Below are 42306 nucleotides of genomic sequence, written 5' to 3'. Positions count from 1 at the left end.
CTGTGTGTGCATTCAATTTGGCGATCTGTCGGTCAGATTTATTGCGATGACACGTCAAGGCTTTGAGAAAAAACATCGAGCTGGCGTCTGAACCCCGTTACGATTCAAAACTGCACCTCTACGCCGATGCTCCAGCTGAAGGCGTAGTCGTCCGAGCTGCTTCCCAATCCAGTTTCAGTAGTGATCTCACCATAGAACCAAGAGCGATCTGACAGGGAGAAATTACCGCCAAAGGTCAGGGCCGCTGTGTCCTGACCGCGCTCGGTGAACACTGTACTTTGCCCAAACACCAACGAGGTTGCGTTGTCGAACGTATGATAGACGTCGATTTGACCATACAGCATCGAATTGTTTGCAATGGCACGCTCAGCACGCAGTCCGACCCGAGCCGTCAATGTTTCACCATCCACCAGCGATCCTATCCGACTGTCCCCGACGCGATCTGGGACATCGTCCATGTCGATATCGCTGTACATGATCTGCACTTGCGGGGTGAGCGTCCATTCGTTCAGCAGCGTGAAGGGCTTGCCAACTTCAACAGATACCTCATACCCACTGCCATCGGCATCCACTGCGCCCCTGCCATCCGGACGTATCTGGCTGTCGAAATACCCATAGCGAAGCTGGCCCTCGACATAAAACAGACTGTCCGCAACCCAAAGCGCGCTCAGGGTTGCATCGTAGGCTTCGGTCGAGATATTGGCACTGGCCAGGCTGGTGCCGACGTTCGATGACAGGCTGCCGATGCCAAATTCCAGCCCGCCAAACAGCTGTCCGCCCGCGATCTCACCCAAAGGCAAATTCGCGCCATATCGCAGAGTGCCGTTGTTCGTCGTCAACTCGCCTTCACCGACATCATAGCTGTCGCGTTCACTTTGGGACTCAAACCAGAACAATGGTCCGGCGGTTGTGGTCAAATCAATCAGCACCTGGCTGGCGGTGAAGGCTTTGGAACCGTTGCTTTGCGTCTCAGTGCGGTTGTGTGCTTGCGAAACTGATGAGCGAACACCCTGTTTAAACCCGGTTAGGTTGCCACGCGAAGGACCGGCCATAGACATTCCGGCACTTACGACAAGCACGAATACTGTTGCGGATGTGAACATTGCCTTTTTCATCTTTTCGCGCCTTTCAGCTAAGCGTGTTTGGCACGCTGTGTATGCAATCAAATTGGCGATCTGCGCCTCAGATTGATTGCGCTGGCACATCAAGGTTTTGAGAAAATACATCAAACGAACGCCTGTTTGCGGCGTGTTTGGCAGTGGGGCATTCTCTGTCAGGTAAACACTGGCTTAGCGACAACCGCGCCGGATTGATCAGGTTAAAGCCGACAAGCGCACTCATTCCGTAGTTGGTCTAGTTTAAACGAATGGTCACTGGGTGCGCGTAATGGCAAAGCACATGATCGGTTTGTGATCTAGGAATTTAGCGGGTCTTGGAAGCTCCGTTGCATCACAACGTCCAGCCAGCAAAAGGAGCGAACCAGCTGGAGTTGATCACCGGTAAATCTCGCCTCGCTGTTCACAGCTTGGTCTCTTTCAGCATCTTAGCCTCAGCGTCTCCTGCGTTTGATCACTGTACCAGCATCAATGTCAAAAACGTTTTTAAGCCTTCTTGCATCAAAGTCGAATTCAGGCACTTCAAGGAAATAAACGGTAATGCCGCCGATAAGGGGAGCATTGGAAAGCTGCGAGCCCCCTCCGGCGCCATATGTGCTATTCTCCTGAGTTAAGGACTGGTTCTTTTGACCCAGATCGTGCTTTGACGTCAAACCAGAACCGCCGCCAATCATCTGAGTGGTTTGATGGTTGTTGGCTTTTTTCCCAGCGTGGTTGTTTGCTTGTGAAACGGATGTGTGGACATTCTTCTCAAACCCACGCTGGGCTTGATCACGCACCGGACCAGCCATGGACATTCCGGCGCTTGCAACAATCGCGAACACTGTGGTGGAGGCAATCAGTACTTTTTTCATCGTTTGGTTCCTTTTCAGCCGAGCGTATCTGAAACGCTGTGTGTGCACTCAATCTGGCAAACCGCGGTTCAGATTTATTGCGCTGACAAGTCAAGGTTTTGAGAAAAGTCATCAAGCTAGCGCCTGTTAGCAGCGTGTTTGGGATGGATTCCGGTAAGGGGCAGGATTGTATCATAAGCGGTGACCGCTCTTCTCAGATGCTTGGTGTTCCAGTGGATGATGATAGCGGCCAAGAGGACAAGGCCTGCCATCCGATAGTGCTAGTCCTTGGCAGTACGGTCGCGGATTTCACCCTGTAGACCAATTCTCAAGGCGTTCTTCGGGGCGTGATGCGCCTCGCCCTTGTTCAGCCTAATCTGTGCACGGCGCTGCATATCGGCATCGAGCAACCAGTGGATGACAAACAGCGTCCGTTCCATCTTGCCGATTTTACGCAAGGCGAAGGCAAGTTCATGGCTGGCGGGGATAGGCGTCAACTTGAAGCCTTTTCTCAAAACCTTGACCTGTCAGCGCAATAAATAGAATCCGCAAACTTCCAAGTTGGGTCCACCTACAGCGTATCAGACAGGCTCAACCTAGAGGGACCAAGAAATGAAAAAGACACTTATTACATCCGTCACCGCATTCGCCATTGTCCTGAGTGCCGGAACGTCCACGGCTGGTCCGTTGCGCGACCATGGCCAACGCGGGTTTGCGCACAAAGTTCACTCATCAGTTTCGCAAACAGTCAACCACACTGATGGGATGGCCAATACCTACCAAACCACCAATTCGTCCGGCTTTAGCTTCGATTTGCCTTCAGAGCGTCATCTGGGTCAAAATAACCTGCCCGCCACTCTGCAATATCCCGCAATAGACCCGAATTGGAGCTTGGATTTGTCCGATGTTGATGTGATCGGAACTGATACTGGTGGATACGCGATCGAAGACGGTATTCACCTGAATTGGGGGCCAAATCAAGAAAACCAAATGCTTGGTCAAGTTGAAGAAGATGGTCGATACCTCATTGGTTCCGTGATCATTGTCGCGGCAGGGTTTGGGGTTATCATCGAGGGTTTTGCGGAAATTATTTATGATATCGCTTGCCCACGTGGCAATCTTGGCCCAGCTGAATGCTACCAATTCTGGAATGCGGGAGAATTAGGTCCGGCTGCGATGTAGTTCCGGTAACTGCTGCGCTGCAATACTGAAAGGCCACCCGGTATAGTGGGAAGATCACCACGGTATGGACCGACCATGACCCAAAACCCCTGTGCCGGCTCACAAGAGACGGTTTAGGGGCTACTACGTCAGGGAGATCATGCTGGGGTGTTCTGGGTGGAAGCCGATATGTCGGCTGAAACCTAGAGCCCGGTCACAAAATGGCAGGCTCGGAATTTGCTACAAAAACAGATTGCAGCCCGAAGTCACTCACCGGCCGGGACATTGCTGGTTTTGTTGTAAAGTTTTGAGCACGAAGAGCTGTTTTAACGATCGGATCGGAGCTAGACGGTCAGCTCTGCGAATTGATTGAATGAACAGAGTCCGGGCGTGAATTGGCCCTTGCGGATTATGTGCGCCACCTCGATACCTGCCAAAGTTGCCGTAGCCGACCGCTTAATACAGCGCTGCGTGCAGGTGAATGATAAGTTTGCGAGTTCAAATCAGTAACGATAATGGCTCCCATTATCGTTATCGATACGAACGGCCCAACCCGGTCATTGTGATTTTTCGCGGCGCACGCTCGCAACGGAAGAAACGCTGCATGCGCTCGAAATCTGGCGCTGTGACGCGGCGATGAAACCGGCCATTGGTGCAGCGCGCAGCGAGGCTGGAACGATCAATTCACACAGTGCGGACGAAGCTGCCGGTTGCTGAACGTCTGCTTCCCGTTAACGCTGAATCTCAGACGATCCACCCAAAGACATACCCCGCCCCGAGCGACCCCAGAATTGCAAGCAACAGATAGAGCATGAACGGTTTAAATCTGAGCACTGGTGCAATGGCCATCGCACCCCAGATGCTGACAACACCGCCCGAGACAAGGAAAGCCATCGCCGCGCCTTCGGACATGCCGTTGTCGATCAACCCGCGTGTCAGCGGGAGCGCAGCGTAACCGTCGATATAGGCCGGGGCACCGACAAAGACAGCGGCGGGTATGGCCCACCATTTGTCTTCGCCAACATATGCTGCCAGTGCGCCCGGCGTCAGTGCGGCGTTTAAGGCATACTCGGCGGCAAATGCCGGGATCAGGCAGATCAGGATCAGCCGCGTGGTCGCCCAGAACTGTCTGCTGAAAGAATGCCTTCGTGCCTCAGACCGCCATACCCATGGATCAAAGGGTTGATCCCTGCCGCATCGTGCGGCACTCAGTTGGCGCGCAAGACCATTGTCTCGAAGCGCGCTCATTGCCCAAGGTGTCTTGGCGAATAGCCCTGTGATCACGCCCCCGAATACGCCTAATCCGAAAGCTGCGAGTGTTTTGCCGATCGCAAAGCTCAAACCCAGTGTCGCGGCTGTTGTCGCGAGCATCGCCGGATCAGTTATTGGGGAGGACAGCCAGAATGCCATGATCGGAGCGAGTGGCACGCCCGCTGCCAGCAATCCGGCCATTAAGGGCAGCACCGTCACACCGCAGACCGGCGTGATGGCTCCGATGAGCGATGCAGCCAAAACCGTTCGCAACGTCCTGCCCTCGAACGCGCCAGCGATATGGGTATCCGCGCCGCTGGCGATGATCCAAGCTGCTAGAACGATGCCCGGAATGACAATGGGGGCAACGACAATTAGACCCCATAAGACGAACCTTGCTGCGTTTGCGGCGTGTTCCGGCCAGACAAGACCGACGCCCGCCAACATCAGCAGAGACAGGCCCCATATCAGGGGTTTCCAGTTGGATGGTCGGTCGGAGTCGGTTTGATCGGACATGGGATACTCCTCTGACCTTGAAAAATAGTGCGGCACGAGGCATCTGTGAAACGCATAGTTTTAATTTCCGATATTGGAACAACAAATGGAAAACCTGGATAGCGATCTTCTGCGAACCTTCGTCGCCGTGGCTGATGCCGGAAGCGTCACAGAAGGCGCCGCTCGTATCCACCGGTCGCAGTCCGCAACAAGCCTTCAAATCAAGCGCCTTGAAGGGATTCTTGGTCAGCCGGTCTTTGACCGACATGGCCGCGGGGTGGTCCTGAGCGACACGGGACGAAAGCTATTTCCAGTCGCGCAGGAGGTGACGGCACGTCTCGACGCGGCACTACGGGAGATTTCCCAGAACACTGTAAGCGGGAAACTACGTTTGGGGATACCCGACGATCACGGGCGAACCAAACTCGCCGAGATCATTGCGTCCTTCACCCGTCATCACCCAAAAGTCGAACTGGATGTCACCTGCGCCCTGAGCACAAGTTTTCCCGAGGCCCTCGACAAAGGTTCGCTGGACCTTGCGGTCTATGAGGTCGAAAACCCGTCCAGCCAAGAGGAAGTTCTTTATGAAGACCCAACTTGTTGGGTGTCGTCGGCGCGCCGGAATTTTCAGATCGATGAAAGCCTTCCGGTGGCCCTATTCGATCATGCGTGCTGGTGGCGCGACGCGGCAGTCAGTTCATTGCAAGCCCGCGGAGAGCCATATCGCCTTGTATATTCCAGCCAGAGCGTCTCTGGCGTGATCGCAGCGGTTGAGGCTGGGATTGCAGTAGGTCTACTTGGTCGCTCGTCGCTTCACGCAGGTCTATCGGTGGTGAACGACGCATTGGGCTTCGGAAACACACCTGCCTCCAAGCTGGTGATGGCATCCAGCAAGCCGAAAGAACAAGGGCCTCAAGACGCTATGAAGGAGGCGATCCGAGCCGCATTTATGGCCAAGCCATAAAAAACTGACTTTCACTGCGTTCTGTCGAATGGGCAGGTCGGACTCGGTTCCTGACATCGGAGGCGGCGCGGCATCCTGTGGTATGACGTCTATGTCAACCCCGGGTTGTCGTTTTGGGAGTGCATGACGGATCGGAGGATCAGTCATGGAAACACCAAACCTACCTGCCATTCGCGCACTGCGCCCCGCATGGAACAAGGGCCGCATTGTCGGTTAGAAGCGGCCACTTAAACCTAAGCATGTCTGGGCAATCCGGGTGCGGCTTGAATTGGCAGAGAACCATCGTGATCTTGCTCTGTTCAATATGGCAGTCGACAGCAAGCTTCGCCGCTGCGACCTTGTGAAGAGGAAAGTTGTGGATGTGCTGGCGTCAGGCCAGATCAGGGAACGCGCCTCAGTGCTGCAGAACAAGACACAGAAGTCAGTTCGGTTTGAGATATCGGAAGGCGCCCGCACATCCATCGAGAAATGGATGGAATACGAATTGATGGTCGGATCAGAGTATCTTTGGCTAGGCCGTTCTCATGAGCGCCTTCACATATCGCCACGTCAATATGCGTGGATTGTTCGGGACTGGGTCACGTCGATCGGACTGGAAGTCAGTGCATAGGGCACGCATTCGATGCGGCGAACGAATGTCACTCAGATCTACAAGAAGACTGGCAACTTTCGCGCCGTTCAGCTTCTGTTCGGGCACACAAAGATGAACAGTACAGTCAGGTATCTTGGCGTTGAACTTGAGGGTGCCTTGGCCATTGATGAAGCTATTGAAATCAAACATCTCTGGGCCGCCTACACGGTCGGCCCTTACCGGTCACTCGACATGCCGTCACGATGCTGCGGTTGCAGCCCACTTTGCGGTCATTCGCTACGACAGCAATATCTCAACACAAGCGAACTCACAGAACGCGGGACGAAGCTGCCGGTTGCTGCCCAGCAGAATTGCCATGTAGATGAACGACGAAGCTTGCCCTCGAGAGGCTAGATCAAGTGGCGCCGACACTCGCTTCTCGAAGCAGGAACCTTTGAATTTTGCCGCTGGGTGTCTTTGGCAGTTCTTCAACGAATTCGATAAGCCGAGGATAGGCGTGTGCTGAAAGGCGCTGTTTTACATAATCCTTCAGCTCTGCAGCTAACTCCTCATTACCTTCTGTGCCTTCCGCCAGTACGACCACCGCTTTCACTATTTCGGTCCGTTCCTTGTCCGGCACGCCTACGACTGCCGCCTCCGTCACAGAAGGGTGTTCGATCAGGGCGCTTTCAACGTCAAACGGTCCGATGCGATACCCCGAAGAGGTGATGACGTCGTCGTTCCGCCCTACGAAAGTGATACATCCGTGTTCGTCCCGCTCCACCGTGTCCCCGGTAAGATAGTATCCGTTCTCGATCGATTTGTTGCCCTTGTTCAGGTAGCCGCTAAAGAACAAGAGAGGTGAATCCGCGATGTTGACGGCCAATTGACCAGGCTCATTGAAATCGGCGATGCTACCATCCTCGGCCAGAACCTCGACCCTGTATCCCGGCATAACAAAGCCGGCCGATCCCGGACGGACCGGATGTACGAGCCCGTGATGATTATTCACCAGCATACCCGTTTCGGTCTGCCCATAGTGATCTTTAATCGGCGCATTCAGTTCGGTTTCGAACCAGCGGATGACTTCGGGGTTCAGTGGCTCGCCAGCGCTGCTGATGCAGCGGATCTGATCGCGCAGCTGTGACGCGCGCTCGGTTCCGGCGGCGATGATTAGTCGAAACGCTGTAGGCGCGCCTGCAAAGTTAGTCACACCCAATCTCGAAATCACGTCATATGTACTGTCCACTGTGAATGGTCCCTCGACCAGAGTGGTTGCATGACCCAACAGTAGCGGGCCGATCAACGCATAGTATAGACCATAGGCCCAGCCCGGATCGGCAATGTTCCAGAAAACATCCTCATGCCGCAGACCGATCCCTTCGACCATGTAAGATCTAAAGGCAGGCAGAGCTTTTAGGGGCACGGGAACTCCTTTGGCGGGACCTGTAGTTCCAGAGGTCGCCATCATGAACATCAGATCATCGCCGTTCCGCAATACCGGGACGAACTCAGGCGATTGCGAGGCCATTGCCCGGCGGAAATCAATGTCTCCCCCAACAACCTCTTGTCGCGTGTCAGCAATCATCGCGACAGGCGGGCAACCTTCCACTTCGTTGAGCTTTTTGCGGTTCGCGGCGTCGGTCACAACCAGTTTCGCGCCGCTCATGGTCAAACGGTCCTGAATGGCCTTGGGCCCAAAAGCTGTAAACAAAGGTTGATAGGCAGCGCCAGCTCGGAGGGCGCCAAGAACAACCGTCACAAGATCCGGGGTGCGCGGAAACAGACCCGCCACGATGTCACCGGGTTGGATACCTTGTTCTTTCAGCAAGTTGGCGAAGCGTGCAGCTTCATCGCGCAACTGTCTAAAGTCGCGGGTCTCATAGTGCCCGTCCAATGCAATCCAGTTCAAAGCCAGGGGATTGCCCTGCAAATGGACATCACAACATTCTACGCATGCATTGATCCCGTCGCTGAAATTACCGAAAAAGACAGACTTCGCGACGTCCAGATCAAAGCCCTCCACCGCTATGGAGTATTCTGAGGAAGTCCCAGAGTCAGAATTCGATTCCATCAAAACGGATTCCTCCAAATGCAGCCCGTAATTACCTTGCACTCAAATAGGTCGAATTTCCACGTTGGAGATTACGCGAACATCAGCGCGCCACGAGTGGTCCATTCAGTCCCGAGCCAAGGCTCGGTTTGGCACGAGACGGTAGGCCAACGGTCCAATGCGTGGCAAATGAAATGGGAGCGAGCCGACGCTCGTTACAGAGATACCTAAACGCGTCAGGATTCACATTTTCGGGGATACGCGACCAGGCTGTAAATCATGCAGCATTGCTCGTGCAAATGGTCTAGGTCAGGGCAGGCTCGTTCGACCATCGGAACTTTGCCTCTCAGCGAATTTCATCGAACCGGTCATTGAAGGCCGCGCTGGGATGCGAAAATTGAGCCGCGCATTTTCTGCAGTTGGTTTGAACAATAAAAAAAGGCGGTCAATACTGACATCGATTTGTGAAAACGCGGGAGCATTCTCGCTACACGGAGCAATAACAAGTCAACTACTTGCCTGCGAGTTGGAAATTAAGAGCGCACCATGCAAAACGTGGCAGTTCACGAAGATTCTACCCTGCGTAACGGTTTTTCATGATCTTGCTCAGACGGTACGTGTTGCGATTTTTAAATGATCATTTTAATATGCTCCGATGGGTAGACCAAGATCATATTCACGCGAAGCTGTAGTTGAAAAAGCCATGGGTGTTTTTTGGCAGAACGGCTACAAAGCTGCATCGATAAGTGACGTTGTCCGCGAAACCGGGCTGAACACGGCCAGCATGTACAAGGAGTTTGGAGACAAGGAAGGATTGTTTTCAGCAGCTTTGGATCATTACCGCGATCATGTTATCGGGCCGCGCTATCGTATTCTGATCGACAACCCTAACTTAGAGGGCGTCGAAATGTTTCTCCGAAACGTTTTTTTGGGGGCCGCCAAGTCGGAATACAAGGGCTGCCTGATGATGAACCACCTTGCGCAGAAACATGTGATAAGTCCTGAGGCCGCTGAACAGGTGGGCGCGTTCTGCGCAGAAGTCGAGTCATTGGTTGAAACTGCTCTTCGTAATGCCCAGGCGGATGGAGATATCGGGGCGGAGAAGGACACGGCGCAGCTTGCGAGCTTTGTGGTTTTTTGCGTTCACGGGACCGTCTTGTATGGGCGGCACGACGAAAAAAAGCGCGTGATACCAAACTTTTACGACTTGATCATGAGGGAAATTCGCGAGTGAATTTCATCCCCTATTTATTTTAAAATTGATTTTTTAAAATAAATGTTCTAAAACTATCCCATCCAGATGGAGTTGAAGGCGACTACGCGCTGGACGTTAGTAAAACAGGGATAGGAGAAACACGATGAGTATTTCCGAAACGGCTATGGCCTTCTTTGATGCATGCGAAACAGGCAAAGGCTGGAACGTCTGCAAGACATACTGTCAGGACGGTGCCACTTTTACATGCGAAGCCGACGCATTGGCCGATATCACGACAATCGAAGATTATACAGCCTGGACGGCGGGAATTTTGACCCCAATCCCAGATGGCAATTACGACATCACCTCATTCTCGACTGATCACGAACGCAACATCGTAACGGCCACAGCAGTATTCAGCGGCAAACAAACCGGTGAAGGTGGACCAGTTCCTGCCACCGGCAAAGAAATCGCAACCAACTATGCCTACGTTATGGAATTTGAAGGTGATAAGATCGCCCGAATGACCAAAATCTGGAATGATGGGCACTCTCTAAAACAACTCGGATGGGCGTAGTGACGTCGCTATAGCGGCGGCGCCATTTAGGGGCTGTATTGCGGGAACTTGGTAACCACTTCTGGCTCTCACCGGCAACTTTGCGTCTGAGCTCCAGCCTACACACCATGATGACCGTCTATGGCGCATTTGGACCCAAAGTGGTTTTGAACCCTTTGTAGGTCAAAATAACCGCGCCAAACACTCTTTTGGGGAGCGTGCCATGTCAACACAAACTGGATATCTGTTGATCGCCGACATTTCCGGCTACACACAATTTTTGACCACTTCGGAAATGGATCACGCTAATCCGATTTTGCATTCCTTGCTGGGCGTACTGGTCGAACAGGTGGGTGATCCGCTCCATTTCTGGAAAACCGAAGGCGATGCCGTTCTGGCATATTCAACCCGGCAGGATTTCCCCTCCGGCGAGACCTTCCTGACCATCTGCGAGAATCTCTACAACGCATTTGCTCTTCGTCGGCAGGACATAATTGCCAACACAACCTGTACCTGCAACGCGTGTGCCAATGTCGGAGGGCTGGATTTGAAGGTTATCACCCATCATGGCCAGTTCGAAGAAATGCAACTTGGCCCGGTAAAAGACTTTTCCGGCGCCGACGTTGTTCTGGTCCACCGAATGGCCAAGACGAACGTTGTTGAAGCCACCGGTGTACGCAGTTACGCGCTGTTTAGCGAGGCCGCTGCAAACGCCATGGATATCAAAGGCATAGTGGAACCGTTTTCACAGGACATCGAACATTTTGGCGAGGTTTCGATGAAGGTCTACGATTTGGCTAAATCTTGGGAACGTTTGCGTGCCAACCGCGAGCGCCATTTTTTGACCAAGGAAGACGGAGTTTGGACCTTCAGCCATCATTTCGATGCTCCAATTGCAGTCGTCTGGGAGGCGTTGGTCGCGCCTGAACTAAAGCTGAAATGGATGAACCGTGTTCAGGATATCACCGTCGACAGCCCGCAAGGGCGCCTCAGCAACGGGTCGGAATATCATTGCTCTCACGAATTGGCGGACTTTTTCTATCGCATCACTGATTGGGAACCGTTCGACTATTTCTCGACCTGCATCCAGGATCCGGCGCGCACCGGGGTGAGCTTGCCCGAGACATATCAGCTGACGCAAACGAACTCTGGCACCGACATGCGATACACAATGGGTCAAGCGACGGATGCCGAGGGCAATAGGTCGGAAATCTCAGAACAGGAGGTTTCAGCGTTCCTGGCAGAATTCTGGGCCGCATCGTTCTCTGATCTGGACGAACAACTCAAGGCCTCGAAGTAAGAGCGCTTTGTTGGGACGGCTTATATTGCGTCGGCAACCGCGAAATGCTGCTCTCTGTGATGTGTATGATGTCTGACGCCATCACCTACCGAACATTGGAGCAACAGTAACGTTTTCCCATGCCCTGCTTCCCACGATCAATCCAACGGCCCTACCCGTCATAAACTCAGGGACAACATTTCACTCAGGGATTTCCACGGTTCCTACTATGTGGGTTCGCCTCAAAGGTAGTGCTTGGTACATCGACACAATGTCCGTCGTGGCTATGCCCTCGCCAGTCATCCCATCATAGCGCCCAGTTCCGACGATAATTTCCCAAGAGTTTGCCGCGCCTTTTTCACCTGCTTTCCAACGCATCGTGAAAGTGTCTTCGCCCTCACCAAAAATGCATATTCCGGAGATTGAGTTGGTCCCATCTTGGTAACCGAACCCCGATCCAAGGCATCGAGCAAGCCCGCCGTCAACAGGACCTTCGATAACTTCAAATCCTCCTTTGTTGTCGGCGATGTGAAAAATATGATCACCAAGGTCAAAGTCTTTCTGAGAAAGCGGATAGAAATTATTAAGCTCGATGCGTTGCTCCTCGGCACTGGTCGCAGTACTAGTAGCGGCCAAGACCGAGATCAAAATTAGGTTTTTCATTAAGGCCTCCTAAGGCTCCATTCACCTTAAGAGTATTAGTGACATTAGCAAACGACGGGCATGTTAATTTCCGCTATTCATGAGCGCCCGCTCGTCTCGACCCGCCAGTATTTGCGGATTGTCCGGGAATGGGTGAAGCCCATAGACCTTGAGGCGAGCACCAAGGGAACGCATTCTAAGAGGTGAACCAAGGTTACTCAGATCTGCAGAAACATTGACAATCTGCGCAATAAGCGACTTCTGCCTGGACATACAAAAATGGATAGGACGGTACGGTATCCTGGCCTAGAGTTGGAGAACACATTGGCCATCGCGGAAGCTTTTGAAATTTAGAGCCACAGGGTCTTTTTCCTAGACGGCCCAAACCGGACATTGGCTACTGGGTGGTGATGCTGCGGTCGCAGCCCGCTTTGCAGTCATTCGCTGCGAGAGCGAAGTCCTTGGCGCGCTGAGCTCACACAACGCGAGACTTGTCGGACTTTCCCGAAGCCCCCTTAACTTAAACGGAAGTTACCTACTGGTTCTTGGTGGTGCTAGTAACCGCACGCCAGCCTTCCTTTGGCGGCCTGTCTAACAGGTCTTGGGCGCGGGCCATCATGGCGACTGAGGCGGGGTCTCCGTTTCGCGCCTGGTCTGCGGCCGCGAATGCGGCAACGGCCTCTTCAAACCGCCCTGTCCGATAATGTGCAAGGCCCTGTTCATAAGCCTCTATCCAGGCAAATGATCCAACACGCCCATCCGCCATTGCGATCAGTTCGTAGACCACCAGCTCTTCAACACGTCCAAACACGGTAAGCGTGTCCAACTCACGGACCACGATTGCGTCAGCGGCCTGTCGCCTCGTTTCCGGCCCGACCAGGATCAGCGTTCCATAGTCTTTGTTGGCCCCTTCCAACCGACTGGCAACGTTCACGACATCACCAATCGCGGTGTAGTTCAACCGCTGCTCTGATCCGATATTTCCGACCAGAGCCTCGCCGCTGTTCACCCCGATCCTGACGCGTAGGGGGTTGCCGGCCTCATCTTCAATTCCGGACGCGCCCACCGCAGCGACAAGATCCAGCGCTGCGCGGCAAGCATTTTCAGCGTGATCAGCATCTTTACGCGGCGCCCCCCAAAACGCCATCACGGCATCGCCTATGAACTTGTCGATCGTCCCACCGTTTTGAGTAATGGCCGCTGAAGCTGCGCTGAAGAAGGGCTCCATCAGCTGGACAATATTTGGGCCAAGTTTTTCGGACAGCCCTGTGAAACCCGCTACATCGCAAAACAACACAGAGATCTGTTTCATTTCTCCGCCCGGCTGTATCTTGATGCCCTCAGCAACCAGCATACGCACGAGATCGGTGGGCACGTATTTTCGGAAAGCGGACAAACCAGCGGCCATGCTCGCGGTTGCCGCAGAAAGATTGGCAAGCTCAGACAGTCTGGAGGGTCTGCGCTCAATGCGTTCGACGTCAAAGCGTTCGATTTTGCCAAGATCTTCGGCGATGCGTGCCAACGGATTTGCGACAATGCTTCGGATCAGCCAGATCGCCAGCCCGGTTGCGACGACTACCACACCGATCAAAACGTATATCAAGTTTATCAGCGCTTCATCGATGCTCGACAGAAACGCCGCTTCGGGTATGACCGTGGCAACGCGCCAGCCGTAAAACCCCAGTGGCGTCAGCGCCACCGCATAAGGCACGCCGTCGATGACGACACGTTTCGTCAACGTGCCCTGGGCATTCGCTTGGGGGTCTGCCAACAACCTTTCGCCTGAGATCATGGCAACTTCATAAAGCTTCCCTTCGCCCATTCGCGCCGGGGTAATCTCATCCGCTTCTGCATCAGGTACCGCAATAACTTTGCCGTCAGCGTTCAGAATAAATGCCGCGCCGAATTCGCCGGGCGCAAGCGTGGCGAGAAAACGTGACAAACGATCCGTTTCGATTGCAACAGCCAGAACACCTTGCCGCGTTCGGTTGACGTCTATCGGACCAGCAAAGGCGTAAACGGTTTTTTTACTATCCGGAAGGTCGCGCGTTTCGATCCACCCCGCAGAGCTGAGCCCCATGAAGTTTTCAAACCAGGCGTGTTCGCGCGGATCATAGGATGTTTCAGTAAAGGCCCGCTCCTCGAACTGAATGTCACCCGGGATAAAGATGTAGCGATCCCTCCGCAGCATTCGATCGCGGATTCCCTTGTCGATTTCAATCATCTCAAGCCCGCCGTCACCTAAACGGTGCGACGCGAAAAAATTGCCATCGGGCCAGCCAAAGAACATCCATGAGATATTCGGCTGCGCCTGCAGTTGCGACAGAAAAACAAACTCGCGCTTGTCGGCCTGTCGCGTCGCGATGACGTTCTGGACAAAGATCGTGCGAACGGCTGCCCAGGCGGCTTCGGCCGACCTAAGCGTCACCCCCACCTCGATGCGGACAGTGTTCGCGATCTGGCCGTTGATTTCAGCTGCAAGCATGCGGCTATTGTCGCGCGCAGTCGTCCACCATAGGGAATGGACAATAAAGGTCGACACTCCGATAGACACAGCCACCAGAATTGACACAGCGATGCCCACGCTAAGTCGCACTTAAATCTCCGCCAAATAACTCATATTCTTCAGTATTGAATTGAGATTGCTAGGAGGGCATAACTTTCTTAGACCTATCCCGAAATCTCACGCAACTGTTAGGTAGCAGCAAAGCATTGTGTTGAAGCGGACGCTTGAACACTGACTACTGTAGCTAACCTTTGCGATTTTTCCAGACGCTGTGTGCAAATGAACGGGCGGCCCGAACCCGCCATTGGCAGATTTGTCCCACCACTGCGCTGCAGCTCATCAAAGGAGACATTCGCCGCAGCCACGAAATCGGCAGGTCTACGAACTAACAGCTCGCGAAAGGAATCTGCCGTTCATCTACTCTGCCCTTCCGACCGCATATTGCGGGAAGAGCCACCGTTGGTCCGAATTCGCAAGTTCGGTATGATCTTAGCGGCTTTGTCGCAAAATTCTCTGAAGTGTGAGGGCTGGTTGGAATTTATTAAGTTCAAGCGGTTAGGTTCGCAAACTGCTTGAACGGGCAGATTCCGACTCCGAACTAACCCTTCCTGATCATCTGCGCAACTTCAATCCCATCGAGCGTTGCAGAGGCGGACGCAGTTTCGCTTCTGGCGACGTGCCTTGTCGGCAATCAATGGCGCATATTTGACGATCCAACGGTTCAGCGTCGCGTGATCAACCTTAACTCTGCGCTCAGCCAGGATTTCTTCCAGATCCCGATACGACACTGAGTAGCGCAGATAGAAAAACACCTCGTGCAAGATCACATCTTTTGGGAAATGCGAGCCCTTGAATGAGATCGTCACCGGATGCTCCTGTCAATTTTGGGCTGGTCATAAATGTTGTTTTCTCCAGTGACAGAATAATTAAGTCTATTGAGAACCAGTACCGCCAACTACTAATCCAAGTATATAAGGGCGCCTCTTTATAAACGTGGCCTTTGTGCCGAATGGGCAAAGCATTGGTTTTTCACCCGTCGCGCAAACAAACCGCACCAGGGAATGGCGAACGACATCTAATCTGATCTCTAGACGGCGGCGGCTGCTACCTGAAGGGTGCGTTGTGGGCTAACACTTGCCAGATCTCAGGCGTTAACCCTGGATGCTAGCATTGGATTGAGTTCCCTTTCAGCACATCGAAGCCAGCTATCTAGCGCTCACCTGTAGAAAACTTGACAGTTACCGGGTTTGCGCCTTTAACGCGCAGCTCCGCCACATGCTCACCTGGCTTGGGTACATCGATCCAAGCATCCAGATCTTTGGCGACCTTCTTGCCGTCCAGATACCATTCAACAGATTTTACTTCGGTGCGGCCAGTGAATGTACCCCAGAGATGCAGCGGTCGGTCCGGGCGCACCACTTGCCCCTCAGAGGGGTGAATAATGGCGAGTTCGGGTGGCGCTGGTGGCAGTTTAACTTGCTTGGTGTCTGCCGTTGCGGTGAAGTAACCGTCATGAGCAAGGACCCTAATCCAAACCTTGTCGACTGGAATGGTGTTGGGGTCGATCTCAACGCTGTTACCTCTCGCACCAACCCTGAGCCCGTTCCAGCGTTCACCATCAGAAGACCATTGCAGCCAAATATCGGGATCGTAACCACGCTTGGCACCGGTCGTTTTCCAGGAAACCTTTAGACCAGACTTGCCAATGCTGGCTTCAGCCGAAGCCAATTTAACCAGCCGTGCCGGTCGCTTGCGCTCCCATATGACTGCGTCCCCCTGGCAGATGCGGATAGCAATTCCAGAGCCGACATCGCCCATTGCCGCAATGAAACTATACGGCGGTTTAGGCGGATCCTTTTTATCGCCTCCGCCGCAACCGCAGCCATCGCCATTGGCGTCGTGATTATCCATTGTGAACACCGGCGCAGATGAGATCACCTCGTCCTTGTCCCCGATCAACTGCAAAACTAGATCGGTACGGGCGCCAGACATACGCAAGGGCCGGGTTGGAACCCGTACGAGGCTTGCGACCGAGACCTGCATGTCTTTGCCGACTTCACCCACGATCGTCACGAAAGGACGCATCTGGTCTTGCCTGTCGACTTCCATGGCGCCTGCCCCCTCCGAGCTGCCGCCAGACACGCCCGTTGCCAGCGCCACCGGGTCAAATTCGGCGCGGTTCAGCATATAGTTATGCGTAAAGATCGAGACCCACCGCGGGCCGCAATAACCCATCAGATCCTCACTGTTGGCTGGCCGGTGTATTGTCCCGTCATTTGTGTCGAGGCCGTATTCGCCGATGCTCGCATCCGAATAGACAGTGTTGCCGTTGCTGTCGGTCGTTGTCATGCCGGTATCGTAAGGCTCGTAAAGCGGGTAGCTCGCGTTTGGCGTGCCGACCGTGCCACATGGGGCATGTGGTAAACCCGCCTGATGGCCCAACTCATGCGCCAACGTGACCGGGCTACCGGACAAGCCAGCGCCGTTGCCGCCGCTGGCGCATCCTGTGTTGCCATGCGAGCGCGGGATCGCCGCATTGACCAATCCATAGTAAAGCCAATCGCCCTGATTACCGTCATTCGTGCGCGCGTTAGCCACGAAATTCAGGATCGGCGTCCAGTTGGGATCGCACCCCCCCGCTGGGAAATTGTTGTTTGTCAGACCTTGTGTTGTTGTCTGACTGTCGATGATCCGCACGTTGGGCGTACTGCCTACCGGGAAAACCCGAAGGGCAAAGCTGGTATCAGCGGCAACTTGCGCTGCGTTGGGGGCAGGCAAGGTAATATTGGCGCCGCCGCCCATCGGTGGACCGTTATAGCCAATTGTGACGGCTGCAACGCGCAACTCTTGCTCAAGGTCGACATCAACAAGCTGTTGGGCCGTGCCGCTGCCTCCATAGCAATCGTCTGGCGACGAGACAGTGATAGAAAGGCGCAAGAGCCCGGTCATCACGTTGGCAGGGATAATGAAGTTCAGCGTCGCATCAATGTCGCGTCTCTCTGCGTCGTAGCTCGAGAAACTGTCCTGCGCTGTCACCGGGGCATTGGTCGGAACGATATTGGCCACCGTGGACCAGATCCCACCAACCCGGCGTTCCACTTGAAGTGTGCCACTGACATTGCCGAGCTGCCCATTATCGAAATTCGGATCCTGTCCACTGCGCAGATATGTCCGCACCCAGGCCGATTTATTGGCAACAAGTTGAAGGGAGTTGTCCGGGCCGCGGTCAGCTGGATCAGTCAGATGCTGGTTGGCTCGGAAATACTGAATCGCCTGCGTTACCTCGACCCCGTCGATGGATAGATCCGGCGGGTTCTGGAAAACGAGGTCTAAGCCCTGACTTACTGTAGGAGGTTTACATTTACCGGTCACGACGATTTCGACCCGCACTCGGGTCGTTTGGTCGAAGTCAGTCTGATCGAAGTCCCAGCGTCCCAGATCGGGGGCCGGCGAAATCTGTGCAATGGCAGCGCCGGTGTCTGTATTGACGATGCGCACAGTAACTGAGTCAGCGGCGCAGACCTTCCAGCGGATTTTCAGAACCTCGCCGGGTAACAGGCAGTCGTCGTTTTGATGCCCTTTGACGATAAACTTGAGAATGTCAGCGCTTGTGCCTTCGAACTCAGCCAACATCGTGCCGCTTTTTCGATAGTCCAGGAAACGATCGCAGACGCTGATCGTTTGGGTCGGAGGAATGATCGCCAAACCACATCCTGCACTGGACGGGACGATCACGCAGATGCGTTCGTCTGACCACGAGGTCGGCATAGCGATCGGACCGGGGTTCATCGTGCCATGCTGGGTGAATTGCACTTGCCCCGCAATATCGCCAAACCCGCACCCGCAGATCGCAACCGTGTCACCGGGGCAGGCACGCTCTGAGTTGATCTTGGTCACGGTGTAGCATTCGATACTGCACCAGTTTCTATATGCATCCGTGATGCAATCCAGGATGGGCTGGCGGACACAAGTTTCACAGCAAGGCACTTGTCCGCAAGGGGTTTGACCGGTGCAGATGCACATCACATATTCGAGCAGATCCTTAAAATGACGCCCTGCGTGCGGCTTCTTGCAAATCAGGTTGACAGCTGCTTCATGAAGCGCGGTCAACACCTGGAACCGGCAACGTTGTTCAAGCAGCGCGCCGACGTATTTGATCATTGTTGGTCTGTGACCACAGGATACATGCATGGCCGCAAAGACCATCAAGCTCATGTCTTTGTCAGCGATCAGAGACTTACCGGTCGGGCAGACATGGTCGGAACAGCACACCGGGTTGGGTTTGGATTTGATGGGCCTACAGCTGTCATCATTGCAGTCGTCGGAAAAAATGTCCTGCAAGATACCGCCTGCATCATCCCCGGATGCGCCGCCACAGCCGCAGCCTGTTGGCGACGTGGCACAAAGAGCATTGAGGACATCCACATAGCGCCCCTTGGCAGCGACGTCTCCGTTCAGAACACTCCAGGCATCACTAAGCGAGTTGTCAAAAATCGCAAGCGTCGGGCGGATGCACTCAAAGAAGTGAGTGCGCTTGCGCAGCAACCGATCAGCATCCGCAAGCTCAAGCGCTTCCTCAATGTCATCAAGAACGCTTTCTGGCAAAAACGACTTATCCGGTGCAGCCCAGCTTAACGGGCGCCTCAGGTGACACGCCAGCTTCTTTGCCGGGATGGCGACGTCGATTTTAATATCGTCGGTGCAGGAACAATCCTCAATCTTGAGCCGGGCTTTATGGATGCGCACGCCATCGCGGTCGCGCAGCTTTATCCGCAATTCCATCGGACCTGCACATCGACAGTCTTCGGGTATTTTCGACGAATCCACTATGAGCACAAATCGGCCATCGGCGGCCGTCAGGACGCATCCAAGATCGATCTTACAGCCGTCTCGCTTGCGCCAGCCATCCCCAAATACCGCCTGAATCTTGACCAATATACCGTGTACGGGCTGACCGTTCTCCTGTTGGGTGACACGACCGAAAACAGATTGAATAAGACTGGACATAGCTAAAGTAAGCCTCCGTTTTAAAAATGAACTTCTGTCAATTTCTCTTGGGAATTGCGCCAAATAGGACGCTTTACACCAATCTCGACCAAGTGTGATTTGCAAATTTGGAATAGTGTTAATGCTGTTTAAATATGCTTTTATTTTGCGCCAAAATACCCAAAATGTCAATCAGGTGCCACCTAGGGCGTCGCCGCTCGGAGGCATTAACAGCAATGAACACCGCACTCCTTCCGCACGGTGCCAAGTGCAAAATGCCGCACAGCTCTGACGTGAAGAACTGGTTATTGTGCAATTTTACCGCGCACGCAGCCGCAAGCACTGAGCGGCCCATAAGAGACATTCGGCACCCTGCAGGGATTCTGCGGTCGCAGCCCGCATCCCGGTCATTCGCTGCAAGTGCAAACTTTGGCGCTGCTCGAACTCACACATTGCGGGACGCAGCCGACTTTCGCTGCGAATGCGCCTACGGCTGCTTTCGGAAATTGGCCGGGCTGAAAGGCTCTTGTCCGTAATAGAGCTGTGACGTTTGAATTTGTTACTTTTTGCCTTATTGGACGGCCATAGAAACTCGATCGTGTCTTGGGGAGCATCCGAATTTGCGTGCATATTCCCGCGAAAACTGGGCCGAGCTTTCGTATCCGACGCCATAGGCAATCTCGGACACTTTCGACCCGGTTGTGCGCAGCTCGTTGCGGGCCTGCATCAACCGCAGGTCCTTTTGGTATTGCAAGGGAGACGTTCCAGTGACCGCCTTGAACTGCTCAAAAAAGGCCGAGTTGCTCATACCAACACGCCCGGCAAGCTCGGGAACACACAGTGACCGACCCAGATCAGAGCGGATTTCGTGTGTCGCTGCAAAGATTTTGCTGGCCACGTTTTCATGCCACACCAGTTTCTGAAGCGTGCTGCCATGCTTGCCAATCAACAGGCGGGCATGGATTTCCCGCGCTGTTATGGGGGCGAGCATGCACCGTGTCTCATCGGTTTCGCACTGTTGGAAATAGCGCAACAGCGCGTCCTGTAACGCATCATCCGTATCTGCGAGGCAAATCGAAAACGGGTCCGATACACGGGCACCAGATGACGGTGGCAGCGACGACGCCAAGGCGCGCATCACATCCAAATCCAAAGGGAATACGAGTGCGACATAGGGATGCTCGGGCGTTGCGTTGGTAACCTGCGAGACCACGGGCAAGGCATTGCTGACGATCAATGATTGCCCAGCCCCAACTGTCAGGATTCTCGTGCTGGTGCCAACCTGCTTTGCGCCCTGCAGCACCGCACACAAAAGAGGACGGTAGACATTGGCCTCTTGTTGGGTTGGCGTCGGATGGGTCAGGAACACCGTCCCGCTTTCTTCATGCTGAAGAACGCCCTGGCCGATCCCTTTCTGGTCAAGCAGTGTCGAAACGTAGTCCAACAAATCCTGGGGTTCCATGTCCGCCTCCCTTGGTTTGTCCTCCTTTAGCATGGGCGCAGCCTTAATTTCTTAAAAAAACTCCGTTTCTGGAGAAATGTGCTAACTTTTAGGAGAATAGAAAAAGATTCCCACAGAATTCTTGAGTATTATGCGCAGAGGCATCAGGGGATCAAAGATATGAAGACCATTCTAATTACCGGCGCGTCGTCCGGTATCGGCGCGGCAACGGCCCGGTATTTTCAGGCCAAGGGATGGAACGTCGTTGCCACGATGCGGACCCCTACCGGCGGCTCGGATCTTGCCAATTTGGAGAACGTCCACCTGGCGCGGCTGGACGTGACGGATGCCGACTCAATCGCGACGGCCGTGGCAGGGGGCATCGAACGCTTTGGACAGATCGACGTTTTGCTGAACAATGCAGGCTATGGGGCCTATGGCGCGCTCGAAGCCTTTACGATGGACCGCATCCGACGCCAGTTCGACACCAACGTGATCGGCTTGATGGAGGTGACCAAAGCGGTGCTTCCCCACTTTCGTCAAAACCGTTCCGGCACGGTGATCAATATCTCGTCTATCGGTGGGCAGATCACCTTCCCGCTGGGCGCGCTTTATCACGGTACCAAGTTTGCGGTGGAAGGTCTGTCCGAAGCCCTGCACTACGAGTTGGAACCGTTGGGCATACGGGTGCGTATTGTTCAGCCTGGCATGATCCAAACGAATTTCGGCGGCAGCTCGTTCGATTTTGCGATGGATGAAAATCTGTCAGACTACGTGCCGATGGCCGAAGCTATGGGGCGCCTGTTCGGCAAACTCGCATCGAACCCTTCTGCGCCAGAGACGGTTGCCGAGATGATTTGGGACGCGGCCAACGACACCGGCGACCGTTTGCGGTATCGCGCAGGACCTGATGCCGAGGCTTTGCTGGATGCCCGCAAACAACAAGACGATGCGGCGTTTATCGGGGGCATTAAACAAAAGATGGCGCCCTGAAACACGACGTGACCCGTCATCAAGAGAGGGAACAACATGTACCAAAAAGCAATCGATAAAGGCGGCCTGGCTGTTGTCACCGGGGCGGCAAGCGGCGTGGGCTTCGCTGCGGCCAAACGGTTCTTGCAGGCGGGTCTGGGTGTTGTGCTGGTCGATCTTCCGGGAGAGGCGCTGGACAAAGCCGAGCCGGATTTGATCGAACTGGCGGATACGTCCCAGACGGTTCGGGCGATACCCGCGGACGTGACCAACGCCGCAGCCATGACGGATCTCGCCGATCAGGTCTTTGAACTCGGAGAAGTGGCTGTCTTGATGAATAATGCCGGGATTGCGTTGCCGACCGGCAGTTGGGAAAACAGCGAGAACTGGCGGAAACTGATAGAGGTCAATCTGTTTGGCGTCATGAACGGAGTGCACGCCTTCCTGCCGCGGATGATCGCCACAGCGCGCCCTGCCGTGGTCATCAACACAGGCTCGAAACAGGGGATCACCACGCCGCCCGGAAACGCCGCCTATAACACCAGCAAGGCCGCTGTGAAGGTCATGACCGAGATGCTGGCCCACGAGCTGCGCGAGGCGGGTGCCGAGATCAGCGCCCATTTGTTTGTGCCCGGCTTTACCTACACGGGCATGATCCAGAAGCTCATGCCCGAAAAGCCCGCGGCGGCATGGTCAAGCGACGAGGCGATCGACTATCTGCTGCAGCGCATGTCGAACGGAGATTTCTATATTCTCTGCCCCGACAACGATGTCTCAGAAGCCCGCGACAGGAAACGCGTCGAATGGGCCTTGGGTGATATTATCCATAACCGGCCCGCGCTGTCGCGCTGGCATCCTGGCTATGCGGATGCCTTTGCCGCCCACGAGGTCTCGGAATAGCCGCTCCATAAGTGCGGCCGTAAATGGAGCCAACAAAACTGCTATCCAAATCACAAGGCTTACACCTCGTCGAAATACCTAGCGGACATTCGTACGAAGCGCGGCAACTGAGACTTCGGGCTCTCCTTAAACCTATGCCGCGACTTGCACCGAGGGCCGCTCTGGTACGAAACGACTTTTGCGGCACGCGTGTGAACAGACAAAACGCGGGACAATCCGGACACTTGGATGAATGGCGACGACGCGCATTTCAGCACATCGCTCCGATCGGCTAGGCAACGACCGCCGAGGTCACGACAGACGGAATTGGCACGTCCCATTCAGGACCCGCACCGTGCTTTGCCAGAACTTTGGCCACAACTGCCGCTCGGATTGCGGCCGAATTCGTTGTAGGTTGAGGGCGCAAAAGGGCGCCACCTCGGGCCGTTCCTTCAAGAAAAAAATCGAACGGTGCGCCCGGATCACTAACCTGCCATTTCGACGCGACGAAGGTTTGATGGCAATCTGAAAAACCGGCCTTGGCGAGTACGGGAAAGGCGATAGTCGGATCGGCATAATCATTTGCCCCGGGACCCGGTGGCAAGGCAATCTCTGGCGACCCGTGTTCCTCAATGGCGCCAAAAACATACCCCAGTGCAGTGTCAACTTCGGGCCCGCACCACACCGAATACGCCAGCCGACCGCCGTCGCGCAAAACACGGCGAACTTCTGCCAACACTTTCGGGGGGTCCGGCATATGCGGCATTCCAAAGCCAATTGTTACAGCGTCAAACGTATTGTCTTCAAAGCTCAAGGCCATCGCATCGCCTTCAACGAACTGAGCCTGTGGCACCGCCAGCCGCGCCATCTCAAGCATGGCGGGTGAGAAATCAAGGCCCGTTACGCGAGCACCTGTGTTGAAAAGGCCTGCGGATACATTGCCATGTCCGCAGCACAAATCGAGCACACGAGTGTCCGGTCCAGCACAAACCGCAGCGACCAGGTGTGGGACAACCATGTCCGCCGCCTTGGCAAACACCTCGGCATAGGATTGTGCCACATCGCACTTGGCCCATTCGCGCCTTTCGAGGGCGGCAAATGTGTCCTGTTCCTGATTGTCAGGCATCCAACATCTCCTCAGTCGCCACGTTTCGGAGGACCGCCGAAAGGGGCAAATTGTCAAGTTCGCCAAATGAAATGGGCATTCGCCGTCATTTGCGGGTAGGTTGCTTTGGGTGCAAAGCAGTCGATTGATGCGGTATCAAAACCCCATTTTTTGGTTCGCTTCGTGAATTGTACAGCGTGTGGGACTAAATTAACTTCCATCGCATCTATTCTGCAGCAGCGCTTCTGCAATAACACGATGCTCGGATGGGGACCTCTGCCCTAGCCAGCGCTTGATCAAGCAACTCCGCGACGTGGCGCCGCTCAACCTCTTCTCCGCGGGCCTCAAGGCACTCGTGCAGCCCGTGGAGCGACCAGACGTTGCGCGGGTGTTGAACCGGGCGTGGCAGGGTATCATCTAGACCCAGATCTGCGCGGTAGATCGGCTCGGCCTCGGCGAACCGGCCCTGATCCATCAGCAGGGCAGCCAACGCATGCCGCGGTGGTTGCATCCAGCCCCAGGGTTCATCGTAGACCAGCCCGTCAGACGCAGCGATGGCCGCCTCCAGAAGTAGAAGGCCGTTCTCAACCTCGCCTGATTTGTATAGCAACTCACCTTCGGCCATAGCCGCCGCAATTTTCAAGACGTCGCGGGCTTCGTTGTTGAACATGAAGCGATCCTCGCCGACCTTATCCTGTGCAGCACGGAATTCCGCAAATGCCGCGCGGGCCTCGTCGATGCGCCCCAGGTTGGCCAGGGCGACGGTGCGCCCGTAATGGGTCAGCGCGGTAGTGAAGCAAAAGAGCGCCTGATCTTCAGGAAGCGTCTCATCCAACAGCGCCTGCCACATGCCGAACCGCACCAACACGTGAATACGCATACCCCAGAAGGCTTCAAACAATACGGGAAGGTACGCGACCGTTTCGCGCGGCAGGACTTCCTGCAGCCGCGTTGCAGCGGCAAGCGCCTGCGACTTTCGCCCCATGAACATCGCGCCGTAGGCCTCAAAGTGGATGTTATGCAAACGGTAGACAGTATAGAAATTCTGGGCTCCCGCGTAGGCTTCATATGCTTCGTCAACTTCCGCGGCCCGGTGATTTCGCCAAATGACATTCTGGTAGTCACCACACAGCACGTCGATGTGCGTCCCCATATGCACCAGATGCCCGGAATCCGGCACAAGATCCAGCAGGCGATCCCCATGCGACAGGGCCAGCTCGGGCCAGGGCGACATCTCCATTAGGTGGATATAGAGGTGCAACAACCCCGGATGGTCCCAAGCGCCAGCGTTGTTTGAGAATGCGGTTTCGAGAACGTTTCGCGCCTCTTCTGTCGACGCGCCGTCTGAAGGTTGATTTTTCTCAATGTCCCAAAGCCCCCAGGGGGTGCGATTCATGAGCGCCTCAGCAAACACTGTCGCCACCTCAAGGTCGTTCGGGTGGGCCGCGTAGATCGGGCGCATCGCATCAGCGAATGCGTCGTTCCACGGACCGAAATCCTCGACTTCCGGGTCGGTCGGATACCGCGCCGTGAGCGCCTCGATCATCGCTGCGGCGACTGTGTTGATGCCTGCTTGCGCCTTGGCCGTCGACAGGGCTTCGTGCGCTTCTTTCAGGACCGAAATCCGCTCCTCAAGCTCGAAAAAATCCCACTCTTTGTTGTAGTTTGGACCAATCGCAAAGGCCAACCCCCAATAGGCCCACGCACAGGCGCGATCCGCTGCAATCGCCTTGCGAAAACAATCCGCCGCCTCTTCGTGGTTGAAGCCAAAGGTCCAGTTCAGACCGCGGTCGAACCACGTTTGCGCTTCATTTGATGCGGATGCGCCGGGCCGTGAATAGGTCCCAAGGTCGAAATAGCTCATGCGCCCCCCCCAAGCATTTGAAAATGAACATCTTATTCAAAACCGTCAAATTTCGAACGATCGCGTTCGACGTCCTTCTGAACGGTCTAGCGGCGTGCAGGCCACTTCATCTCCAATCAATGGAGATGAGCAGAGATTACATTTCTCGGTCCCATTTTCCAACACCCAGCCGGAATTGACATGCGCGAAGTTGGCTTTTGATGACCCAAAATGGTGATTTCGAGTGATAGGCCCAGAAAACCCAGTTCTCCGATATAGTCGTAGATAGATAAAGGCCGCTTTGGACTCTCTGCTGACGACTCATAGCCAATAGATGACGAGAGCTGCGAGGGCGATTGCTGAGAGGAAGACCTTCGGGCACCTGTCGTAACGGGTTGCCACACGGCGCCAATCCTTGAGCCTGCCAAACATGATCTCGATCCGGTTGCGGCGTTTGTATCGGCGCTTGTCGTACTTCACCGTTGTCTTGCGCTGCTTCCGACCGGGGATACAAGCGCGTATCCCTTTGTCTTGCAACGCTTTTCGGTGCCAATCGGCATCGTACCCGCGATCTCCGAGTAGCCAATCGACATTCGGTATGCCGCTGAACAGAGCCCGAGCACCGATGTAGTCGCTGACCTGTCCTGCGGTTATGAACAGGTTCAGCGGGCGTCCCTGACTGTCGCAGATGGCGTGCAGTTTGGTGTTCAAGCCGCCCTTGGTTCGGCCAATCAGGCGTCCACGCCCCCCTTTTTGACGCCCATGCTGGTCGCTGTCCGATGAGCCTTCAGATAGGTCGCGTCGATCATTACAGTCTTCTGTTCGCCGTGCTCGGCGGCCAGACCGGCCATCATTCGCGCGAAGATGCCCTTGTCGCTCCACCGTTTCCATCGATTGTACAGCGTCTTGTGCGGTCCATAGGCGGCAGGGGCATCCCACCACCGCAAACCTGCGATTGATGAAGATAATCCCGCTCAACACACGCCTGTCATCGACGCGCGGCTTGCCGTGGGGCTTCGGGAAAAACGGCTCCAGACGCGCCATTTGCGCATCCGTAAGTCAGAAGAGATCAGACATGTTCACCGCTCGTTTTTGAACCGTGAATCACGCCGCAAAACGGAAATCAATGGGTCCAGACCCTAACAATCAACTTGGACCAGTCAGATGAGGCTGTTCAATGTCTGCTTCCAATTCGGCAATACGAAACCGTCGTTTTCTATGATCGTAGTTAGGGAACTCACTTATGCTCCGTATTTTTTAACGCGGATTACATCGAGGGGAAACGCTTCGCTGCACAGGCGACCAAACCTATGCAGCGGCCCATTCAGCTCGCTGAGGCAAGTGATTTCTTGGGATCGTAAAACGGGATCGGCACGACAGTGCACATACGCATTTCGCTCAACTTATCTACCTGTAGGACCCCGCCTGATGCTGCGTAGTCGATGCTGATCATCGCAAGTGCGATGTTCTTTTCCAGTCTTGGGGAATAGATCGCAGACGTGACCGCGCCGACCTGCACGCCACCCTTGATAATGGGCCAAAAGAAATCATTGGATCCGATAAAAGGATCACCGTCAATTTCCAGACCGACTAGCTGTTGCGACACGCCCTGTTCCTTGATCTTGGTTAAGGCCGCCTTGCTGACAAAATCAGCCTCCGTGTCCAGATCGACAAGACGCCCCATACCCAGCTCATAGGGGTTGTTCGCAAGGTTCATATCCGCGTGATACGACAACATGCCCGCCTCGATCCGGCGAATGCTCGATGTATGGCCGGGCTTGAGACCCAAAGGAGTGCCAACGACCATCAGATGTTCCCAAAGCCGGTCACCTTGTGATCCGTCGCGCAGGAAAATCTCGTAACCAAGCTCGCTTGACCATCCGGTGCGTGAAATAATCAAAGGCACGCCGTCCCAGTCAAATTCCATGAACCGGTAGTATTTGAGCTCGGTCGGGGCATCGCCAAAGGCTGCGCGCAGAACGTCGCGGGATTTGGGGCCTTGCAGCTGCAACGGTGACACGTCGGGTTCGGAAATCTCCACATCCATGCCGGAATTCACCGCAATACCGCGCGCCCAGAGAAGGACGTCACTGTCCGCAATAGACAGCCAAAAATGATCCTCGGCCAGTTTCAGAAGAATCGGATCGTTGATGATCCCGCCGCTCTGGTCGGTAATCAGTACGTATTTACATTGTCCGACCTCACATTTCGAAAGATCACGGCAGCTGAGGAATTGGGTGAACTTTGCCGCGTCCGGTCCTTTGATCTCGACCTGACGCTCGACAGAGACGTCACACAGGATCGCCTCATTGACCAGATTCCAGAAATTCTGCCTCGGATCGCCAAAATCGCGGGGGATGTACATGTGGTTGTAGACGGAAAATCCTTTGGCCCCCCACCGCAAGGCTGCGTCGGAGTAAGGGGATTTTCGGACCTGTGTTCCGAAGCTGAACTGGGCAAAGCTAAGTTCATGGGACATGACGTGTATCCAGTTAATTGTGTGGGAGGTCAGCTATTTGCGCGGACCAAATCTCGGAGTTCGTTTTTGCGGATTTTTCCGGTAATGGTCTTGGGCAGCTCACCAAAGATCACCTTCTTTGGCCGCTGGTATCCCGCAAGACGGGCTTTGGCGTGCGCCAGAAGCTCATCCTCGGTGGCCTCGCCGGAAAGCTCCACAAAGGCACAAGGCACTTCGCCCCATTTCTCATTCGGCATCGCCACGACGGCACAGAGGCTGACGGCAGGATGCGAATAAAGCGCCTTTTCCACCTCGATGGACGAAATGTTTTCGCCGCCCGAGATGATGATGTCCTTGGACCGGTCGCGGATCTCGATATAGCCATCGGGATGCTGCACCGCGATGTCACCCGACCAGAACCAGCCATCCTTGAAGGCTTTGGCGGTTTCCTCGGGCGCTTTCAGATAGCCCTTCATGACGATGTTGCCGCGAAAAACAATTTCGCCCAGCGTTTCACCATCCCATGGCACGGGCGCACGTGTGTCGGGGTTCAGGACCAGCACGTCTTCCTGCAATTCATACGCGACGCCTTGGCGGGCTTTCAGGCTTGCCTGTTCTTCCGCTGGCAGTGCTGCCCAATCGGGTTTTTTCCGCGCAAACCACCGCGGGGCCATAGACCTCAGTCAGGCCATAGACATGGGTGATCGAGATGCCCATCGCCTCCATTCCTGCAATCACACTGGCCGGAGGTGGGGCGGCGGCGGTCATCATATTGATATTTTGCGGAAAGTCGCGTTTTTCCTCTGCGCCCGAGATCATCGACATGATGATCGGCGCTCCGCAAAGATGGGTGACGCCATGATCGGCGAAGGCGTTATAAATCGCGTCGGCCCTTGGCGCACGTAGGAACACATGCGTCCCGGCCAGCATGGTGATTGTTCAGGGAAAGCACCAGCCATTGCAGTGGAACAGCGGCAGCGTCCACAGGTATACCGGATGATGCCGCATTTCCCATGTGACGACATTGTTGACCGCGTTGGTCCAGGCGCCACGATGGGAATAGACAACACCCTTGGGCCGTCCTGTGGTGCCTGACGTATAGCTCAGAGCAAGTGCGTCCCACTCATCCTCCGGCAAGGAATAGGCAAAATCCGGGTCGCCTTCCGCCAGCAGCGCATCATAGGTCAACGTGCCGATTTTCTCGCCGCCCGGGCCTTCACTATCCTCGATATCGATGACCAACAGGTCACGGCCCGATTGGGCGACGGCCTCAGCGGCCAGATCGGAAAATTCGGTATCGACCAACAAAACCCTGGCGTCGCCGTGATCCAGAATATAAGCGATCGTGCCCGCGTCCAGCCGCGTGTTGTTCGCGTTCAGAACCGCGCCCAACATGGGCACAGCCAGCGCGCATTCCAGCGCCTCGGGGATATTCGGCGCAATCAGGGCGACGGTATCGCCCTTGCCGATATCGCGTTTGGCCAGGGCAGAGGCCAGCCGTTTGCAACGTTCCGCGACCTCGCCCCAGTTGCGCCGGATGCGGCCACGGATTTGCGCCGGAAGCTCTGGATGCACGCGCTCGACGCGTTTGAGGATCGAAACCGGTGACAGGGCGGTGTGGTTCGCTGCATTACGGGCAAGCTCCGGGCCCTCGTAGATCATTCCCCGGTCCATTCAGGCATCGGTTCTTTGCGGGTGAAGGCCCCGATACCGGCCTCGGCATCTTTGGCCATCATGTTTTCCGCCATCGTGCGACCGGCAAAGGCGTAGGCCTCTTCCAGCGGCATTTCGAGCTGTTCGTAATAGGCACGCTTGCCGATCTTGACGGCGGACGGCGATTTGTAGGCAATGATCCTAGCCATTTCTGTGGATGCCGCTTCCAGTTCCGCCAAGGGCACCACGCGGTTAACCAACCCCATTTCGGCGACGCGGGCTGCGGGCAGGAATTCCCCCAAAAGCAACATTTCCATCGCCAGCTTGCGCGGCACATTGCGCGAAAGCGCGACCATCGGGGTTGAGCAGAATAGCCCGATATTCACGCCCGATGTTGCGAAAGTTGCGTTGTCGGCGGCCACCGCCAGATCACAGGACGCAACAAGCTGACACCCCGCCGCTGTGGCAATCCCTTTGACCTCGGCGATTACAGGTTGCGGCAAGCGCACCACCCGAAGCATCATCGCCGAACACGTCGCAAACAGGTCTTGGAAATACTGAAATCCACCGTCGGCATCCGCCCGGCGCGCCGACATTTCTTTGAGGTTATGACCCGCGCAAAAGTGATTGCCGCCGGTACGCAAGATCACTGCTTTGACACTGCGATCTTCTGCGATTTCGTCAAATGTGTCAGACAGAGCGCATAGCATCGCCTCTGACAACGCATTAATCGACTTGGGCGCGTTCAGAGTCAGAACGGTAACGCCATCGATGTCAGCCCGCAGGATCAAATCATCGTTTTGCATTTCGCCCTCATAGGCCATTGAGTGGAACTTTCAGCATAGGTGCACCGCTTTCGTCGCACGGGATCTCGCCGGCCCGCATATTCACTTGCAGGGACGGTATGATCAGTTTGGGCATCGCCGGTTGCGCGTCACGCTCCGTTCGGAACTTGATGAAATCTTCGCGCGATTTGCCAGCACCCACATGGATGTTGTCGGCACGTTGCTGGCCAATTGTGGTCTCCCACGCGATGGCGCGCCCACCGGGGCCATAGTCGTGGCAGATGAACGGGCGCATCTCGCCCGGCAGGCTCAGCACGGTTTGGATAGAATCGTAAAGCTGCCCTGCATCACCACCCGGAAAGTCTGCGCGGGCTGAGCCGCCGTCAGGCATAAAGAGCGTGTCACCGGCAAAGGCGGCGTCGCCAATCACATGCACCATGCAGGCTGGTGTGTGGCCCGGCGTGGCAATCACAAAGGCTGTCATTTCGCCAATGGTGTAGGTGTCACCATCCTCGAATAAAGCATCAAACTGCGACCCGTCGCGTTGAAATTCCGTGCCTTCGTTGAAGATTTTGCCGAAGGTGTCCTGAATTTCGATGATGCCTGCACCAACGCCCATTTTGCCACCCAGCCTATCCTGAATATAGGGTGCAGCAGACAGGTGATCGGCATGGACATGGGTTTCAATGATCCATTCTACCGACAAGCCTTGTGACTGGATGGCGTCGATCAAGCGATCGGCACTGTCGTAAGTGATCCGCCCGGCGGCGTAATCCATATCCAGAACGCTGTCGATTATTGCACAGGCGTTAGATGCGGGGTCTTTCACGACATAAGAAATCGTGTTGCTGGCAGGATCAAAGAACCCTTCGACTTTAGGCTTTGCTGCCATATTGAGATTTGGGAAATTTGTTGAAGGTTCCATGATTTATTCCAGCGCGCCCGCGGCCTTTTTTCAGGCACCAACGCCTCCGGTCAGGTTCACAACGGGCGATAGTCCCATATCCATGGCCACCACCGCCGCCATGGCAGAACGCCCACCCGATGAGCAATAGAACACGTAAGTCTTATCTTGACTGAACTCCGGCTTGTGCGCAGGACTTTCCGGGTCGATGTGGAATTCCATCATGCCGCGCGACGATGCGACAGCACCCTCAATGACGCCGGTTTTGGCCTGTTCCGTACCATCGCACAGATCGACAAAAACGTGATCGGGCGAGCCTTCCAAGGCCGATGCCTCTTCGGCACTGATCGCAGGCACCGCTTTCATGGCCACCTTTACGATGTCTTTCGCGCTTTTGGTGATCGTCTGAGCCATGTTTGGTTTCATTTTCGATTGGTTTTGAGCCAGTCCAATAGTGCGTCGAGCGGCCAATTTATGGCACCGCTACAGCCGTATGCGCAGGCAGAGGCCACATGAGTTTCTGTGCCGCTCTCAGTCAAATTGCGAGATCAAGACGGGGCTTCCAGAACGGGCGGAACAGCTCGATCTTGGGGCAGCGGTTCATCACCACCTTCAGCCCCGCTTCTTCGGCAAGCGCGGCCGCGCGGTCATCATAAACGCCGATTTGGCCCCAAAGCACCTTGGCGCCGATTGCAATGGCTTTCTCGGTGATCGCGTAAAGTTCCTCTTTCGGGCGGAAGACCTCGACCATATCCACGGGCCGGTCGATCTCTTCCAGCGAATGAACGACAGGTATGCCGCGAATTTCGATCAGCTTTGGGTTTGGATTGACAGGGATCATGTCATAGCCCGTTTCGTGCAGCACACGCAGCACGCCATAGCTGAACTTGGTCTTGTCGCCACTGGCCCCCACCATCGCAATGGTTTTGACCGAACGCAGGATGTCCGCCAGATATTCGGGCGCGTAATCATACAGGTGATCGATGTCAGCTTCGGGCATTTAAGCCTCCTTAGGGGTCGCGATATCCGCCTTCAGCTCATGCGGCTCCAGCGGATCAAGGAAGGGGTTGCGATAAAGTTTGTCGTGGCTTTCGACGCCGATTTCCAATATGCAATCGCTCACCGCGCGGGCCACACACAGCAGAACATAGCCATTGTTGATCTGGCGATTGTTCAACGCCACTTGCCTGCGCTGATCCACTTCGCCAGCGGTCAGTTTGGCCGCACAGGTGATGCAGCCGCCGTATTTGCAGCCATAGGGCAGATCGACTCCCTGTTCGCGTAAAGCGTCCAGCAACGGACGGCGGGCGTCGACCTGATAGGTCGCATCATCGCGGTTGGCGATTGTGATTGTGCGGGTTTCGCTCACAGCCAGATGTCGCTTGTACAATCGCCACCGGGATAGCGGGTTTCATGGCAGCGGCTTGGTCCGTTTGGCTCTTTGCCAAAATCAACAACGAAATCTTCGTTGATTTTCATACCGCCGTTTTCGACATCACAGTCGATCATCAGCATGACACCGCCCTGGGTGCGAATTTCCGGATAGAACTGGTTGTCCCAGGTCGAGAACAGCGAGGTCGTGACATAAAGCCGTTTGCCATCAAGCGAGAGCTGATACATTTGCGGCCCGCCTGCCACTTTGACGCCATTGACCTCGGGCGCTTTGCCCAAAAGCCCGCCCATCCAAACCTGCCCGGTCAAAACAGGATTATGCGGGTCAGAGATGTCGTACTGGCGCATATCGCCGTGCAACCAGTTATTGAGGTAAAGGTATTTGTCGTCCATCGATACAAGGATGGCCGACATCACACCGGGCACGGGAATAGGCCATTCGGGATGCGGTTCATTCTCCACATCAATGATCTTTTCCCATTCCCATTTCCCAGCTTCGGACTTCCAGAAATGGATGACATTGGCGCTAAGCGCGGCACCGCAGAACCCATGTGTACTGTCAGGATCATGCAGAAACTTTACCTCCAGCGGGATCAGGCCGTCTTCGCCGAGATACATCGTCCCGACCGGCACCTTTTTCTCAAAATCCCAGATGTGCAGGCGGCGACCGTATTTCAGGTGGCCCACTTCTTCCAAATCAAACCCTGGCATGAATGTGTTGGGTGCGGCCCATTCGGAACTGACCATCACGTTATGGCGCGGCTGGTACCAGAAGTCATAACCAAACGGGATATCGCCCATTGAGTTTTCCCAACGACCAACGATCTCGAATTCTTTGTTGAGGTGCAGATAACCACCGGGCGCTTCGCCCTGTGCGTCACCTAAGAAGGAAATGATGATCTCAGAGCCCAAACAATGCACGGTGTGTGGGCCGCTCAGATTGGTTTTTGACTTGATCTCGGCCCCGTCAATCACCTTATGAAGGCGCGGAGCAAACGGGTCCGTCGCGGTGTCGATCACATGGATATTGTTGGACCGCACGCCTGGCACCAGCAGGTATTTACGGCTCATGCCCGCGTCGTCGTGGCAGGAAGAACAGGCATTCCAGCCCATGTGATGCAATTCATCCCCGATGCCGGGCATCTCTAAGCGATGGATGACTTGTGAATAGGTCGGGCTTTCCGGGTCGGCGTCCACGGTGGCTAGGTAGTCCGGCTTTTGAATGCCGGTGCCGGTGTAGATGGCAATTGTGTACAAGAGTTTTTCACGCGGCGCTTTGATCGCCTCGGCAGGGCTTGCATACCCCGGGCCACAACATGCTCCGTCCATCTTCACATTCCTCCCTTGCGATCATTTGAAGATTCTCGTAAATCGATAAAAGGATTCTCGCAAGGTAAAAATATGCATCTGGAACGCCTGACATTCATCCTCGAAGTTGTTGGACAAAAGGGCGAGGCTACAGTGGCCGAGATTTGCGCTCATTCTGACCTGCCTAAGCCGTCTGCCTACCGGTTGGTGCAGGACCTCGTCGGTGTGGGTCTACTGGAACCTGTTGCCCGTGGTACATTCACAATCGGCTCCCGCCTGAAGCGGATCACGAAAAGTGACCACTCTGACCGTGCACTGCTAGAGGTGATTGCGCCTGCGCTAAAGCAAGCCGCTAAACAATATGGCACCGCATTTTTCCTGTCCCGTCTGCGCGGAAAATCCGTGGAAATTATTCACGTTGAAACACCTGACACTGGGGTCTCCTATCTCCATCCCGGTTTGGGGAAACGACCCTTGCATGCCTGTTCCTGCTCTAAGGCCGTTGCTGCATTCTCACCCGACTTGTTTTTGACCAGCGAAATGGAAGGCCGGCTGCGCGCCTACACCGAATTCACCCTGACAAACGTGCAGGACTTGGAAGCCGAGTTTGACACCATTCGCAATCGCGGCTTCGCAGAATGCGTGGAAGAGATTGAGCGCGGCATGTGTTCGGTGGCAGCTCCCCTTGCGCCAAGCGGGCCAGGTTCCACGATGTCCATCGGTGCAACCGGATCGGTACGGGTCTTTACGCCAGCGTTCCGCGAAAAACTTGGTCCCCAGATCTCCCTTATTGCGCGTGAAATGTCTGCAAATTTGGGTTGGGACGCGGCGCAGGATGCCAAAATATCAGGCTAACTTTTAGGTGGTCTTCGAATGTGGGCCTCTTCTAAATCTGATCTGAACTGACCTCCGCTCCACACAAACAAAAAAAGCAACGCCGGACGTTCGAACGTCTCGCAGCATCAGTCAGTAAGGGCTCAGAGCCGACCTCAGATGCGGAGCGGCATCTGCCAGTTTCGCAGAACTAGCCTCGTGGCAGAACGGCCCATAAGAGACATTCTACACCCGAGCGGATTACTGGAATACAGCGTTGCAAACGGGCCTTTTTTGCCCGTGCATACTCACTCTCAGAAAAATCTAGACTATCCGGGAAAGACCGGTATTGGTCACGACAGCGGTCGTTCTAACATTTTGGCTGCAGACAAGCTGTCAGGCGGTACAAAAATCTCGCAGTATCGAATTAAAGAGCCCCGGCTTCTCTAAATGCGTCGCGTGAGCACATCCAGGTATCACGGCGAGGTTGGCGTCGGGAATTGATTGCCACAATTGTTCGGTTTGGCTCCATGGATAGGTCCGATCCCGGTCACCCCAAATCACCAACGTACGGGTCATGATATCCGCCAAATGTTTGGCGCCGCTCCAACTTTCCATTGCGTCGAGCCCAATTAGCATGGTTTGCAGGCTGCATTGTTCTGCAATCATAGCACAGTCCTCATAGGCCGCAGCTTTTCCCCGATCAAGAAACCAGGTTGCCGCAATACGTCTGGCCGTGGCTCTTGGTCCTTCTGTATTGGCCCGGCGCTTTGAAGTGTCGATCGTCTCAAACCGGCCGGGTAAAATGCCAATCGTTCCGGTGCCGTAAAGCACCAACCGGTCGATACGTTCGGGTGCACGGGTAACCATTTCTTGGACGATCATCCCACCCATTGAATGGCCGATCAGGGTAAATCGCTCAATTCCTCGCCCGGTTAATTCGCACAGCGCCCACTCGGCAAATCCAGCAATACTGGTGGGGGCCTCGAGATGTGCGTTTTCACCAAATCCCGGTAGATCCAGGGCCACGACATTGAAACCGGCCAGAGCATCGACTTGCCCCAACCAATGCCGACTGCCGCCCAAAAATCCATGGACGAATACGACAGGTGTCATTTGCGCCCACCCTGTACAATGCGATCAAGGATCATGGCACAGAAAAGGATCGCAAACCCGGCGAGGATGCCTTGGCCCACATTGGCATATTGCAACGCTTCCAGCACGTCCTCACCCAGCCCCTTGGCGCCAATCAGCGAGGCCACGACGACCATCGCCAGCGACAACATAATCGTCTGGTTGATCCCCGCGCGGATCGATGGGCTTGCTAATGGAAGATCTACCTTAGTGAGCAAGTACCACTTATTGGCACCGAAACTAATAGCTGCTTCGCGCACGCTTTCTGGTACACCACGCAGACCAAGAACGGTCAATCGTACCACCGGTGTGCCGCCAAAAATCATCGTGACCACAACCGCCGCTGGCTTTCCAACGCCGAAGAACGCAATCACAGGCACCATGAACACGAAGGCTGGCATGGTTTGCATGAAATCCATGATCGGCTGGATAAACGCATAGAACCGTGGGCGACGGGCAGCAAACATGCCGAGCGGAATTCCGATAACAATCGACAGACACGCCGCTGTCCCCAACAAGGCCAGCGTCGTCATGGCACCTTCCCAGAACCCCAAGAGGCCCATATAGGCCAGAAATGCGCCCGAATAGATGGCCGTGCTGATGCCCGCTGTCAGCCAGGTCAGCAGAATTATCAAGCTCGCAATCACGATCCATGGCGTCTGAACCAGTATGACCTCTAGCGCATCCAACAGAGTGCGAATGCCGAATGTCAGCCCATCAAAGAAGGTCTCGCTGTTGCGTACGCACCAGGCGATGAAATCTTCTACCCAAGTGATACTGGTCAGGCGGATGTTTGGGTCTGTCGGAAAATGGCTAAGCAGTGAAAAGCGCCCTGGGAAGCTGTAATGCAACATTGCCGCGGCGACGATTAACGCCATGAAGATTGCGCTGAACACGATCTGCGACACCGGCATGGCCGAACGGATCGAACGATCCGATAGCCACTCCGAGAAACGCGCCTCAAGCGCCCAGTTCGCCACCTGTGACTGTATGAATTTGATGATGATCAGTATGATCAGGCCGGTTAGAATGATGTAAGGACCTTCAGCTGCCATCGCCTCGGCCTCGGCACGGATACCCCCTATGTTTTCTTCAAGCGAGTCCACCGTTCGCTGATAGACATCGATCTTGTCCGAATTGTTTTCGATAGCCGCCGCCAATTGCTGACGGCGCAGTTCAAGCGTCCCTTCAATCGATGCAATACGCTCCATTGCCTCGGCTGCCAGATCGCCGAACAACCCTCGCGCAATCTGCACAAAGGCTATTGTTTCGAGGATCAGAAATGGTAACGCCCATGACCACAGACCTCGCGCACCGAACCAGACCGGACCAAACAATCCGGCCATCAGATTGAAAGTTGGTGTAAAGCGGGACGATGCACCAATCTTGTCGAAATTACGGATGTAGTAGTCAGGGCTGGTGCGCACAAATGTGCGAATGTTTTCACGCCGCTCTTCGGCATAGGCAAGGGCCGCTTCGCTTTCGGTATCTTCCAGCGGGTTCACATCAGAAATGCTCATGACACTTCGGTCCCTTCGATCACGGTGCGCAACAGATCGGCACGGGTTATGACGCCAACATCCACGCCGCCGTCCTCCACAAGGATTGCGCTACTGTTGTCGATCGCCAGATTGATCAGCGTGCTCAGATTTTCGTCTTCATTCACGCGCGGGGCATCCGACGGTAGCGGTCCATGGGCCGCAATATGTTCTGGAATTGGCCGCATGACCGCATGGGCGCGCACAACTTTGAGGCGTGAAATACCCGCAACGAAATCAGCCACATAGTCATCAGCGGGGTTCATCACGATGTCTTCGGCTGTCCCGATCTGCACCACCTTGCCGTCCCGCATGATGGCGATCCGATTGCCGATGCGGACGGCTTCATCAAGGTCATGGGTAATGAAGATCGTAGTCTTCTTGAGAATCTTGCTCAGCCGGATGAATTCATCCTGCAATTGTCGCCGGATCAGCGGATCAAGGGCCGAAAACGGTTCATCCATCAAAAGCACGTCGGGGTTGGCGGCCAAAGCGCGGGCTAGGCCCACACGTTGTTGCATGCCACCGGACAGCTCGTGTGCGAACTTTGACCCCCAGGCGCCCAGTTCGACAATATCGAGAATAGCAGCAGCCTGACGCATGCGTTCATTCTTACTGACCTGTCGGATTTCCAGTGGCATTGCCACGTTATCCAACACCGACCGATGCGGCATCAGCGCAAAGTTCTGAAACACCATACCGATTTTGTTGTTGCGAAACTGCTGAAGCTCTTTTGGCCCCAAGGCCATGACATCAGTGCCTTCGATTTCGATCTTACCAGCTGTCGGCTCCAGCAGTCGGTTGAAATGGCGAACCAGGGTGGATTTACCGCTGCCTGACAGACCCATGATGCAAAAAATCTCACCCCGGTTTACCGACAGGCTGACATCAGCGACGCCGACAACACAGTTGTATTCGGCCAGCACTTGGGACTTGTCCAACCCGCGGTCGCGGATCGCCTGCAGCGCCACCTCGGGTCTGCCTCCGAAAATTTTCCAGACATTCGAAATTTCGATAACGGTGTCGTCGCTCATAGGTCCTCCAGAGATCTGCTTTTGGGTGGCGCCAGCAGATGCCGCCACCCTGTTTCTGGAAGTGGGATCAGAGACCCAGCCAAGCGTCGACGCGATCCGGGTTCGCTTCGACCCATTCGCGGGCAACCTCTGCCGGATCGCGACCTTTGCCGCTGATCTCATAGGCGAAACCGCTGACATCATCTGCAGTCAATGCGAAATTCGCGAAGAAATCTGCAATCGCAGGTGAGCGGTCTGGCAACGTATTAGACCATGCGATCTGGACGTTCTTCAGGGCGTCTTTGGTGGCTACACTGGATTTGCTATACCAATCCGGATCGTCCGATGGCTGCACCATCACGTATTTTGCCGGGTCGAACGTCGGCTCGCTCAGCATTTGAACGTCGAACATGTACCAGACCGCGTGTGGCTTATAGCAATAGAAGGCATAGCCCTCGCCTTTGGCGATGCTGTCTTTGATACGCGCGGTCTTCACGCTTTCTTCTGCACGCACGGGCTCGATGAAATCAAGCAGACCGTAGTCGCGCGTTTTCACCTCGTTCACATTGGCCGACGCCCAGCCGGGGGCGCCAATCCACATCTCACCCTTGCCGTTGCCATCGCTGTCCATCAGGGCGGCGACATCTGGGCGGCCCAGATCAGCTATGTCGGTGATATTGTTGGCCTCACCAAAGTCCTTGCTGACGCAAAAACCCTGATTGCCTTCGTAGGGGTTCGAGGACAATGTTACCGTACCGGCCTCGTCGACATACTTCTTGGTAAAGCTCTCCTGATTGGGCAGCCACACATCTGGATGCACGTCGATGTCACCTTTGCCCTGATCCATGGCTTGAAAGATGGTTGCATTGTTACCGGGCACATATTCAACCGTCCCGCCGATGCGCGTTTCAACAACGGCACCCAGAAGATGAGCGATTGCCTGCGCCCCGGTCCAAGACGGCACACCGATTTTAACCTCTTCCGCCGCGAATGCGGGCATCGCATAGATACCTACCGCCGCTGCCATACCAAATGCCTTTAGCTTGTTTCTCATGATAGTCTCCTCTGTTGAATTGCGCCGTATTTTGGCGTCGTTTTTTTTAGTCAATCTCATTCCCATCACTCGGCGGTGTCGTACAAAGTCGTCTCGGGCTGCGACTTCGGACGGAAGGGGAAAAGGGGGACAAACCGCCAGGCCCTAGCTTAAAGTCTAGAGCATGAGGTTTTCTGAGGGCCAATTCGAACATTTCATCAAACTATTCCCGTAATGCATAGTTTTGAGTATGCTCGACCAATGCTTCCTTGGAAATGCAGGTACACACATTGGATTTGAATTGGCTGCGCGACTTTGAATGCCTCGCCCGGACACTGAACTTCACCCGAGCCTCCGATGAACGTAACATCACACAATCCGCATTCAGTCGTAGAATCAAAGCGTTGGAGAGCTGGGTCGGGCTGCCTCTGGTCAATCGCGCCACCTATCCTGTTCAATTGACAGAAGCAGGTCAACAATTCTTACCGGTCGCGCTGGCGGCGATCTCACAACTGTCAGAATCCCGTCAATCGCTGCGGGATGCCGATCGTGGGGATAGCCGTTTCATCCGGTTTTCGGTCCTCCACACGATCGCGGTTAATTTTTTGGCAAGTCGCATCGAAGAGTTGCAGATGCAAATTCCCGATCTGCGCACTCGAGTATTGTCCGATTCCCTAAGCACCTGCTGTGACCTGTTGGTCGAGGGCGCAGTGGACATTCTTTTGTGTTACAATCACCACTCGGTTTCACCGATGATTGATGAAACCGCATTTGAGCGAAAAGACCTGTTAAAGGATCGTCTGGTGCCAGTGGCTACAGCTGATTCAGTGCGTGCCATGGGTTGGAGCCTCGCAGAGCAGGATGGCCCACCCATCCCCTATCTGGCATATGACCGTTCTTCGTTTTTGGGCATGGTTGTAGAAAATACCATAGACCGCAAACCCCTGAACGCCGAGACGATTTATGTTGATAGTCTGGTTGAGACAATCAAGAGACGCCTGATTACCGGAAGCGGCTTTGCCTGGATGCCCGAAACTGCGATTTCGCCAGAGCTGGACGCAGGATTGCTGGTGCCAATCGGCGATGACGCGTGGTGTGCCACCTTGACGATTTCCGCATTTGCCAATCCGGCGACCTTAGATCAGACAGCGCAACAGCTTTGGGACCAATTATGAACAAAGGTATCTGTTGACTTACAGATTGCCTCCGAACGCTGTGGCGCACTTATTCAATCGCCTAAACTTGCCCTGCGTGGGAAAATTCGACAATCGCCTGGACAAGCAGGTCAATCGTATCAATGGCATTGACCTCGGCCGCAACACTATCAGCGATAAGCGAGAATTCTGAGCAAGCCACAAGCTGCAGGTCTGCTCCTGCGGCAACAAGTTCTTTCGAGGCAACTCTTAGTGTTTCGCGCGCCTCTTCGCACGGACCGTCCGTCTTAATTTTCCGGATCGCTGCAAGCATCTTTTCATCACCTGCGGACCAAACCACCGACAGCCCGCGCCTGTGCAACGCTGTCTCGAATAGCTGCGTATGTCGTACGGCGGGCGAGGCAAGCATCCCGACACATCCCCCTGATCCGAGCGTCCCAGCCGCATGATCAGCCGTCAGTTCGACCACGTTCAGCAAGGGTATTTCCACGGAGTCCGTAATCGCCTTGGCATAGTGATGGGCGGTGTTGCACGGCATCGCCAGCGCTAAGGCTCCAGCATCTTCAAGCCGACGCGCCATAGCGGCAAGCGTCGGCCCCGGATTCTCTCCGACGCCCTCGAGCAGATGACGAACCCGCGACGGCACCTGCGGGTTCATGTCGATCAACAAAGGTATGTGGTCTTGGTCATCAGTTGCGGGTACGGCCGCCACCAGCTTGCGCTGGAGGAGGATCGTCGCTTCGGGGCCCATACCGCCAAGAATTCCAACCGGGCGCAGTGTCATGGTTCAGACAGTCACCCAGCGGTTTTGATGATCAAAGGCAAAATCATACCCCCCAAGGGCTGCGGCACCCCCTGTGTGCAGGAACACAATCCGTTCGCCGTTGAACTCACCCTTCCGTGCAAGATCAATCAGACCGGCTGCACCCTTGGCGGAATAGCACGGATCGAGAAGGATGCCTTCGAGCTCTGCAAACATCTGGATCGCCTCTATGCCGCTTGTCGTTGGCAGGCCATAACCCTCGCCGACATAGTCAGTATTGGCCTTCACGTCTTCGCGCTTGACCACACCTGCGCAGCCCAGTTTTTCAGCAGTTTTGCAGGCGAGGTCAAAAACCATCTGTTCTTGCTTGGGCTGAGGCGCCCTTGTGCCGATGCCCAGCACGGGCACCTGCGCATTCATGGCACACATGCCCGTCACCAATCCGGCCTGCGTTCCTGAAGAACCGGTTGCATGCACCAATCTGTCAATTTGCAAACCGCTGTTATTTGCT

32 protein-coding genes and 6 pseudogenes (1 of these 38 cut by a window edge) are annotated in these 42306 nt (G+C 55.0%); 10 read left to right on the top strand and 28 right to left on the bottom strand.

What is annotated here, in order from left to right:
- Positions 1–104 precede the first annotated feature (104 nt).
- The 3 genes and pseudogenes from AC2FH6_RS20495 to AC2FH6_RS20485 all read right to left on the bottom strand — a co-directional run.
- Complete coding sequence (locus tag AC2FH6_RS20495) at positions 105–1115, bottom strand: autotransporter domain-containing protein (RefSeq protein WP_496704072.1); 1011 nt, start codon at positions 1113–1115, stop codon at positions 105–107.
- Positions 1116–1549: 434 nt separating this feature from the next.
- The gene (locus AC2FH6_RS20490) at positions 1550–1969 is read right to left on the bottom strand and encodes a hypothetical protein (RefSeq protein WP_496703407.1); all 420 of its coding nucleotides are present in this window, start codon (positions 1967–1969) and stop codon (positions 1550–1552) included.
- Positions 1970–2148: 179 nt separating this feature from the next.
- Positions 2149–2448, bottom strand: a pseudogene (locus tag AC2FH6_RS20485) (Tn3 family transposase); the annotation flags it as partial.
- A gap of 112 nt (positions 2449–2560) precedes the next feature.
- Here AC2FH6_RS20485 and AC2FH6_RS20480 point away from each other — a divergent pair.
- Positions 2561–3130, top strand: a complete 570-nt coding sequence (locus tag AC2FH6_RS20480; RefSeq protein WP_496704071.1) for a hypothetical protein — start codon at positions 2561–2563, stop codon at positions 3128–3130.
- Positions 3131–3453: 323 nt separating this feature from the next.
- Here the strand turns inward: AC2FH6_RS20480 and AC2FH6_RS20475 are convergent.
- Together AC2FH6_RS20475 and AC2FH6_RS20470 are read right to left on the bottom strand one after the other, a co-directional pair.
- Positions 3454–3561: pseudogene (locus AC2FH6_RS20475) on the bottom strand (IS6 family transposase); the annotation flags it as partial.
- A 292-nt stretch (positions 3562–3853) separates the two neighbouring features.
- Positions 3854–4876 (bottom strand): permease, encoded by a 1023-nt coding sequence (locus AC2FH6_RS20470; RefSeq protein WP_496704070.1) that lies wholly within the window; start codon positions 4874–4876, stop codon positions 3854–3856.
- A gap of 85 nt (positions 4877–4961) precedes the next feature.
- Here AC2FH6_RS20470 and AC2FH6_RS20465 point away from each other — a divergent pair, with 85 nt between their 5' ends.
- Together AC2FH6_RS20465 and AC2FH6_RS20460 are read left to right on the top strand one after the other, a co-directional pair.
- On the top strand, positions 4962–5819 hold the full coding sequence (locus AC2FH6_RS20465) for a LysR substrate-binding domain-containing protein (protein ID WP_496691959.1): 858 nt from the start codon (positions 4962–4964) through the stop codon (positions 5817–5819).
- A gap of 250 nt (positions 5820–6069) precedes the next feature.
- Positions 6070–6594 (top strand): annotated as a pseudogene (locus tag AC2FH6_RS20460) (tyrosine-type recombinase/integrase); the annotation flags it as partial.
- Between the two features lie 211 nt (positions 6595–6805).
- Here AC2FH6_RS20460 and AC2FH6_RS20455 read toward each other — a convergent pair.
- Complete coding sequence (locus tag AC2FH6_RS20455; RefSeq protein WP_496704069.1) at positions 6806–8464, bottom strand: AMP-binding protein; 1659 nt, start codon at positions 8462–8464, stop codon at positions 6806–6808.
- Between the two features lie 682 nt (positions 8465–9146).
- Between AC2FH6_RS20455 and AC2FH6_RS20450 the strand changes: the two genes are divergently transcribed.
- From AC2FH6_RS20450 to AC2FH6_RS20440, 3 genes are all read left to right on the top strand, one after another.
- On the top strand, positions 9147–9677 hold the full coding sequence (locus AC2FH6_RS20450; RefSeq protein ID WP_496704068.1) for a TetR/AcrR family transcriptional regulator: 531 nt from the start codon (positions 9147–9149) through the stop codon (positions 9675–9677).
- 124 nt (positions 9678–9801) lie between these two features.
- Positions 9802–10215, top strand: coding sequence for an ester cyclase (locus AC2FH6_RS20445; protein WP_496704067.1), 414 nt, complete (start codon positions 9802–9804; stop codon positions 10213–10215).
- 202 nt (positions 10216–10417) lie between these two features.
- Positions 10418–11494, top strand: a complete 1077-nt coding sequence (locus tag AC2FH6_RS20440) for a DUF2652 domain-containing protein (RefSeq protein ID WP_496704066.1) — start codon at positions 10418–10420, stop codon at positions 11492–11494.
- Positions 11495–11674: 180 nt separating this feature from the next.
- Here AC2FH6_RS20440 and AC2FH6_RS20435 read toward each other — a convergent pair whose 3' ends face one another.
- From AC2FH6_RS20435 to AC2FH6_RS20415, 5 genes and pseudogenes are all read right to left on the bottom strand, one after another.
- Complete coding sequence (locus AC2FH6_RS20435; RefSeq protein WP_496704065.1) at positions 11675–12136, bottom strand: hypothetical protein; 462 nt, start codon at positions 12134–12136, stop codon at positions 11675–11677.
- A gap of 514 nt (positions 12137–12650) precedes the next feature.
- The gene (locus AC2FH6_RS20430; RefSeq protein ID WP_496691954.1) at positions 12651–14711 is read right to left on the bottom strand and encodes an adenylate/guanylate cyclase domain-containing protein; all 2061 of its coding nucleotides are present in this window, start codon (positions 14709–14711) and stop codon (positions 12651–12653) included.
- 572 nt (positions 14712–15283) lie between these two features.
- Positions 15284–15487 (bottom strand): annotated as a pseudogene (locus tag AC2FH6_RS20425) (IS6 family transposase); the annotation flags it as partial.
- 343 nt (positions 15488–15830) lie between these two features.
- Positions 15831–19628: a hypothetical protein gene (locus tag AC2FH6_RS20420; RefSeq protein ID WP_496704064.1), complete on the bottom strand. Its 3798-nt coding sequence runs from the start codon at positions 19626–19628 to the stop codon at positions 15831–15833.
- A gap of 550 nt (positions 19629–20178) precedes the next feature.
- Positions 20179–21069 (bottom strand): AraC family transcriptional regulator, encoded by an 891-nt coding sequence (locus AC2FH6_RS20415; protein ID WP_496704063.1) that lies wholly within the window; start codon positions 21067–21069, stop codon positions 20179–20181.
- A 159-nt stretch (positions 21070–21228) separates the two neighbouring features.
- Between AC2FH6_RS20415 and AC2FH6_RS20410 the strand changes: the two genes are divergently transcribed.
- Positions 21229–22041, top strand: a complete 813-nt coding sequence (locus AC2FH6_RS20410; RefSeq protein ID WP_496703431.1) for an SDR family oxidoreductase — start codon at positions 21229–21231, stop codon at positions 22039–22041.
- 36 nt (positions 22042–22077) lie between these two features.
- The gene (locus AC2FH6_RS20405; RefSeq protein WP_496691950.1) at positions 22078–22920 is read left to right on the top strand and encodes an SDR family NAD(P)-dependent oxidoreductase; all 843 of its coding nucleotides are present in this window, start codon (positions 22078–22080) and stop codon (positions 22918–22920) included.
- Positions 22921–23191: 271 nt separating this feature from the next.
- Here AC2FH6_RS20405 and AC2FH6_RS20400 read toward each other — a convergent pair whose 3' ends face one another.
- The 11 genes and pseudogenes from AC2FH6_RS20400 to AC2FH6_RS20350 all read right to left on the bottom strand — a co-directional run bounded on the left by AC2FH6_RS20400 (position 23192) and on the right by AC2FH6_RS20350 (position 34368).
- Positions 23192–24025: a class I SAM-dependent methyltransferase gene (locus tag AC2FH6_RS20400; protein WP_496704062.1), complete on the bottom strand. Its 834-nt coding sequence runs from the start codon at positions 24023–24025 to the stop codon at positions 23192–23194.
- Between the two features lie 205 nt (positions 24026–24230).
- Positions 24231–25868, bottom strand: coding sequence for a hypothetical protein (locus AC2FH6_RS20395; RefSeq protein ID WP_496704061.1), 1638 nt, complete (start codon positions 25866–25868; stop codon positions 24231–24233).
- A gap of 300 nt (positions 25869–26168) precedes the next feature.
- Positions 26169–26894: pseudogene (locus AC2FH6_RS20390) on the bottom strand (IS5 family transposase); the annotation flags it as partial.
- A 277-nt stretch (positions 26895–27171) separates the two neighbouring features.
- Complete coding sequence (locus AC2FH6_RS20385) at positions 27172–28326, bottom strand: glycine cleavage T C-terminal barrel domain-containing protein (RefSeq protein WP_496704060.1); 1155 nt, start codon at positions 28324–28326, stop codon at positions 27172–27174.
- A 29-nt stretch (positions 28327–28355) separates the two neighbouring features.
- Positions 28356–29967: pseudogene (locus AC2FH6_RS20380) on the bottom strand (AMP-binding protein).
- Positions 29964–30764, bottom strand: coding sequence for an enoyl-CoA hydratase (locus AC2FH6_RS20375; protein ID WP_496704059.1), 801 nt, complete (start codon positions 30762–30764; stop codon positions 29964–29966). Before AC2FH6_RS20375 ends, AC2FH6_RS20380 begins: the two are co-directional and overlap by 4 nt.
- Positions 30765–30771: 7 nt before the next feature.
- Positions 30772–31668 (bottom strand): MBL fold metallo-hydrolase, encoded by an 897-nt coding sequence (locus tag AC2FH6_RS20370; protein WP_496704058.1) that lies wholly within the window; start codon positions 31666–31668, stop codon positions 30772–30774.
- 30 nt (positions 31669–31698) lie between these two features.
- Positions 31699–32061: a rhodanese-like domain-containing protein gene (locus AC2FH6_RS20365; protein ID WP_496704057.1), complete on the bottom strand. Its 363-nt coding sequence runs from the start codon at positions 32059–32061 to the stop codon at positions 31699–31701.
- Between the two features lie 121 nt (positions 32062–32182).
- A complete protein-coding gene (locus AC2FH6_RS20360) occupies positions 32183–32647 on the bottom strand; it encodes a CoA-binding protein (protein WP_142640390.1) in 465 nt (154 codons plus the stop codon).
- Entirely contained in the window at positions 32648–33016 is a 369-nt protein-coding gene (locus AC2FH6_RS20355) for a 2Fe-2S iron-sulfur cluster-binding protein (protein ID WP_142640391.1), read from the bottom strand.
- Positions 33013–34368 (bottom strand): selenium-binding family protein, encoded by a 1356-nt coding sequence (locus AC2FH6_RS20350; RefSeq protein WP_496703445.1) that lies wholly within the window; start codon positions 34366–34368, stop codon positions 33013–33015. Before AC2FH6_RS20350 ends, AC2FH6_RS20355 begins: the two co-directional genes overlap by 4 nt.
- Before the next feature lie 72 nt (positions 34369–34440).
- Here AC2FH6_RS20350 and AC2FH6_RS20345 point away from each other — a divergent pair, with 72 nt between their 5' ends.
- Complete coding sequence (locus tag AC2FH6_RS20345; protein ID WP_496703447.1) at positions 34441–35202, top strand: IclR family transcriptional regulator; 762 nt, start codon at positions 34441–34443, stop codon at positions 35200–35202.
- A gap of 354 nt (positions 35203–35556) precedes the next feature.
- Here the strand turns inward: AC2FH6_RS20345 and AC2FH6_RS20340 are convergent, their stop codons facing one another.
- The 4 genes from AC2FH6_RS20340 to AC2FH6_RS20325 all read right to left on the bottom strand — a co-directional run bounded on the left by AC2FH6_RS20340 (position 35557) and on the right by AC2FH6_RS20325 (position 39899).
- Positions 35557–36276, bottom strand: a complete 720-nt coding sequence (locus AC2FH6_RS20340; RefSeq protein WP_496704056.1) for an alpha/beta fold hydrolase — start codon at positions 36274–36276, stop codon at positions 35557–35559.
- Positions 36273–37814, bottom strand: a complete 1542-nt coding sequence (locus AC2FH6_RS20335; protein WP_142639703.1) for an ABC transporter permease — start codon at positions 37812–37814, stop codon at positions 36273–36275. Before AC2FH6_RS20335 ends, AC2FH6_RS20340 begins: the two co-directional genes overlap by 4 nt.
- Positions 37811–38866 carry a quaternary amine ABC transporter ATP-binding protein gene (locus tag AC2FH6_RS20330; protein WP_142639705.1) on the bottom strand — a complete coding sequence of 352 codons (1056 nt, stop codon included), beginning with the start codon at positions 38864–38866 and terminating at the stop codon, positions 37811–37813. The genes AC2FH6_RS20335 and AC2FH6_RS20330 overlap by 4 nt, the downstream gene beginning before the upstream one ends.
- 67 nt (positions 38867–38933) lie before the next feature.
- Positions 38934–39899, bottom strand: coding sequence for an ABC transporter substrate-binding protein (locus AC2FH6_RS20325; RefSeq protein WP_142639707.1), 966 nt, complete (start codon positions 39897–39899; stop codon positions 38934–38936).
- Positions 39900–40168: 269 nt separating this feature from the next.
- Here AC2FH6_RS20325 and AC2FH6_RS20320 point away from each other — a divergent pair, with 269 nt between their 5' ends.
- Positions 40169–41053 carry a LysR family transcriptional regulator gene (locus tag AC2FH6_RS20320; RefSeq protein ID WP_496704055.1) on the top strand — a complete coding sequence of 295 codons (885 nt, stop codon included), beginning with the start codon at positions 40169–40171 and terminating at the stop codon, positions 41051–41053.
- Between the two features lie 61 nt (positions 41054–41114).
- Here the strand turns inward: AC2FH6_RS20320 and cuyB are convergent, their stop codons facing one another.
- Positions 41115–41816, bottom strand: a complete 702-nt coding sequence (gene cuyB, locus AC2FH6_RS20315) for a cysteate racemase (RefSeq protein ID WP_496703454.1) — start codon at positions 41814–41816, stop codon at positions 41115–41117.
- 3 nt (positions 41817–41819) lie between these two features.
- Positions 41820–42306 carry the end of a D-cysteate sulfo-lyase gene (cuyA, locus tag AC2FH6_RS20310; protein ID WP_496704054.1) on the bottom strand. The gene runs 527 nt beyond the window's last position, so only the last 487 of its 1014 coding nucleotides appear in the window; its start codon lies beyond the right edge, outside the window; it ends in the stop codon at positions 41820–41822.

Source organism: Ruegeria sp. CDSC045, assembly GCF_059610725.1.
This window is presented reverse-complemented; position numbering and strand designations above follow the sequence as displayed.

Coding starts and splice junctions, on each gene's coding strand:
- AC2FH6_RS20375 (WP_496704059.1), bottom strand. CDS start 30,764: ATGCAAAACGATGATTTGATCCTGCGGGCTGACATCGATGGCGTTACC.
- AC2FH6_RS20450 (WP_496704068.1), top strand. CDS start 9,147: ATGGGTGTTTTTTGGCAGAACGGCTACAAAGCTGCATCGATAAGTGAC.
- AC2FH6_RS20365 (WP_496704057.1), bottom strand. CDS start 32,061: ATGGCTCAGACGATCACCAAAAGCGCGAAAGACATCGTAAAGGTGGCC.
- AC2FH6_RS20360 (WP_142640390.1), bottom strand. CDS start 32,647: ATGCCCGAAGCTGACATCGATCACCTGTATGATTACGCGCCCGAATAT.
- AC2FH6_RS20385 (WP_496704060.1), bottom strand. CDS start 28,326: ATGTCCCATGAACTTAGCTTTGCCCAGTTCAGCTTCGGAACACAGGTC.
- AC2FH6_RS20480 (WP_496704071.1), top strand. CDS start 2,561: ATGAAAAAGACACTTATTACATCCGTCACCGCATTCGCCATTGTCCTG.
- AC2FH6_RS20445 (WP_496704067.1), top strand. CDS start 9,802: ATGAGTATTTCCGAAACGGCTATGGCCTTCTTTGATGCATGCGAAACA.
- AC2FH6_RS20340 (WP_496704056.1), bottom strand. CDS start 36,276: ATGACACCTGTCGTATTCGTCCATGGATTTTTGGGCGGCAGTCGGCAT.
- AC2FH6_RS20400 (WP_496704062.1), bottom strand. CDS start 24,025: ATGCCTGACAATCAGGAACAGGACACATTTGCCGCCCTCGAAAGGCGC.
- AC2FH6_RS20465 (WP_496691959.1), top strand. CDS start 4,962: ATGGAAAACCTGGATAGCGATCTTCTGCGAACCTTCGTCGCCGTGGCT.
- AC2FH6_RS20335 (WP_142639703.1), bottom strand. CDS start 37,814: ATGAGCATTTCTGATGTGAACCCGCTGGAAGATACCGAAAGCGAAGCG.
- AC2FH6_RS20395 (WP_496704061.1), bottom strand. CDS start 25,868: ATGAGCTATTTCGACCTTGGGACCTATTCACGGCCCGGCGCATCCGCA.
- AC2FH6_RS20370 (WP_496704058.1), bottom strand. CDS start 31,668: ATGGAACCTTCAACAAATTTCCCAAATCTCAATATGGCAGCAAAGCCT.
- AC2FH6_RS20325 (WP_142639707.1), bottom strand. CDS start 39,899: ATGAGAAACAAGCTAAAGGCATTTGGTATGGCAGCGGCGGTAGGTATC.
- AC2FH6_RS20415 (WP_496704063.1), bottom strand. CDS start 21,069: ATGGAACCCCAGGATTTGTTGGACTACGTTTCGACACTGCTTGACCAG.
- AC2FH6_RS20495 (WP_496704072.1), bottom strand. CDS start 1,115: ATGAAAAAGGCAATGTTCACATCCGCAACAGTATTCGTGCTTGTCGTA.
- AC2FH6_RS20345 (WP_496703447.1), top strand. CDS start 34,441: ATGCATCTGGAACGCCTGACATTCATCCTCGAAGTTGTTGGACAAAAG.
- AC2FH6_RS20490 (WP_496703407.1), bottom strand. CDS start 1,969: ATGAAAAAAGTACTGATTGCCTCCACCACAGTGTTCGCGATTGTTGCA.
- AC2FH6_RS20455 (WP_496704069.1), bottom strand. CDS start 8,464: ATGGAATCGAATTCTGACTCTGGGACTTCCTCAGAATACTCCATAGCG.
- AC2FH6_RS20350 (WP_496703445.1), bottom strand. CDS start 34,368: ATGGACGGAGCATGTTGTGGCCCGGGGTATGCAAGCCCTGCCGAGGCG.
- AC2FH6_RS20470 (WP_496704070.1), bottom strand. CDS start 4,876: ATGTCCGATCAAACCGACTCCGACCGACCATCCAACTGGAAACCCCTG.
- AC2FH6_RS20410 (WP_496703431.1), top strand. CDS start 21,229: ATGAAGACCATTCTAATTACCGGCGCGTCGTCCGGTATCGGCGCGGCA.
- AC2FH6_RS20420 (WP_496704064.1), bottom strand. CDS start 19,628: ATGTCCAGTCTTATTCAATCTGTTTTCGGTCGTGTCACCCAACAGGAG.
- AC2FH6_RS20440 (WP_496704066.1), top strand. CDS start 10,418: ATGTCAACACAAACTGGATATCTGTTGATCGCCGACATTTCCGGCTAC.
- AC2FH6_RS20330 (WP_142639705.1), bottom strand. CDS start 38,866: ATGAGCGACGACACCGTTATCGAAATTTCGAATGTCTGGAAAATTTTC.
- AC2FH6_RS20435 (WP_496704065.1), bottom strand. CDS start 12,136: ATGAAAAACCTAATTTTGATCTCGGTCTTGGCCGCTACTAGTACTGCG.
- AC2FH6_RS20405 (WP_496691950.1), top strand. CDS start 22,078: ATGTACCAAAAAGCAATCGATAAAGGCGGCCTGGCTGTTGTCACCGGG.
- cuyB (WP_496703454.1), bottom strand. CDS start 41,816: ATGACACTGCGCCCGGTTGGAATTCTTGGCGGTATGGGCCCCGAAGCG.